Source organism: [Clostridium] saccharolyticum WM1 (genome assembly GCF_000144625.1).
Lineage (GTDB): Bacteria > Bacillota > Clostridia > Lachnospirales > Lachnospiraceae > Lacrimispora > Lacrimispora saccharolytica.
Genome location: NC_014376.1, coordinates 1,037,778 through 1,095,448, shown reverse-complemented (window position 1 = coordinate 1,095,448; position 57,671 = coordinate 1,037,778). Strand labels below are relative to the sequence as shown.

Here is a 57,671-nt window from a genome sequence, read left to right as displayed (position 1 = left end):
TTCATAACGATCTGGATCCTTTCCTCTTTCCTGCCCGGCCTGTCAGGGGGAGCCTAACCCTTGTTTGAGTGCAAGGGAAGACCCGCAGGCTTTCGATGAGATATGTTGGTCTATTGGAAGACCGCAGTGCAGCGGGGAAAGCCTGCGGCTTTCCCCGCTCACGGGCATTCGCCCTCTGAAACAGAATATGGAAAATTTTTCTTATGTGCAAAGCACAACATAAAATTTTTCATATTCCGTTTCCCACTGCTCATGGCTTTCGTGAATATTACATCATATCCATTCCGCCTGGAGCTGGCATTGCAGGTGCTTTTTCTTTAATATTAGCAACAACGGACTCTGTTGTCAATAAGGTTGATGCAACACTGGTAGCATTTTGAAGGGCGCTTCTGGTAACCTTAGTCGGATCCAGGATGCCTGCTTCTACCATATCTACGTATTCTTCTTTGTATGCGTCAAAACCGGTTCCTACTTTAGATTCCTTTACCTTATTGATAATGACGCTTCCTTCCAGACCTGCGTTGGCTACAATGTGGTATAACGGAGCTTCAAGAGCCTTTAAGATGATCTTTCCTCCGGTCTTTTCATCGCCTTCCAGACCCTTTACAACGTCTTCAATCTGTGTAATTGCATGAACGTAAGCAGAACCGCCGCCTGCGATGACACCTTCCTCTACGGCTGCTCTTGCTGCCGATAAAGCATCTTCCATACGAAGCTTTGCTTCCTTCATTTCGGTTTCTGTTGCAGCACCTACCCGGATTACTGCTACGCCGCCGGATAACTTTGCAAGTCTTTCCTGTAATTTCTCTCTGTCAAAGTCAGAAGTGGTCTCTTCGATCTGTCCCTTGATCTGGCCGATTCTTGCTGTGATTGCTTCCTTATCGCCGCATCCGTCTACAATTACGGTGTTTTCCTTCTGAACCTTTACGGATTTTGCACGTCCTAACAGGTCAAGGGTGGCATTCTTAAGCTCGTATCCCAATTCATCGGAAATCACGGTACCGCCTGTTAAAACAGCGATATCCTGTAACATTTCTTTTCTTCTGTCGCCATAGCCAGGAGCCTTTACTGCGATGACATTGAAGGTACCTCTTAATTTATTAACGATTAAGGTTGTTAAAGCCTCGCCTTCCACATCTTCTGCGATGATGAGAAGTCTTGCGCCGGACTGAACCACCTGCTCTAATAAAGGAAGGATCTCCTGGATGTTTGAAATCTTCTTATCTGTAATCAGAATGTATGGATCGTCTAAATTAGCTTCCATCTTTTCCATGTCGGTACACATGTATGCGGAAATATAACCTCTGTCAAACTGCATACCTTCCACCAGATCCAGTTCTGTCTTCATGGTCTTGGATTCCTCAATGGTAATAACGCCGTTGTTGGAAACCTTCTCCATAGCGTCAGCTACCATCTCGCCTACCGCATCATCGGAAGCGGAAATAGCTGCAACTCTGGCGATGGAAGCCTTGCCCTTAATCGGTTCGCTCATCTTTGCAATTGCTTCTACCGCTGCTTCGGTGGCTTTTTTCATACCCTTTCTTAAAACAATGGGGTTTGCTCCAGCTGCCAGGTTCTTCATTCCTTCATTGATCATAGCCTGAGCCAATACAGTTGCAGTGGTGGTACCGTCGCCGGCCACATCATTGGTCTTTGTAGCAACCTCTTTTACAAGCTGAGCGCCCATGTTTTCAAAGGCATCCTCCAGCTCGATCTCTTTTGCAATGGTAACACCGTCGTTCGTGATCAAAGGTGCGCCAAAGGATTTATCCAGAACAACGTTTCTGCCCTTGGGGCCTAATGTTACACGAACGGTATCTGCTAACTGATTAACTCCGGACTCCAGTGCTTTTCTGGCATCAACGCCATATTTAATCTGTTTTGCCATAATTCATTCCTCCAGTTTTCTACATAAAATGAAAATACGTATGATCTACAATCTGAACTTTTGACTTTGGTATTGCTTTCTTAATTACTCGATTACTGCTAAAATATCATTCTGTTTTACGATCACATATTTCTGATCGTCTTCTCCGGTTTCTATTTCTGTTCCTGAATATTTGGAGAAGATTACTTTATCGCCCACTTTAACCTGCATGGTGACTTCCTTGCCGTCTACCAGACCGCCAGGTCCTACTGCAATAACTTCCGCCTGCTGCGGTTTTTCTTTTGCCTGACCCGGCAGAACAATACCGGACTTTGTTGTCTCCTCTGCAACCAATGGTTTTAACACAACTTTGTCAAATAATGGTACTAATTTCATTGCAATTCCTCCTCATAGCTTTTTGCTTATTATTTCTTTCTTTTGGCCTTCCGAAAGAAGTTTTATTTTATTCACATACTAAGTTATATCACTCATTATTAGCACTGTCAATAGTTGAGTGCTAACTTTATATATTTTTTACATTTTTTCCATATTTGCGTGATTTTTTCCTTTACCTACATAGTTTATAGAAATTTTCTTATTATATACCTTTATTTTTTTCTATGAACGTATTACAATAACAGAGAATGAAGTGCCTTACAGGCATACCATTATGCCCAAATGCACAGGCCGGAAAAAAAGTGCCGTGCAGGTATAACGTTATGTCCAAAAATTATGGGCAATAATAAAAATGTTTGAAAGCATAACGTTGTGTCCAGAATCCCTGGGCGGTAATAAGGAAAGGAGTGTTTCAAATGGCAAAAAAGGGTAATGGGTTTGGGAAATTCGTGGCACTGGCCACTATCGCCGGCGTTGTAGCTGCTGGGATCTCTTATTTTACGAAATACAAATCCTTCCACAAAGAACTGGAAGAAAATTTCCACGATTTTGAAGATGAGGGGAATGACGACATTTCCAAGATTGACAGCACAATGAACCGCAACTATGTTTCCTTACATGCCAATAAGGATGAATTTAAGATCGCTGCTTCTGATATGGCAGACGCTGCCAAGGATGCGGTAAGTGCGGCGAGAAACCTGGTAAAGGATGCGGCAAGCATTGTCTCAGATACGGCAAAGGAAGCGGCTTCTGCCGTTGCATATACCGCAAAGGACATGTTTGAATCCGCAAAAGATCAGGCAGATACGTATTTAGATGATGAAGAGGATCGTTCTGACGGCGGTTTGGATTACGCTGCCGGAGCTGCAGACCGTCTGGCAGAAAAAGCGGATGAAACGGCAGAATCTTTCAAAGAAACAGCGGAAACAGCGGTCGAGGCGGCAAAGGATGCGGCAAAGAATGGACTTGAGACAGCAAAGGATGCGGTACAGTCTGCCGGAGAGGCCATAAAGGATCTGGCTGATGAAACCACGACCATTGTGGAAGAGGAAATGGATTAAAATATCATATCGCTGAGAGTGGGAAAAGCCACTGGAGAGACTCTGTTCTCCAGTGGCTTTTTTCCGTGTTTTTTACTTTTCATACAAAAATTCTTCCGGCAGGTTCACCTGAAAGTCAGCCGCCAGATCACGGAAGTTCCGGGATGATATGGTCTGAAGCTTATCCGGACGGATGGAAAGCACCTTAACAAGTATTTCCGCAGATTTTTCCACTGTATGCATCAGTCCGAAAGTAAGGTCAAAATCCTCACCTGAAACGAATAAACCGTGATGGGCCCAGACAGCTACATCATAGTTCTTCATCAGCTCACTGGTGGCTGCGGCTATCTCACGTCCGCCCGGTACCATCCAGCCCACCACACCTACTCCATCAGGGAAAACCACGGGACACTCCGTGGCCATCTCCCACAATTCCCGGGTGAACACCTTATCCTCTAAGGGAAGAACAAAGGTGAGAGCGATTACATTGGCAGGATGGGCATGGTATATCACCCTGTGCTTTCCGTTGGAAGACTCCTTCTTAACCTCGTGATTCATGAGATGGGAGGGAAGCTCGCTGGTAGGACGCCCGCCGTTTACCAGTCCCCAGCGGATCCTGTAATTTTCCCCGCTTTCATCCACTTCAATCATGCAGATATTGGCCTCCGGATCCAGAATCACGTTGCGGAAATATTTTCCGCTCCCAGTCACCATAAAATACTCTCCTGCCAGACCCTTTACACGGGTGCCTATGGGCTGCCAGGGATTTCCATCCGTGAAGTTCTCTCTAACGGATTCCACCTCAGACTGCTTCATGCGGTAGCTTAAATTGCCCCCGTTTCTTTCATGCCAGTTTTGATGGAAGCCGTCATCACACAGCCTGATAAAGCTTTTTACAAATTCCGTATCTAGAATCTTCATATTCTTTTTCTCCTTATCTCCTGTTAAGCAGCACTTCTTTTTCATAGCTGCGTATCTCTTTAAACCAGTCTTCTTTTGGGGGAACCCCGTTGATCTCACAGAAATAGTTCCATACATCCCCGAAAGGATAAAGCTTAAGCTCCTCCTGGAGCATCATCTGCTCCGTGAAATTCCGCTCTTTCTGTAATTCCGCAAGGGTCTCACCGGGAAGAAGAAGGGCATTTAACAGTGCCTTCTGCATGTTGCGCATTCCAACGATCCATGCACATAAGCGGTTAATGCTGGCATCAAAGAAGTCAAGAGCCAAAAGAACGCGGTCGGCTCCTCCCCGTATGATTTCCTTCCCGATTTCCCTTGTCTCATCATCAAACAGTACCACATGGTCACTGTCCCACCGCACCGGCCTGGTTACATGAAGAGCCACTTTATCAAAGAACAGGAGCATGGAGGATATCTTGTCAGATATCACCTCCGTAGGATGATAATGGCCGCTGTCAAGCAGGCAGAGGATATCATTCTTGGAAGCGTAATTCATGTAAAATTCATGGGAACCCACCGTACAGCTTTCCATACCGATCCCAAATACCTTGGATTCCACCGCAACAAGTACCTTGGACTTATCGTAATCCATGGAAAGGATCCGGTCTAGGGAATCTTTTAGACGCGCCCTTGGAGATGTACGGTCTGCAGGAATATCCTTAAATCCATCGGGAATCCAGATATTCATCGTGCATGGTGTTCCCTGCTCCTTTGCAAAATATTCGGAAATGCGGATGCACGCCTGTACGTGTCTGATCCAGAAGCTTCGGATCTCTTCTTTCTCACTGGATAAGGTGGCATTCTCTGCCTTTGGATGAGAGAACAGGGTAGGATTAAAGTCAATGCCGATTCCTCGCTCCCTGGCAAACTCCACCCATTTTTCAAAATGCCTGGGCTCCAGCTGATCCCGGTCCGCCCATTCTCCTTCCTCAAATATGGCATAGCTTGCATGAAGGTTGATCCTGTGTTTTCCTGGGATCAGGCTTAAGGCTTTGTCCATGTCTCTCATCAGCTCCCCGGGATTTCTGGCTCTGCCCGGATAATTGCCCGTAGTCTGAATGCCCCCTGATAAGGTACCATCCCCGTCAAATCCCATCACATCATCTCCCTGCCAGCAGTGCATGGAAACAGGAATCTTTTTCAGAGCCTCCAATGCTTTATCCGTATTAACTCCAACCCCCTGGTATGCTTCCCTTGCTGCTTCATAACGTTCCTTTATTGTCATGGCACTCTTCTCCTTTTTATGATTTATTTGTAACAGTCTAAATGAAATACAGGCTTTAAGCCAATGGAAACCGGGCTGTTGTCTGGATTGGTTTTCATAATGTCAGCCATGAAATCCCACCACTTCCGGTTAACGGGCGTATCCGCTGATTTTGCCCTGGCTGATCATGTCCTTCCTCTAAGGCCAGAGCATTTTGTGCCTCTTTTCATATACCTCAGCCATACCCTTATTTCAATACATCTTAAAAGATTTTCTTATCATATCTTTTCCTCCATCTGCTCATGTTTGTTCACAGGCTTCCCTTTTGCCGGATAGAAAGGCAGACCCGGACTGTCAGGTTTATATTCCTTTACGGCAAAGGACCGGTATACCGCTTCCCTTGCCTGCTTCAAGCTCTCAAACTCTCCGGCAGCCAGCATCTGGGCAAGGAGGTTTCCGATGGCAGTGGCTTCTCCCGGTCCGGCATAAACGGTCCTGCCTGTACGGTCAGCCGTCAGACGGTTCAAATACTCTGCATTAGAGCCTCCCCCCACCACATGAATGGCAGGATAGCTTCTTCCGGTAATGGCTTCCAGTTCCTTAACCGTGTTTCCGTAGCAGGCTGCCAGGCTGTTGTATATCACTGCCGCCAACTGCCCGGGAGTCTTAGGAACCGCCATTCCGGAACTTTGGCAGTAATCCTGCACTGCCCGGATCATGCTCACCGGTGCCAGAAATAAGCTGTCATTGCAGTCAACAATGGAAGCAATCTCTTCCTCAGAGGCCATACGGCAAAGCTCTGCAAAGGAATATGCCTCTCCCTTTTCTTCCAGCTCCTTTTTCACGGACTGGATCATCCAAAGGCCCATGATATTTTTTAAGTAACGGAAGCGGTGGTCATAACCGCCTTCATTGGTAAAATTGGCTTCCATACTTTCCGCGGAGCAATTTGCCTTTGAAAGCTCCGTCCCCATAAGGGACCATGTTCCTGAACTGATGTAAAGGATATCCTCCGTGGATTCCTCTTCAACCGGACACAAAGGAACTGCCATAACGGCAGAACCCGTATCATGGGTGGCAGGAAGGACTACCTGACAGGAAAATCCCACTTCCTGTTCAACGGCTCCCGTCAATGGACCCACCGTCGTTCCTGGCATGGATAGGTTTCCAAACAGCCGTTCCGGCAGGCCCAGTTTTTTCATCAGTTCATAATCCCAGGTTCCGGTTTCTGCCTTTACCAACTGTGTGGTGGTTGCATTGGTATACTCCTGCATTTTTACCCCGGTGAGCAAATAGTGGAAATAGTCTGGGATCATGAGGAAGGTTTCTCCTTTTTCCAGATATTCCGGAGTTTCTTCCCTGACAGCCATAAGCTGGTAAATGGTATTAAAGATCTGCTTCTGGATGCCGGTCCTTTCATATAAATCTTTTAAGGAAATGACCTCATACAGTTTTTTGTCCATCCCTTTGGTTCTGTCATCCCGGTAACCTGCTGCATTTCCCAGCATGCGGTTTTCCCCATCCAAAAGGACAAAGTCCACGGCCCAGGTATCGATCCCCATGCTTAAAGGAATCTTCCCAAGCTTCCGGCACTCCTTCATGCCTTCTTTAATCTCTGTAAACAAGGACTCCACATCCCAGCAGAATTGCCCGTCTTTCTGTTTCATCCCATTTTCAAACCGGTAAATCTCCTGAAGCTCCAGCTTTCCTTCCTTTACTGTCCCAAGAATATGGCGGCCGCTGGATGCGCCGATATCCACCGCAAGATAGTACTTCTCCATGTCAACCACTCTCCCATTGCTTTCTTTGTTAAATCCATGCTTTTTTGTAGGTAAGGGATACCTGCAGGGTGTTTCTTTTTTTATCATAACGGATTACACACAAAAAAATAAGGACGCTGTTTATTTAAAACTGCGTCCTTATTTGCATTATAGCTTAAATGCTCCTATTTGTTATGTTTTATCAAAGGTTATGTATCCAACCAATTAATTTCTTAGTCAGCCTCCATAACTTTCTCTATGTTGTATTGAGAATTAATAATAAACCACATTTGTGTATCAAATCTCATAATAGTCCATAGAGATAGACCTTGAAGATCAAATTCTTCTACCAGCCCCGCTCTTGCGTCAAAACTTCTCGCATCATTAAACCACACTATATGAAGGATTCCATCACTATCCATATAATAGAAAAAAGGTGATTGTGCTGCTTCATTAAATTGTATTGGTATATTGTTTTCTGCTGCTATTCGTATTGCATTATTGTTTGCTATAGCAGTAGCCCCCGTAGCTCCCGGAACATAAGGAAGTGTCCAATCATAACCGAGCGTAGTGATTCCTAAGAATAAAAAGTCAGGTGGAATAATATTGACTACATAATATAATAACTCTCGTAAAACATTAACCGGAAAAATTGAACTTGGGTAACTGTAAAATCTGGCCCAATCATAAGAAGCAAATAAAATTCCATCTACATATCCAGATAATCGTGAATAATCCAATTTTTCAAAGCTGACAATAGGCCTATCAATATTCATGATTGGCGTTGTGGTGACTAGCACTCTATAACCTTCTGAACGAAATTTAGCGGAAGCTACTCTTATGTATTCTACAATACTATTTATGTTATCCGGTGTAATATCTTCGATATACATATTCACTCCATAATAACCTTTTGTTTTTATCATTTGAAGAATATTGTCAATGAGGCGATCTTGCACAGAAGAGTTATTTAAAATATTCTGAGTTACTTCACGAATAATTGTTCCTTCTTCCGTAATTGTAGAAACAAACATCATGGGCGCAACACCATAAGTTTTAGCCAACTGAATGACATCTGCATCGTCAGCAATAGTGACAAGATCTCCTTCACGTGTGGCCCTATAATTGAAAATAGTCAAATATGATAAAAAAGGTAGCGTTTTTATTAAAACAGATTGATCTATATATGAAAAGGTATAGCCACTGGTTTCAATCGTTCTTGCTTTATTCGTTTGATATTTTATAACTATGGTTTCACCGGAATACATAAATTCTCTATCGGAAAGATAAGGGTTATTTCTTAATAATTCCATTGGGGAAACACCGTGCTGCTCAGCAATACTCTCCAATGTATCGCCGGCCCGGACAGTGTAGAGTGTTTCCGGCTGAACAATCACGATCGTTTGACCAATTGCTAAATTGTTAGGGTTTGTAATTCCGTTTTCCAATATTAATCTGTTAACAGGAATTTTGTAATAATCTGATATCGAATCAATAGTTTCGCCAGATTGAACAACATGTATGATCATGACTTCCCTCAAGTAATCTAATTAATCCTATTATATGCTAATTCTACCTATTCATAACGATATATTACAAATAATTACATGGAATCTTGATAAAAAACTCATGATAGAATACATATTATTCTTACCACATTTCTGTTTTCTCAAAAAAATATGCCAAACACCCCATAAGGATATTTGGCATATCAACTAATCTTTGCTTAAAAGTATTTCTTTTAGGTCGGTAACAGACATGTTCTTCTCTTCGAGAATTGCTGATATTTCCTTAAATTCTTCTAACTTAATTTCTTCTTGAATCTGCTTTGCTCTTTCTTCTTGGGTTTTAATAGCTGCCTTATATTGTTCTATCGCATCTTGTGTATTTTTTAGTTCTTCTTGTAATTTTAAAAGTGATGATTTGCGCACACCTCTTGGCATAATTGTACCCTCCTTTTATTTCACACATTTTTCAATATATACAATAATCAAATAAGTGCTTGAATAAGTCCTGATTGTAATAAAAGTTACCCCAAATTGTTTCGGTTTATGCGGATACGAAACGACTTGAAATGACAATATTTAATTATCGTATTACTGAACAATGTCGTAAATACGTGTATTTGAAATATTGTTCAATGTTGTATCGTATTTTATTGTAAACTGCGTCCTTATTTGCATATTCTCTCTGCAGCCATTCAAGCATTTTACTCGGCTTTCGATGAAATTAGTAATTCCTTTAAATCCATGATCGACATCTCATGCTCGTCCAAAATTGTTGATACTTCCTTAAATTGTTCCAGCTTTATTTTATCCTGAATCTCTTTCTCTTTTTCCCCCAACGTAACCAGACTGTTCTTATATTGCTGGATTGATTCCTGGACCTCTTTTAATTCTTCCTGAAGCTTTTCAAGCGGTGTCTTTCTTACTCCTCTTGGCATATTAGTTCTCTCCTTTACAGAAATATTTTATATCGACCATATATTACCAAGTATATGCAAAGTTTCTTTTGTTTATTACTTTATAATTATCATCATAGAAATAGAATCAGGAAGAACTTTTATGAAAATTTTCCGGTATTAAAAGGTATTTCACACCTCCAGAGTAAGAAAAGGAAAGCGGATCCGGTCCGCTTTCCTTTTCCTGTTTCAAACGACTCTGCACACATTCTAAAATTTGTTTAAATGCATCCTTTAGCCTTTTACACCTGTATGAGCCACGCCTTCTATAAACTGTTTCTGGAAAATAAAAAACAAAACAATCATTGGGATAACCGCCAGAACTGCTCCTGCCATCTGTGCCGGATAATCATTGGTATGCTGTCCCTGAAGAGTGGACAGAGCCGGAGCAAGAGTCATTTTTGTAGTGGAGGTATTGACAATCAAAGGCCACATAAAATCATTCCAGGCAAACTTCGCTGTGAAGATCACAAGGGCCACGATCCCTGATTTGACCAGAGGAACCATGATCCTGGTCAGGATCTGGAATCTGCTGCAGCCGTCTAGTATAGCCGCTTCCTCCAGTTCATCGGGGAGCGATAAGAAAAACTGGCGCATCATAAAGGTGCCGAAGGCACTGAATAAATTAGGCAGAAAAAGCGCAAACAGCGTATCCAGCAGCCCGATCTTCTGTACAATTAAGTACTGGGGAACCAGAAAGATCTGTCCTGGTACCATCAGGACGGACAACACGATCAAAAACAGGATATCCCTCCCTGGAAACTTAATTCTGGCAAAGGAATACGCTGCCAGGGTGCAGATCGCCACCTGTCCTGCAACCGTTATAACCGTTGAAAAAACGGTGTTCATATATATTCTTCCAAAGGGCAGGGCGGTCAGAACGTTATTATAAGCCTCTGTTGCAAACTGCTGCGGAAAGATTGTAGGCGGAATCGCCATGGATTCTCCCTTTGTTTTAAAGGAGGTAAACAGCATCCAAAGAAACGGAAACACGGTAATACCGATTCCTGCAATCAGAATCATATGGATCAATAGTTTTTTTCGACTGCTCGTTCTCTTCATCCGGTGCCTCCTTTAGTCGTAATTGACCCATTTTCTCTGTCCTATCATCTGTATCACTGTTACCAGCATAATAATAGAAAAGATTAAAATGGATATGGCTGCTGCATAGCCCTTATGTCCATAATCAAACGCATTTCGGTAGAACAACATGACCAAAGTCTGTGTGCTGCGATAAGCCGTATTGGTTTTTCCAACCATCATGTAAATGGTGTCAAATACCTGAAAACCGCTGATGACGGAAGTGATCAGTACGAAAAATATGGTGGGTGACAGCATGGGGACCGTAATTTTAAAGAATTGGTGAATGCCGCTTGCCCCATCCACAGACGCCGCCTCATAATAGGATCTTGAGATCCCCTGCATGCCTGCCAAAAGTATGATCATGTTATAGCCAACAGTCCCCCAAATCCCAACGATCATCACCATGAACAGGGCAGTTTTAGGATCGGTGATCCAGCCATGTGGAGAAAAACCCATGGCCTTCATCGCCGCATTTAAAAGTCCGTACTGCTCATTATAAATCCACTTCCAAACCATCGCCACTGCCGCCGACATGGTTACTGAGGGCAGGAAATAAATGGTCCGGTAAAAGGAAGTTCCCCTGATTTTCGTATTGAGCAGGGCCGCTACAAACAAGGATAACGTAAGGCCCAAGGGCACAGTGACCCCGACGTAAAGAAGTGTATTTCCAAGAGCCTTCCACAGTTCTTTATCCTTACACATTTCCTTATAATTGTTAAGGCCATAAAAGGTGGCTGCATTGAATTTATTCACTTCATTAAAGCTGAACCAGAAATTCTGAATAAAGGGAAAAATATAAAATACAAAGATTCCCAGCAACAGGGGCGTTATAAATAAATACCCCTCTCCCCATTCTTTCCATTGCCGCTTTGCAATTTTCTTTTTTGTCGTACCCTGCATTCCATACACCTACTTCTTATTTTTTGCCAGAATCGCATCTGTGTCTGTTTTAAGCTGGCTGCATACATCTGCTAAAGGCTTATCCCCGGAATAAGCTGCCTTTAAAGCCTCTGCTTCCAGATCATAGATCTCTGCCACGGATTTGCACACCGGAAGAGGATTGGCTTCACCGGAATGATTGGTATATGCCGCCAGATTTAAATCCTTGTTGGACTCGGAAAAATACTTCTGGGCGTCATTCCTTGCGGAAATAACAACTCCGCTCTCTCCCTGGATCTTCATGGCCTCTTCGCTTCCCAGCCATAATGCAAAATCTGCTGCTGCGTCCTTATTTTTACTTCCTGCAAATACTGCATAACCAAGACCGTTAATAATGTTGGGCTCCGTTCCGTTGAATGATGGAAATTCTACCAGGTTGATCTTAGTGTTGATGGCATCATTTCCCGTATACTCCGGTGTCATATAGGAGCCTGCTAAAACCATAGCCAGCTGTCCTCCCTCAAACATGGCATCGGCACTGGTCTCTGACAATGCGGCTGCTGATGGGGAATAGCCTTCTTTTATCAGATCAATCCAGCACTGGATTCCCTCCTGAGTCTTGGGATCCGCATAGCCGGTTTCTGTTTTGTCTTCATTTAAGATCCAGCCGCCGTTAGCATATACGGTTGGATAATACCAGGTCTGGAAATCAATGGGGCAGGCAAAAGGATAGGCTCCTGAGTCAAGGCCTGCTGCCTTTAAATCCTTGCATGCCTTTACGAGGTCATCATAGGTCCAGTCATCGGTAGGGTAAGCCACCCCTGCCTTATCAAAGATTTCTTTGTTATACCACAGGGCATTGGTATCAAAATCCTTAGGTACGGCAATCTGTTTATCCTCAAAGTTATAGGCCTTTACAAGGGCTTCCGGAAAGTTTTTTCCAAGATCTAAGTCTGACTTTTTCAAAGATTCATTTAAATCCAGAAGGATTCCTCCGTCGTAGTAATCCTCAGCATGAAGCACATTGAGCCAGAACACATCAGGGGCTGTCCCTCCTGTTGCCGCAGCCTCCAGCTTGGTCCAGTATTCGCCTCCCTTATAAGGGGTAAGCTGGATCTCGATGGTTACATTTTCATGCGTCTTCTCGTAGGCCTGGATCATGGATTCCATGACAGGGCGCTGCTTTTCATCCCATATTCCAAAGCTCAGTGTCACAGGGCCTCCTTTGGAAGCTCCGCCGCCTCCGCTGCATGCGGTTATGCTCATTGCAGCCATGGCAAGGGCCATTCCCATTGCCATCATTTTCTTTCCTTTTGTTTTCTTCATAATCTGCTCTCTCCTTTTTTATTGATATTTAAAATTAACGAATATCCTTTAATGGAACCAGCTTTCCCCTTAAAATTCTGGACTGCTCCGCTGCCAGGGCGATGTAATGGCTCTCCAGGGACTTTTCCAATGTGGTCATGGAATGGCCTGGTTCGGATCCTTCCCTGACCATGTCAAGAAACTGCTCCACCATCCGGTTATCGCCGCCGGCATGGCCGGAAAAATCGTCAGACAATTTGGAAACATCTATGATTTGCTTTTCCTTTCCAAAGGGCCTTACCGTGATAAGGTTGGAATGAAGGCTTGCTTCTATCTCTCCCTTTGTTCCCATAAATTTGGTATATCTGGAATTTTCCTCGGTACAGCCTGTCATGGTAAAGCTGATGGTTGAGCCGTCTGTCATATTTAAATTCACTACCTGATGATCCACTACATTATTATCGCAATGATACACGCATCTCCCGTACGGTCCGGTCTTTAAGGCTTCCATAACGGATTCTTCCGTAGGCTGAAGGGTAAGCACGTTACACGGCCAGTCTGACTTGCCATGAGCAATGCCGGTCTTTTCATTGGTTATGTAGATTTTTTCCGCATCAAAGGGACATTCGTTCTTAGCCCTGCATCCATCCAGGCAGCGCATAGCTGCACCTTCCGGAGCCTTTTCCTTTTTGAATAAATAGGTGCTTCCAAAGGATGTGACGGAATCGCAGGTTTTTCCCGTCAGCCACAATAAAAGATCCATGTCATGACAGCACTTTTGAAGGATCATAGGACTGGTGATATCGGAATTTCTCCAGTTTCCCCTGACAAAGCTGTGAGCCTGATGCCAGTACCCTACATTCTCAATTCCCATGACAGTGACCACATCACCGATCACCCGGTCATCTATCAGTTCTTTCACCTTTGTATAAAAAGGCGTATAGCGCAGCACATGACAGACAACCACCTTCCGTCCCTTCTCACTGGCAGATTTTAATAGTTCCCTGCATTCGTCTAAATCCGGCGAAACGGGTTTTTCCAGCAATAGATCGTATCCCTTTTCAAGAGCAGGAAGGGCATGGCCCACATGCTGCCGGTCCTGTGTGGCAATAAACATTACATCCGCAAGCTTTTCCTCCTTTAACATCTCCTCGGCGCTGGAGAAACATCGCTCTCTTGGCACTCCGTATTCTCTGGCCACCTCTTCCACCTTTGTTTCATCAATATCCGCAATGGCAGTGATCTCCATTTTTTCAGGAAGCAGTTTTGCAACCGGTGCATAGGTATCCTTGCCTCTGCTTCCCAAGCCCGCAAGGGCAACTGTAATCCTTTTCATATGATTTTCCTTTCTTACTATCATGAGCCTGTCATTTATGATTCCCATTCGCGGCTCCCGCCGACGGACAAGCTCCTTTTCGCTTTCATGGGCTCATTATATCTTGGTTCTTTTTTATCATTATATAATGAACCGGAATGATATGCTTATACTATTAACCGGACTCATTGCCAAATTCGTTGTTTTTTTCGTTATAGTGCACAATATTTTCCAGACACAGCTCCCTTCTTACGGTGATTTCAACGGAATTTCCTAAAAAATACAAAAAGAGGCATTCACAGGAATCTATGAACGCCTCCGTTGGCCCAATCATTATTTTTTTTCTATTATACTCCTATTCCTTTCATTTGAATTGCATGATTGTCCTGTCTTGTTATCAAATTATCCAATCTTGCCAGCCGGCTCCTTTCATGCTACCATAAAAGCCAAAGGAGGTATTCCAAATGCCATACTGCAGCACACCATTAACCATAGAATTTGATATCCGCGAAATCATAACCGTCCATTATTTTGAATACATGAAGGATTTCGTATTTTCAGGCGAAGCCCATGATTTCTGGGAGTTTCTTTACGTAGACAAAGGGGAAATCACCGTACAGGCAGACCATTCCATCTACCACTTAAAAGCAGGGGATGTGATCTTTCACAAACCAAACGAATTTCATGCCCTGAAAGCCATGGGAAACAAGGCTCCGAACCTGGTGGCCATCTCCTTCCGCTGCAACAGCAGCAGCATGAAGTTTTTTGAAGAAAAATCCTGCTCCTTAAATCAGGATGAGCGTTTCCTCCTTTCCAGGATCATTGCAGAAGCGAGACAGGCCTTTTCCACCCCCCTCCATATTCCTTCTGTGGAAAAGGTGGAGCTGGCATCTTCCCCGCCTTTTGGGGCTGCCCAGCTCATCCTTTTATATTTACAGATTTTTCTGATCCATGTGAAACGGAATCATTTTGAAGCGGACAGCGCACCCATCCATGCAATTCTGACTGAGCAAATGGCCTTTTCCTCCAATTCCACTCATTTGGAGCAGATTATTCAGTTTATGGAGTTTCATATCTGCGAGCACCTATCCATTAAAACCATTTGCGATGAATTTTCCATAAGCCGCTCAACCCTTCATTCCCTGTTTCACAGGGAAAAAGACTGCGGGGCTATTGACTATTTTAATTTCATGAAGATTGAACGTTCCAAGGAAATCATGCGGGATGGCAATATGAATTTTACGGAGATCGCGTATTACTTGTCCTACAGCTCTTTACAGTACTTTTCCAAGCAGTTTAAAAAAACAACCGGAATGTCTCCTCTGGAATATTTTAATTCCGTCAAAAAATATTCCAATGAAATTACAAATGCCAGCAAAAAAAAGGGAGTGGATGACCGGATGATTTGACAAGATTCTGTGATGATCCCGTAAGGCTTTTTTCTGAAAAAGTGGTATATTAGAACCATCAAATCAGTGGAGGATGGACCATGCAGGATATTATCATCAATCAAACCGCCTTGAGATTCGGGGAAGACTCCCTTTTATTTTCCATAAAGCACAAAAATGCGTATTGGAAATGGGGCAGGGAGTACAAGCCCCGCCTTGTGATCGGCGGACAGACCGTCTATTTTCAGGACGCCGCTTCCATTACCCATAACCAATGGAAAACAGGGGCAGGAGAAGGGGTCATCAGTCATTACCAAGGCTTTCTGTTAGACGGCAAGGATCTTGGACTGGCCTTTGAAACGGTATCATGGATAGAATATACCACGGAGGACATACATTTTGAATGGATTCCTTTAACAGAAAGCAGCATCCCGGTTTCGGAAGTATACTGGCCCGGATATATGGAATTTGATAAGGGAAGCGACCGTTGGTATACCCTTTTAAATATCCAGCAAGGGCTGCTCATACCAAACACCTGGGAAACAGCTCTGGAAAAGCTGCCCTTTGACGGTATGATGTGCACGGCCGGTTCTTACATGCCCTGGTTTGCCCAGATAAAGGATGGAGAAGGCTATATCGCCATTTGTGAACAGCCCTGGGATGGGGCTTATTATGCGGAGCATCCGGCAATGGGTCCCTATACCCATACCGGCATCAAATGGCTACCCAGCCTGGGTAAAATGAACAGCCGGAGAACCATGAGGTATTCCTTTCTGACGGACTGCGATTACAATGATATCTGCAAGCATTACAGAAGCTATGCAAAGGAGCAGGGCATCTTCTGTTCCCTTAAGGAAAAGTCTGCCAAAGCACCTGTTCACAAGCTGGTGGGTGCTTCCTTCATCCACAAGGGAATCAAAACCCAGGTCATGCCGGATTCCCGATTCTTTGACCCGGAAAACCCGGACAAAAACAACCATGTATACAGCTTTGAGAAAAGAACCGGTGAGATCCGCCGCTTCCACAAGGATCTGGGCCTTAAAAAACTGTATCTCCATCTGGATGGCTGGGCGGAACCAGGCTATGACAACCAGCATCCCGACTATCTTCCTGCCTGTGAAGAAGCAGGAGGCTGGGAAAAAATGAAGGAGCTTGCAGATACCATGCACGAATATGGATACTCCTTTGGCATTCACGACCAGTACCGGGATTATTACCGCAGAGCCAGAACCTTTGACCAGAATTTTGCAGCCCAAAAGCCTGATGGAACCCTTACGGAGCATGCCAACTGGGCCGGGGGGCCGCAAACCTATTTGTGTGCCACCCAGGCTCCTTATTATGTGAAAAGGAACTTTACTGAGATCAAAAAGAATGGAATAACATTAGACTGTGCCTACTTAGATGTGTTCACCTGCAACGAGCCGGATGAATGCAATCACCCATGGCACCGGATCAACCGGAAGGAATGCTTAGACTACCGGAGTCTCTGCTTTGAATATCTGCTTTCCCAGGGAATTCTTCCAAGCTCTGAAGAAGTGACGGACTGGTGCGTGAAAAGCCTGGTATTCTGCCACTATGCTCCTTATTCCTTTATGATGCACGAGCCGGGAGCCAAGCGCCAGGGAATAGGTGTACCTCTTTTTAACCTGGTATACCATGACTGTATGATCATTCCGTGGATGATGGAAAAATATGAAAAAGAAGATTTCATGCTTTATGCCCTCTTAAACGGCGGCGCACCATATTTTATCCGGGATGGGGCCTATGAGAACATCGACGGCTCCTTTGGCGGCCATCAGGCTCTCTCTGAGAAAGAGATGGCGGACCGCTGCAGGGTTGTCGCTTCCCTGCACGAAAAGGTAGCCCTGTGCGAAATGGTGTATCATGAATTCATAGAAGGTGATCCATACCGGCAGCGCACTGCATTTTCTGACGGCACTGTAGTTGAAATCGATCTGATTCACGGAGCTTATGAAATCAAAACCAGACAATAGAATCTATCCACCCATTTTTTCCCTGCCTCCTATTAAGAAACGGAATCCCTGTATTCCTTTGGGGACATTCCATAATAGCTTCGGAAGATACGGTGGAAATAGCTGGTATTATCATACCCCACTGCAATGGAGATGTCCGTCACGGAGATTCTGGTATTTAAAAGAAGGAAAGAAGCCTGATTCAGCCGTTTAATCTGCAAAAGCTCCTTATAGGTCCGGCCGGTCAGTCTTTTTACGGCCCGGCTCAGCCAGTAAATATTATAGTTAAGCAGCGCCGCAAGCTCAGTCAGCTCCCCATTCTTATAATTTTCATTAATGTAGGTAAGAACCTGAAAGATCAGCTTCTGTTCAAAGCTTTCCAGAGTATGACTGATCTTATCTGTATAATGCATGAGCTGGAGAAACAAAAGTCCCATGGTGATCTGATTGATGCGTCTTTTATTGGGCTGGTCTCCTAAAAGGGTCCACACCATATTTTCCACCAGATTCTGTACCGGCAGCACATCCGCTACCTGGAAATGAAGGTAACTGGCGTAACGGGGATCAAAACAGAGGCAGCCTACCAGAAAATCCCGGAGAAGATTTTCCTCTTCCCCCATCATTTCAAAAGCAGTATCAAAAAATTCCGGCAGGATGATGAAGTTTACACCAATATCCTCCTCTCCTGCCGGAAGGATCTCCTGAGTGGCATGCTGATTTAAAAACAGCAGCTCTCCGGTTTTTAAAATGACCTTTTCTCCGTCAATAATATGGACGGTTTCCCCCCTGCACATATAGATCACTTCAATGTAATTATGCTTGTGCTTTGGAAAATGGACAAACCTGGTGTGGGGCCTGATGGAGATCATCTTCCCGTGCTCCAGCATCTTTTTGCTGTCAATGACCAGATCCCGCCCCTCGGTATACCGGTTGCGGTCGATTTCCGTCCGCCCGTTGATTATTTCCCGTTCCTCGTCTGTAATGACTCCCAGTCGGTCTATGATCTCCTGATTCATCCGTCAGCTCCTCCTTTTTAAGCCTGTGGAAATACAAGCAGGTTTTTCCACCTGTCTTCTCCGATAGCGCTCTCCCCTAAAGCATAGGCATGAATCTCAGCCCCCTTTGCCATCAGCTTATAAATGACTGCGCCGGAATCGTCCGTATCCTTCATCCACCTGTCGTCTTTTACAATGATGCCATTTGCTACCTGAAACTGCCAGACAGCAGACTCTCCTTCTGAGTTCGTACTGGTATAAGTGATCTCTCCCTGCATCAGATCATCCTGAAAAGCACCTCTTTTAGAATTCAGCTTTGCAATGCCCTCTGTTACCCCGTCGTAATAATGATAGCCGCATTCTCCGGTTCCGTTCATTTTTCCCTTCTCCCATGTGCCGTAGGAGTAATCATAGCGCTTCCCCTCCTCCAGTTCAAGAACCTGTAGGGCAGCACATTCTCCCTCCGGCTTTCCTGATATAAAATTCCCATAAAAGACCGTGGAAGCTTTTATAAACACCAGTCCTTTGCCGGAAGATATCTTCCCTTTCATGGTTGTACCGTCATAGATGCAGGGAAAATCTTTCCATGGGATTTCATAACTGCTTAACACCCTGGCAGCGCCTTCTAAGTCCCCCTGTTCAAACAGCTCTGTCAGACGTTTTAAAAACTCCTCATCCCCGGAAGTGAGGATTATCTCATCCGATGACGTCTCCTCCAAAGGCTCTGCCAGGGCCTTTGGTTCCGCTTTTCCCACCTCTGTAAAATCCCCGGCCGGCTCTTCATATTTATTTCCATTCCTTATGGTTCCGGCAATGCTGAGCATCAGCAGCAGCAGCGTAATCAGTCCGATCCAAAGGATGATGCGAAGGTTTTCCTTTCTTTTCTGATCCTTCCAATTCTCACTCACAAGATCCCTCCTTTTGGTCACATACGGACCAGGCCTGACAAAGCAGGGCAAGTCCTGTCCTTATCTCTTCTTCCGTAAGGCTGGCATAACCAAGAACAACGGTTGACGGATAAGCATTATGCTCTTCCTGGATAAAGTATCCCGACATTCCGTAAACCTTAACCCCGGATGTTGCCGCCATATTTATGAGCAGGCTCTCTGCCCGTTTCTTTCGGTCAGTTAAGAGTAAATGAAGTCCAGCATGCTCTCCCGTGATTAAAAACTGACTTTCAAAAGGCTTAAGCCCCACTGACATCGCGTCGTGCTTTGCCTTATATACCGCCCTCATCCGGTTTAAGTGACGTTCGTAATGCCCTTCTCCCATAAACTCGTAAAGGATGTTCTGGTCAATACGGGACACTGTGGATGCATAGAAATTCATCCGCTCCCGGTAAACAGCTAGCAATGGCGCCGGCAAGACCATGTAGCTTACCCGGATGGCCGGAGCTATGGATTTGGAGAAGGTACCATAATAAATGACCCGGTTTCTTCCGTCCATTCCCTGTAAAGCAGGGATGGGCTTTCCCTTGTAGCGGAATTCACTGTCATAATCATCCTCAATGAGATACCGGCCCTCCTGTTCATAAGCCCAGGCCAGAAGCTCCTGTCTCCTTTTTACCGGCATGACTATGCCGGTGGGATATTGGTGGGAAGGCATCACATAAGCGATGTCTGCCCCGCTTTTTTTCAAAAGCTCCACATCCATTCCAGACTTGTCCATGGCAACAGGGACTACCTGGTATTTTAAGCTGCGAAAGACCCGGTATGCCTGCTTATAGGTGGGATTTTCCATGGCAATCAACCGCTCCGTCCCAAGGATCTGGGACAGCAGCATCAATAGGTATTCACTACCTGCCCCTACGATAATCTGCTCTGCCAGGCAGTTCACCCCCCGGGCAGAATGAAGATAAGACCGGATGGCTTCCCGGAAAGCAGGCTCTCCCTGGGGATCTCCCGGCATGAACATCTCCCGGTTATCGTCTACAAGGGTGTTTTTCGATATCTTCCTCCAGGTATTAAAAGGAAAGGCGCAGAGATCAATGCCCCTGGGGGAAAAGTCCACCTTCCATTCCCCGGATTTATCCCTGCCAACGGAAGAAGGAGAAAAAAATGAGGATATCTTATCCCCTTGATCCTGGCCGGTGCGCACCAGGCTCTCGATCCTGCATACAAAATACCCCTTACAGGGAACAGCCTCAATGTACCCTTCCGACAGCAGCTGTTCATAGGCCATCTGGGTGGTGCTTCGGCTGACCTTTATATTTTCTGCAAGCTGTCTTGTAGACGGGAGACGGGTCGCCGGGCCAATATTTCCCTTTTTGATTTCTTCTTTGATGTAGCTGTAAATCTGGCTGTAATAGGGCAGCCCAGGCTGATTTTTTAAGGGTATCATAAGTTCCATGAAAAACTCCTCCTTTTCTGCCCATGGGTTCTGGGCATAAAGGAATACCCCCTGGTATTCCTTTACCGGATATGAAGAAATGCCGCACGTCCTTTTTCCCCCCGGCCATGCAGCATTCTCCTCGTGTAACCGGCCTTTTGAGCCGGTCATAGGTTATTTTGTTATTTTAAAAGAACTCTTTAACGAAACAATCCGGTTAAATACCAGATGATCTTCCCTGCTGTCCTTACAGTCAATGCAGAAGAAACCGTTTCTTACAAACTGGAAGCTGTCATAAGCCTTTGCGCTTAAGAAGCCGGGCTCCACAAAGCAGTTCTTTAAGATTGTCAGAGAATTTGGATTTAAGTTTAAGCTGCCATCCTCATTAAGCTTTCCTTTTTCTTCGTCAACGATGTTTTCATACAGACGGCATTCCGCCTGTACTGCAGTGGAAGATGCCACCCAGTGAATGGTTCCCTTTACCTTTCTGCCCTCAAAGCCGGAACCGCTTTTTGTCTCCGGATCATAGGTACAATGTACCACTGTCACATTGCCGTCAGCATCCTTTTCACAGCTTGAGCAGGTGACAAAATAAGCATTCATCAGGCGGACTTCATTGCCTGGGAAAAGGCGGAAATATTTCTTAATAGGCTCTTCCATAAAGTCTTCCCGTTCGATATATAATTCTTTTCCAAAGGGGACCTTACGTTCTCCTAATTCAGGATTTTCCAGGTTGTTAGCAACATCCAGATACTCGATGGTATCCTCAGGATAGTTGTCAATGACCAGCTTCACCGGATCCAGGATCGCCATCATTCTTGGTTTTTTCAGCTTTAAATCCTCACGGATACAGTATTCCAGCATGGCATAATCCACGGAACTGTTGGCCTTTGATACGCCTACCAGATCCACAAACATGCGCAGGGATTCCGGGGTATAGCCTCTTCTTCTTAAGGCTGCAATGGATACCAGGCGGGGGTCGTCCCAGCCGTCAACGATACCGTCTTCCACCAGCTTCTTGATGTAGCGTTTTCCAGTGACCACATTGGTCAGATACAGCTTTGCAAACTCGATCTGGCGGGGCGGATTGGCATACTCGCACTCTTTGACCACCCAGTCGTAAAGAGGCCTGTGATCTTCAAATTCCAGAGTGCAGATGGAATGAGTAATGCGCTCAATGGCATCCTCAATGGGGTGGGCAAAATCATACATGGGATAAATGCACCACTGATCTCCGGTGTTATGGTGCGTCATGCGGGCCACCCGGTAAATAACCGGATCCCTCATATTGATGTTGGGAGACGCCATATCAATCTTGGCACGGAGAACCTTTTCCCCATCCTGATATTTGCCTTCCTTCATCTCTTCAAACAGCTTTAAGTTCTCTTCCACAGAGCGGTTCCGGTAAGGGCTTTCTTTTCCCGGGGTTTTAAAATCTCCCCGGTATTCCCTGATCTCTTCTGCAGTCAGATCACAGACAAATGCCTTTCCCTTCTTTATTAAAAGGACGGCACAATCATACATCTCCTGAAAATAATTGGAAGCAAAGAAAAGGCGGTCCTCAAAATCAGCACCCAGCCACTTCACATCCTCCATGATGGATTCTACAAATTCTGTTTTCTCTTTTGTCGGGTTTGTATCGTCAAAACGGAGGTTGAATTTTCCACCATACTTCTGAGCCAGGCCATAGTTCAACAATATGGATTTAGCATGTCCGATGTGCAGATAGCCGTTAGGCTCCGGCGGAAACCTGGTCTGCACATGATCGTAAACGCCCTCTGCAAGATCCTTATCTATCTCCTGTTCAATAAAGTTTTTAGAAACAACTTCTTCTTTGTTCGCTTCCATTTCTCTTCCTCCATGTCAGTAATTCCAATAATACACTATCATATCATACTTCACCTATTTAGGAAAGGGGGAAAATACAGCAAAGAAACAGGCCATAGCCCCATTGGAGCCATACCAGTCATGTTCTTGCGGTCTTCTCCCAAACCCGCTGGTTTTCCTCATACTGCTGATTGATCCAGTTCAACACCTGGATCCTTCCTTCTTCCGTAAAAGGAAAAGCCGCCCGGATTTTTTTCTCCTCGGGAGTCGCCTCATAACAATAGGGTTCCGGGTATACCACAGCGGAAAACTTCTCCTCTTCTTTTTTTACCCGGTAGCGCATCCCTTTCATGCTCCCGGTGTAAGCCTCTTTTTTAAAAAACGCCATGGGAACGAAGGTATCTTTATTAAGCATTTTACATTCCTCCTTATCGGTACTCTTCCATACATCAAACCCTATCTTACCAACCTTCCGTTGTCAAGAAGATCCTCTGCTTTTTACAGAAAATAGGAAAGGCCGCCGCCCTGCTTTGTGGAAAGCCGGGACAGCAGCCTGAGGCATTGCTCCCATATATTTCTGCCGGACAGTCTTATTTCGTTGCCCCTGGCCCTGTTTTATGCTTGCCTGAAGTACTGGAAACTCCAGGTCCGATCTCTCCCCCTGGGGTAGGAGGGCTGGATGGCGTCTCTGTCTCCGGCTCCCTTGTGGCGGGCGGAGCCGCAGTAGTGGCCGGAGCGGTTGTCTGGGGAGCCGTTGTCGGAGCTTCCGTAGGCCTGGCAGCGGTAGTCTGCTCCGTAGCAGGCTTTGTCTCACCCGGCTTCGCTGTTCCGTCAGAAGCCGCCTTGGATTCTGTTCCAGGCAAATGATAGCAGAGAACAGGAACCCCTGATGCAATATTCTCAAACATGGTCTTCGCCACAGCAGGCGGCAGGTTGACACAACCGTGTGATCCGCCGTTCTTATAGATCGTACCTCCGAAGGTACTGCGCCATGTGGCGTCATGAAAGCCGATATTACCATTAAAGGGCATCCAGTAGGACACCGGAGTCCTGTAATTTTCTCCTTTTAACGTAGCATCCCTCTGTTTATAGGTAAGGGAATATACTCCGGCAGGAGTAGACCAGCCCTTTGACTCATTGCCGGATACGAAATCCGAATCCACCACCAGCTTTCCATCTTTATAAAAATACAGATGCTGGGCCGTTAAGTTCACTTCCACGTAGGTTTTGCCGTAATCGGCTTCCCCGCGGCTGGCTGCTTTCTGTTTGTAAACCGGTTCCCTGACCACGCTCTGTCCGGAACGGATCAGCTCCGCCAGCTCATCTGCCTCGGCGCTTTGGTCGATTCTCCAGCCATAGCTGCCACCGGTGATTTTTACGGTCTGACCATAGGAGGTCTTTAAGCTTTTGGCCTTGCTTGACGTATCATATTTAGAGGCCAGCTCCTTCACATATGCAGTGACCTCGGAGCTGTTTAAATAAACCTTTCCATCCTCCCCGATGCCGGTCCACTTGGAAATCGTATCGCCGTTTAAAACTTTCTTTTCCTCTCCAAAGCTGTATGTAATGGTAACATTGGCGTATTTGTTTAATGTCTGCACCTGGGCAATCAGCTGGGGATCATCCGCCGGGATTTCAGGCTTTACATAGGCCTCAAGTTCCTCCAGGGAGATCTCCGGTTTTAAGTTTATGACAGCCTGGGAAATCTCTGTCTTCACCTTTTCCGGATCCAACTGGTTTCCTTCTTTTGCAGGCAGAATCTGATACCCCTGTCCCGATGCATATCCGGATACCCGGGCGTTTTCCGGCTTCTCCACAAGCTCATCGTTCAAACATGACAAGCCGGAAACAAGCGCTTCCAGTTTGTCCTTGTCATACTGGATCATGGTCCCAATATCGTATTCCTGGGGCGTTTTTATGTGCTTCAGCCATTGGTAGGTCTTCTGGTCAGCCAAAAGCTTTTCAAGGCTTCCGTCAAAAACCGACTCAAGGCCGATATCCTTTCCCTTTATTTCCTCTGTGTTTCCTCCTCTCTCCCTGATTGACAGCACATAGCCATCAATTCCGGAAGCGATCGACTTCTTTACTTCTTCAATGGATTTCTTAGATGCATCGACTCCATTGATCGTGGTGTTAGGAAAAAACACCTTCTCATACTGCCTGCCCATCTGAAGATAGATCAGGGCAGCAATCAGCGCCGCTGCAGCTACAGTCCCGCTTCCAATTGCTGCCCAGCCTTTTAATCCCAGTGGCTTTTTCTTTCTGCTGCGCGGTTTCACGTTTTCCATTTAATACCTACCTCTTTGCTTACCTTATCGTTCAGAGTATATTATACATGAAAACCGCGAAATTTGTCTAAATATTTACGGTATATTTCTTGACATTTTTATTACGATTTCCTCTTTCCTGTCCATTCTCCAGTACATGATGGGGGGTAAGGCTTTCCTTATAAGGATTTTAAGTGAATTCCGGCTTCTCATGATGGGAAAATATTTCATAATGCCTTTGCCTCCTTCATAAGATAAAAATAAGAATGATGAAAAGGATCTTTTATGGCACGCTATTCTCCTGTTTACGGAACAGTTACTTCCGTTAATCCCTTAATGACCTCTTCGGAAGACAAAAGCTGCAACATGATTATCTCCATCATGAGTGAGAGCCTGGGACAAACAAATTTTATAGTCACTCCCCAAACCTATGTCCTTGACCAGTACACCTTTCACACCGGTGATTCCATTGTTGCCTTCTATGATACCAAAGCGCCTGTGCCTCTTATTTATCCGCCCCAGTTTACAGCGGTCCTTCTTGCGGAAAACAGCGATGGGTATGAGGCTGTTTTAGATTATTTTGACGAAAACCTGTTGAATTCTTCTCAAACCCTGAAGCTGAACCTTTCTAATCAAAGCGAGACAACGCTCATCCTTTCCAACGGGCAGACTTACTTTTACAATCCAGGCGGCCATTTTCTTCTTGTTCTTTACGAGTTTACCACCCGAAGCATCCCGGCTGCCACCACTCCCCTGATGATCGTGGTTTTCTGCCCTCCTGAAAGAAAAACCTAGAATAGTCTTCCTTCCAACATAAAAAACACCTGGCTTCAAAGGGATTCCTCTGTAAGCCAGGCGTTTCCTGCCTGCGGATAGGAGCAAAGATGCAATGGCTATCTGTCCGCAGCCTTTATATCCTCTGCCGTCAAAAATGCACCCTCATAGCCCAGAAATTCACACAGCCTGGTGGTGTGAGGCTGCTCCAGCCTGGCCTTGGATAAGCTATCCTTTTCATAAAAAACCTCTTCTCCCGGTCCGTCGGACAGTACTTTTCCGTGAGCCATGATAATGACCCGTTCAAAGTATTCTGCAACAAAATCCATATCATGAAGGATCGCCAGTACAAATTTTCCCTTTTCCCTTAAGGTACGGACTATCTGTCCCAACACGGCCCTTCCTCCTGCATCCTGGGCTATGGTTGGTTCATCTAAAATAAGGACTCTGGGATCCATGGCCACCACCGAAGCGATGGCTACCATTTTCCTTTCCGATAAATCAAGGTCATAAGGATTTTCCTCTGCCGCCTCCATAAGTCCTACCATTGCAAGGGCCTCCGATGCCCTCTTTTGCGCCTCGCTCCGGCTCATCCCCAAATTTAAAGGTCCCACCATAACCTCTTCCATCACTCTGTTTTTAAATATCTGGTCATCCGGGTTCTGGAACACATACCCCACCTTTCCGGCAAGCTGCGCCACGGTTCTCCTGGATATATCTTCTCCTTCAAAGAGAATGCTTCCAGCCTCAGGCTTTAAAAGTCCCTTCAGCAGCTTGACCAGGGTGGTCTTCCCTGCCCCATTTTGTCCGATGATGGCGGTAGGTCTTGCATCCAGGCAAAGATCTAAGTGCTCAATTACCGGAGTATCCGGCTGGTAATGAAACCCAAGATCCTGAATTTGGAACACTTCCTGGCCCGGCTCCACGTTCCTGCCTTTTGGAAAAGTCCTGCCAATCAGCTTAGGCGGAAACTGATCCTTTAAATGTTCCATCTGTTCCAGGGTGACTGGATAAAGCTTATCATCCCCTTCCTTTCTGCTGACGCCAAGGGCCCTGCATACCTGAGTATAAACCGGCGGCTTCACACCAAGCGCTTCCAGATCATCCCTTGAAAAAATCCGTTCCGGTGTATCAAAGGCTACCTGTTTTCCTTCATGAAGAAGAAGGATCTTATGACAATAGGAGGCAAGCTTCTCTATTTTCTGCTCCACCATAATAATGGTGATGCCTGTTTTTGCCAGCTTGTCAACCACCCGGAACACCTCTTCGCTTCCCTGCGGGTCCAGCTGGGAGGTAGGCTCATCAAGGACGATGATTTTAGGCTCCATGGCGAGAATGCTGGCGATAGCCACCCTCTGGGTCTGTCCGCCGGATAGATCAAAGGGATTTCTGTCCCTGTATTCCTCAATATCCAGAAGCTTTAAATTTTTTTCCACCCTCTTAAAAATCTCATCCCTGGAAATCCCCAGGTTTTGAAGCCCAAAGGCAATTTCCTCAAAAACCGTATCCTTTGCTCCCGAAAGCTGGTTAAACGGGTTCTGGAACACAAGCCCAACCTTCTGGCACAGCGAGGCAATGGGTGTCTTCGCCGCCTCCGCTCCGTCAATGAGGATTCCTCCTCCGTAAGCCCCCCGGAACATGGTGGGAACCAGCCCGGCAAAGGCCTGGCACAAGGTGCTCTTTCCTGCCTTGTTCTCACCGGCAATCCCGATAAACTGCCCCTTTTCCACCTGAAAATCGATTCCGTCAAGAGCCAGATCTGACCTATGGGGATACCGGTATTTCAAGTTTTTCACTTCGATCAAAGCCATGCAAGCACCCTCCATATCACGGAACCGGCAATAAGCAGGACCATAAGTGACAGGAATGTCTTGTCCCTCCCATTGAACCTGTGTTCCCTTAAAAATGTCTTTTTGATCCTTGAATCAAATCCCCGTACCTCCAGGGCTATGGCCCTTTCCCTGGTGTTGATCAGGGAGCTGCTGACTACAGGCGAAATCAGGGGAATAAACGCCCTGGCCCTTACAAGCAGACTCCCCTCTGTTTCCATGCCCCGGCTTCTCTGGGCATCCATGATGGTATTCATGGTCCCCATCATCTGGGGAATGATCTGGAAAACAGAGCTGATCATATATCCGAATCTGGGAGAAAAGCCTGCCTGCTCCATGGTTTCCACCAGATCCGCAGGCTTGGTGGCCAATACAAAGGTGGCAAAGGCCAAAAGCATGTTTAAGATATTAAGCCCGATCCTGGCCGCATAAAGAAGACCTTCCTGATAAAATACAAGAGGGCCAAGACGAAACAAAGCCTTCTGGTTCTCCTGGTTAAAAAGACCGTGGATCAAAAAAATGGTAAAGATAATGGTAAAAGAAAATGCGATCAAGGGCAGAACCCTGCTTACGATCTTTCCGCTGGCCAAAAGGCATAGGCTAAGGCCTAAAAACAGGATGTACATCCAAAGCGCACCCCCGATCAGGGGTGCGCTGACAGCTGTCAGAATATAAAACATCTTGGCAAAGGGATGCAGCCTGGTTAAGAAGGTATCTTTATCCACGTAAAGACTGATACTTTTCATATAATTCTGCCTTTCCTGCTTTAATCCAGACTCATTACTTCATCATCCACTTCGTAAAGAGAGGTAAGTTTTTTGGGAAGTCCTTTGATGATGGCAAACACAATCAACAGGGTGATCAGTTTATCCGGCACATCCACGATGACTTCATCCAGGAAGGATCCAAAAGCAACAGGAAGCCCGGAAGCCTGTGACCAGGCAAAGACAGCATCTCCCCAGATATTACCCGTGGTTCCTCCCCAGAAAATGATGTTTAAAGGAGTGGAGATCACAACAGCCGTAAGGCCTGCCACACAGGCGGTGAGTATGGCCCCCGAAAGCCTTTCCATGCGTCCGAGCCTTGCCATGATTCCTACCGCCACGCCGATTCCCAGGCTGGTCAGGGCATAGACCAGGGTAATGGAATCACCTGTGGTAAAACCGTAAATCAAGTTATTGGCAGCTCCGCAGATTCCTCCGATGACAGGCCCGCCCAGTATTCCTCCGATGCAGGTGCCGATGGAATCCAGCCAAAGAGGCAGCTTTAAAACTGACGCAAAAAGCTTTCCTAAATAGTTGATTCCAATACAGGCAGGAATCAGCACAAAGCAGGCCGCGTTTAATTTGGTTTTGAATAAATTTTTCATCTCATTTCCTCCAATCATTTTTTTACAGGCTGAAAGATGGTTTTCTTTCAGCCTTGATCCAGCCGGACAAAGGCTTCCAAAGCCGTCAGGATCTCCAGATGCTCTCCCCTCATCATGGCGGACTCTCCGCCTGTATAGCTGTTGATGCTGTCCTCCAAGGATTCTTCATGTTCAACCACTACATTTAAAATAGAGGCGGTTTTCACTCCCCGCAGTCCACCCACCACAAATAACGCTGCGGTTTCCATATCAGAGCCCATCACTCCCTTTCCTGCCCAAAAGGCACAGACTTCCTTCTCCTCATCAATGTAAAAGCTGTCATGGCTTCTGGCTATTCCTACATGAGTCCTGGCACCCAGTTGCCTGGCGCTTTCCATGCAGGAAAGCAAAAGCTCCGTATCCGGCACAGCCGGAAAAATGGAATCCACATAAGAGGACGAGGCTCCGTCATCTCTGACAGCCCCATTAACCAGAATCAAATCCCCAAGACGGATTCCCTTTTGCAGCGCCCCGCAGCTTCCAATCCGGATCATGGCCTTCACCCCGATCCTGGCCAGTTCCTCCACGGCTATGGCAGCGGACGCTCCTCCAATTCCTGTGGATACCGCCATGACCGGAACTCCCCTGTATTTTCCCTTAAGACTTCGAAACTCCCTGTGAAAGGCCAGTTCCTCCACATCCGTGAGACAGGCTGCAATCCGGTCAAGACGTTTCGGGTCTCCCGGCAGCAGCCCATAGGGAACGGCATGTTCTTCCGACAGCTTAATATGAGGCATGATCTCAGCCACAGGCATCATCTCCTTTCACCCTTTTATGTCCTGAATGTAGCACAAAGAGACCATACTGTCAATCTGTTGCCACAAACTGCTCCTGATTCCCCAGGCATTTAGCCTGGCTGCCTTCCCATTTCCCCCAGGCCGCATTGACTTCTCATGCATTCGTGATAAAATGGACAAAAGAGATTTGCGAGGAGGTTTCCTATGGTCACACTTCATCTGGATGATACTGTTATTAAAAGCCTAAGCAGCAACGAACTGAACATCCTGAAATTTGTTTATGAACACACCGAAGAGATTCTGGATATGAGCATACAGTCACTGGCCTCCCAGACAGCCTATTCCTCTGCCACCATCCTGCGTTTTTGCAAGAAGCTTGGGTACTCCGGCTTTGCAGAGTTTAAATATGCACTTCGTGCCGAAGGAAGAAAAGAAGGTACAGGATCTGCCGCTTCAAAGACCCAGGCCTTCACCACCCGGATCCTGATTGACAGCCTGTGTTCCAACGTGGAAGGGACCTCCAGCCTCATATCCGAAGATCAGCTCAGCTCGGCCTTCCGGTATTTTGACAGTGACTGCCCGGTTTATTTATGGGCACCCGGAGGGATCACTTCCATTCTGAGTGACTATTTTGAGAAGCTGCTTTTTTCCATCGGACGCCAGAATGTGTACAAGATCGAATCCGGCAAAATGGGTGAGCATATCTTAAGAAACATCCATACGGAATCCCTGCTGATCTTAATCAGCACCACAGGGGATTTCGGCCCCACCCTGCGCCTTGGAAAAATTGCCCGTATGAACAACGTCCCCATCCTCTCCATCACTCCATATACCAACAATGCCGTTGCCAGCCTGGCCACTGTTAATTTCCGCTTCTTCACTGACCAGCGGGAGAACTCTGGCGCAGAATTCACCTCCAGGCTTCCCGTGTTTTACGTGATCGACGTTATTATACGAAGCTATCTTCACTACAAGCAGTCTGGCAGGGACCAGACAGAGCAGGGGGAAAATCATGATTCCATTATTTGAAAAGGCACATCAGCTTACGCTTACAGATACGGAAGAAGGGATCCTGAAGTATTTTGAATCCAATCTCCCCTCTTCTGTTTATGCTAATTTAAATGATTTAAGCGCAGGCTTATATACCTCCAATGCCACCATTGTCCGTTTCTGCCAGAAGCTGGGCTTAAAAGGCTATAACGAATTCAAATACCAGGTGCGCAAGGAATTAAAGCAGCTGCATCCTCAGACCTTCCGAGCGGATGATCTGGTCCACCACTCTCTTGCCCTGTTTAAAGACAATCTGGATCAGGTGGATGAGGAGAAACTGGAAGAAATTGCCGGGCTGTTAACCAGCGACCGGCCCATTTATATTTACGGCTCTAATTTAAGCTCCCTGGCGGCCAAATACCTCCAGACCGTCCTGACCACCCTGGACTGTCCCTGCATTCTGGTGGAGTGGCAGCGCCTGCTTAACGGACTGATATATGAGATCAGCAGCAATGCCGTTCTTTTCATCATTACAGCCCATGGGGATGCCAGGCGCTATCTATCCGTCTTTCGCAGGGCCAAGGCCCGGGGTGCCATAACAGTACTGCTTACCTGCGAAAAGGACAGCCCCCTGATCCCATATAGCACCTTCGCTCTCTGCACCAATGACCGGAATGAGGAATACCGTCATGTAGACATCAATCCCAGGCTTGGAATATTCACCATGATCCAGCTCCTTATAGAACTGGCAGCCAGGATCAAACAGAATTCCCCGGCAGAGGAAGGCGGCACTGCCCCTCCGCCCGGAATATAGAAAAAGCTGTCTGACCATAACTGCACGGTCAGACAGCTTTCTTTGTTTTTAATATTTTAATATTTCCCTTACGTTGGATGCAATTCCTTCCACCTTTGGTCCATAAATCACCTGAATGTGGCTATCGCTGGAACGGACAAATCCCATTGCACCGGTTTTCTTTAAAAGCTCTTCACTTACCAGTCCCATATCCTTTATGTCCACACGAAGCCTGGTCAGACAGTTGTTCACCACTGCAATATTTCCGGTTCCTCCAAGACCCTCTATAATTCTGGATGCCAGGGCATGCTGCTTATCTTCCATGGAGCTCCCCCGGGAACCTGTCTCCTGTTCTTCGTCAGATACGTCAATGGAAAGCTGTTTTTTTGTCAAATAGCTTTTGAAAACAAAATAATAGGCCAGGGAAAAGAAGGGTCCTGTGATAATTACCCAGTACCAGCGGGATCCCGGCTGGAACACGCCCCAGATCAGAAAATCGATCAGTCCGCCGCCTGTGTTTCCGATAATGACGTTACAAGCCGCCATGAGCAGAAAGGACAGTCCTCCCATGACTGCGTGGAAGAGAAACAGGGGGGGAGCAATAAACATAAATGAGAATTCCAGGGGTTCGGTGATTCCTGACACAATGCTGGCTGCAACACCTGCAATCATGAGAGCTTTTACCTTGCTTTTTTTCTCCGGAGGAGAGGTCCTGTAGATCGCCAAAGCCGCTGCCGGAAGTCCGAACATCATCATGGGCATTTTCCCCTGTCCTAAAAATACGGTGAATTGCCTGAGCTCAGAAATGTCTACCTTATCAACAAACTGCAAAAAGATATTCAGGCATCCTTCCACGCCTTCATAGGTTCCTCCTATGGAGGTGGTGCGGAATATGCCGTTTAAAACGTGATGCAGGCCGGTGGGAATCAGTAGACGTTCCAGGAATCCGTAGCCAAATACCCCGGCCAGCCCTGTGGCAGATATCAGACCTCCCATGCCGTCAATGACCATGGACACAGGCGACCAGATGATCGGAGCCACCAGCCCCACCACAGCCATGGCCATGATGACCACAATGGCCACAAAACGTTTGCCGCCATAAAAGGAAATGGCTACCGGGAAGGTGATTTTGTGATACCGGTTATGGAGCGAAGCGGTTATGATACCGGAAACAATACCGGCAACTGCTCCCATATCCAGCGTCTCAACACCCAGAATCGTGGATATCTTTAAAGCCCCGAAATTCATGAAACCGGAGTTGATCATACATGATGATGCCACGAGAAACGTATAATATCCGATAAAGCCTGCAAATGCGGCTATTTCCTTTTCATCCCTGGCCATGCCAAAGGAAATGGAAATGGAAAAAAGAACCGGAATCAGTGTAAAAACAACCCCTGATACTTTATTTAATGTAGAAATAATGAATAATATAAGCCCCTGCTGTAATAACGGAACCGCCGCCTGTACCTGCGCCTTCATAAGCGCCGAAGTCAGCCCCAGTACAATTCCGCAGGCAGCCAAAGCTGCTATGGGCATCAGTAAGCTACGCCCTAAAGCAGAGAAAAAGTCCATCACCCTGTTTTTTTTCATGATAATATCCTCTCCCGCCGCAGTCACCCTTTTGCTGCGGCGTTACATCCTGTTTTCTTATGTTTTCCCGGGTGAGCATATTTCATCTCAATCCCTTCAACTTCCTTCTGCCGTATCCCCTTATTTTAACTCCGGCCACATGCCTTTATTAGCCTCAATCAAAGCATCAAGCACCTTTCTTGCCTTTTTTCCATCGTTGATCAGCCGGTTTAAGGTAAATGCCTCCAGAGCCTTTTGATAGGAATTCTCAAAATATGCATCTACGATCAGCTTTTCACAGGATACCTGGTTTACCAGAAGTCCCAGATAGAACTGGGGAATATTTCCCACCCTCATGGGGCGCGGGCCATTTGCTCCAAGCTCGCACACCACCTCTACCATGGCATCATTTTGCATATTGGCAATGGCTCCGTTATTTTCCACGATCATAATATGCCTGTCATTCTTATTATAAGCAATGGATTCCGCAACCTTGATCATCATTTCCGCATGGGCATCGGAGATCTCATCAAACTTGTCTCCCAGCCTTCCTTCCCGGATCACCTCTGCGCATTCCCCGAATACCCGTTTTTCTCTTCCTGCCATCACCTCATCGGCCCTGGTAAAGTCAGGATCCAGATGGCTGGCCTTGTATTCCGGATACAAATAATACTGGTCATAGGTATTCGGAAGAAATTGCGGAAAATCCTCCATAATGGTCTTCACCATTCCATAGGTATCCAGCCAGGATTTGTCCCTTTGCTCCGCATCCTGGGGCAGGAAGCCGTTCCGGGCAACCATTTCCCTGATCTTTGGAAGCAGGTCTTCCCCTGTACGGATATCATACATATGGGTAAACCAGCCATAGTGATTCAGTCCGAAATATACCGGATCCAAATCCTCCCAACTGCACTGTAAAAGCCTGCTGCAGGAGCGGACTACGTTTTCCGGCTGGTCACAGATGTTTAAAATTCTCTTGTCATCCGGAAATTCCCTGCGGAGCGCTTCCGCCACAATAGCTGCCGGATTGGAATAATTCAGGATCCATGCTTCCGGCGCATAGGTACGGATTTGGTGTACCGCCTTGATCATGTCCACACAAGACCGAAGACCATAGGCCATACCGCCTGCCCCGCAGGTTTCCTGTCCCACCAGTCCCATGCTAAGGGGAATGTGTTCATCCTTTGCCCGCATGGGAAGTCCTCCGGCGCGCATCTGCATGAACACGAAATCCATTCCTTCATAGGCTTCCCGGATATCCGTGGTATAAGAGAAATCCAGCTCCGGAAACCGCTCCTTAAAGAGAATCTCACCGTACTTTCCAATGGGCTCCTGGCGGTCGCTGTCTATGTCAAAGAGCACCAGCTTCTTTAGGGGAAACGCTTCCCTCAGTCTGACAAATGACTTCAGGAATCCAAGTGTAAAGGTGCTTCCCCCTCCGACGATACAAACACGAAATGCTTTCATTGATTTTCTCCTTTTCTACATTTTTGTTGTCCTCTTCTGATGGCCTAATGATACTTCATTTCATTTCGCATGTAAATAGTTTCAAGTATATACGGATACTATCACATATTTTATTATTTGTTACTATAATAGTAATATTTTTCACGTTATGGAATATGGCCACTGAGTCTGGAACCAATGGTTGAAAAAGGGATAGAGCCGATGGAAAAACACGATGCCAAAAAGGGCCGCTGCAAAAATAAGTGATTGCTTACTTATTTTTGCAGCGGCCCGCTTCATTTCCATTACTCTTGACGTACGATTACTTTTCTTATTATTCTCCTGATTAATAATGGCAAATTACAGGAATCCCTGAGTAGACCAAGCCGTATAATTCCTTTGCCTTATCCGGCGGAAGGTTAACACAGCCATGGCTTCCCTTTGTCTGATAGATGTCTCCGCCGAACCTGGTTCTCCAGTTGGCGTCATGAAGACCGATCCCTCCGTTAAACGGCATCCAGTAATTCACATGACTTTCATATTCGTAGGTTCCGTCCGCTTGTTTCGCTCCCCGCAGGACCCGGTCTGTTTCCTTATAGGAAAGGGTGAAAATACCTTCCGGAGTTGTGTTATCTTTGGAAACATTTCCAGTTACACAGGGGGAATTCCATACCAGAACACCACCCTTATACATGTAAACATGCTGGGCCGCCAGATCTATCTCAACAAAATTCCCGCCCCAGGCTTTGCTCCGGTCAGCCACTGTCTGAACATACTTTGGTTCCCTTTTCTGGCTTTGTCCGGTCTGAATGAGAGCAGCCAGGGCAGCGGTTTCTCCCGTCTGATCCAACTTGCGGCCACAGGAACCAGGAAGAAGATAGGCTTTTCCATCTGTGACACGAAATGCCCGTTCTTTTCCTGCGGTATCATACTTGTCTGCCAGAGCCTTTATATAAGCGGAAGTCTTATCTCCTCTTACGTTAATCACCTCTCCCGTCATCCCCGATATCCAGGAACAGATTTCCTCTCCTTTTAAGACCTCTGACTGGTCTCCAAAGGCATAGGTGATTTCCATTTCCCTTACGCGGTTAAGGGCATCCCGTTGGGCGATCAATCCTGCATCCTCTGAGGTTACGGTTACGGTATCATAACAGCCTGATTCCTCTATGTCTATTTGAGGAAGTTCTTCATTTAACGCAGCCTTGACTGCTGCTTCCAGTTTTTCAAGGTTCACGCTGTTACCCTGTACTTCCGGAAGGATGGCAAAGGGAATTCCCTGCTGCCAGTCAGAAATCCGGGCATTCCTCGTAACCGTAATATCCTTTCCGCTGATGCAGGAGAGAGAATTCAGCTTTTCTTTCAGCTTTCCTGCATCATAGCTGACCACGCCCTTTTGGGTATGGGTATTGTCTGCGGCAGGTCCTGCCACCCGTCCCGCGGCATTCTGTTCCTCCAGTACCGCCTGAAGCCCTTCCGTAAGGACCACCTGATAGCCGATTTCCGGGCCGCTGATCACCTCGGTTACGCCGCCCTTCTCCTTCACCGAGAGCTGATATTCCCTGCCATAAAAGCCTTCTATCTGTATCTTCGCTTCTTCAACCGTCATTCCTCCCACAAGGACACCATTGATTTTGGTCCCTGGAACAAATTTTGAAGGATCATCTGCCAATGCAATCGTTGTCCCTGCCAGCAGAAATATGACTGCAAGGAAAACGCTCTTTCCCACCGTAATCCCATGAATTCCTTTCCTGATCATTGCCTTGAATCCTTTTCTGAATATTATGGAACATCATTCCACGGTTATTAGGGTAACACGATTTTAAGGGAATCACAAGAAAAATCATTCCCCATTTTTCTCCACTTTAGAATAAAGGAACACGGCAAACATGGCCGTTACCAATCGCAAAGCTTGGAAGCCGACACAAACGAGGGAGATAGGTATTTTAAGCACCAGCTGAAAATGCTGTGTCCAAGCAGGTTAGAGAATACCGCCAGGAGAAGCCCTACCACGTAGAACTGAGCCCATACCCAAAGAAAGGAATCCCTGCCCCTGCCGTAACGGCACAAAGCGCCAGTGCACAAAAGGCATAAACGATATAAGTGTAGGATGTTGTCGAAATTCCCTTTCGTACTACGGCCTATGAGCGTATAAACAGCGGAAAATACGGCGGCCGCCAGGGCAAGACCGTCTCCCGGCAAATGATCCCCTCCCGCTGAATAATCGGACAGGGCGATAAGCAGGCTGCCAAATACGGTGACAGCTATGCTTGCCAGAGGAGGTTTTCCCAGCCAGCCTTTTAAGAACACAACAAATCCCATTGCCACCCAGATGACCTCCGTGCAAACGATTGCCGTTGAGCTTGCCACAGAGGTCTGCTTACATGACTCAAACCATGCCGTAAAATGAAGGGACAGAAAGATTCCGCTCACCCCGCACAATGCCATGGTTTTCCTGTCCGTACGCTTCAGTTCCTCCCGGATCTGTGATTTCCCTAACACCACCGGTGTCATAAGACCCACCGTCCATAACAGCCGGTAAGCAGCCGTCACTACGGAAGGCGCATGGGAATATTCCTTGTCTCTGTGCAAATCCTTTGATTATACCATCACTTCCAGTATTTTCAAAGCATGATAAGGGATGAGAGAAAAACTGCACGGTCAGGCTCATGTCGTTTTTATTATCATTTTACCGTCATGCATATGATTTTTTTATCATATTTGAGGGAAATATAAGGCTATTTCCCTATATTTATGCAGTTAATATTATCATTCGACATGTAATCATTACTTTTTTTTATGTATTTGTGGATTTACTATTGTTTCTCAGTAAAAGATCCGCAGAGTCTGTTGCCTCTGCGGATCTTTATTCTTTTCCTTAATGTCTCTGATGCTTAAGCTTCCACATACAAATGGATGGGATAAGACAAGTACTGAACATCGTCAAGCTTTTCAACGGTGATAAACCCTGCGGGGGCATTCAGAATGGTTGGAATGCGGTTTACAATCGTTGCACAGGTATGCTCCACCGTGGCCGGCTTCTGAACAAAGAAGGTAGTATCCGGCTCTCCAATGATCTTCCAGTCACACATGTCTCCGTCATCCGGGCCGTAAACCTTACCGATGCACTGGGTCTCAATAACCGGGCCCTGGAAGGTTTCCGTAGTAACAACCGCACTCATTCCAATGCAGTTGCCTTTGGGAATGGTAGCTCCCAGAGTCTCGGAATATAAGTCTTTGTCGTAAAAATAAGGAACACATTTCTGTGTCTGGGATTTAATGGTCCAACCCATCTTGTTGCACAGCGCTTCATTGGAATTCCATACATAGGAAGGCTCCAAGGTGGTGGGATGAGCGATCTTCTCTTCAAATTCCTCAGGGGTCATGCCTGCGCCGTGAGCCTCTGCAAGAGCCAGTCCGTAGTCCTCCACATTATAGCTGACTGCACCTTCGATGCGGTCAATCCGGTGAACGCCGCCTGCTACACAGCCGATCATGTTGATCCAGTAAATATCCTGCATCCCGGCACCAACAATGGTACAGCCGTTTTCTTTTGCCAGAGCATCCAGGCGGTTGGTAATGGCGGAAGCAGTTGTCCATGGATAGATGGCTTCCTCACAGGTGGTCACCACATTGATCCCTCTGGAAACGCATTTCTCAAAATGAGGATATACATCATCCATGAAGCTGAACAGCGTTACGATCGCCATATCGGCATCACATTCATCCAGAACTGCATCGGCATCGCTGCGGATCGGAACCCCGATCTTAAATCCAAGGCCTGCAAATTCACCCACATCCATGCCTACCACATCAGGATTCACGTCAATGGCACCTACAATTTCCGCACCCTTCTCATATAAGTATCTTAAAATATACTTTGCCATTTTACCGCAGCCATACTGTACCACACGGATCTTTTCGTAATTCATCATCATCGTCATCCTTTCTATAGAAGAACTTGTTTTGGAGTTTTGCTCCTGATGACTACATTATAAAGGTTATAGAAGGTATCAGGTCAATGGAGCAAAATCACCAAATATCAGGACATACGGACCGGCACCTGAAGGCGCAGGAACATACCTCTTTCCTTATAGTCAAGAGGCATTTCCACGATGACCTCGCAAATGTAGTCTCCTGTAACTGTATAATGATTTTCTTCAATGGCTGCAAGCAGACGGTCCATATATTCCTTTTCTTTGGAAAAGCGGTCACAGTATATGCATAAGTAGGATCCTGCAGGGATAACGGTAATCAGCTCTTCATCAACGTATTCCTGGTCCACAAACACAAACACCTGAGTAGAATACAGATTTCTCTTCATAAAATTCTCACGCTTTAAAATGGTTCCCGCATTGGCAAAGTAAAAGGTCGATATATTCCGGGCCGCCATGTCCTCTTTTAAGCTGCGCAGAAGGCGCTCGTATTCATCGATTTCATAATCGTAAAAATTGGTTTTCGTTTCCTTCACATACATCCGGCGTTTTTGTATGTACTCCAGAACAATGGCCCCGTCCGGGGGAGCCGCTTCATACCGTTCATAACTGTCAATGGTCCGTTCAATGGCCCGCTTTTGGAGATTGAGTTCCACAATCTTCTGGTCAATGGCATCCCGGTTCTCCTTAAGAAGCTGCTTTACCCGCCCCATATCCCACTTTTTCATGTGGACCCGGATCTCCTTTAAGGGCATGCCAAGAGCCTTCATATACCGGATCATATCAAGCTGGGCGCTTTGGCGGATATCATAGTAACGGTATCCGGTGTTTTCATCCCGGTACAGAGGAGAAAACAACCCTTCCCGGTCATAGAGCCTCAGGGTTTGCTCTGATATCCGGTTAATTTTTGCCATTTCCCCAATCGTCATTTTTTTAACATTAAAATTTGTCAATTTTATCATATCCATCAATCTCCGCAGTAAACCATGATTGTTTCTGTATTTATTATACAAAATAAACTGGATACTTACAATAAGGTTTTTGACAATTTCTTCACATGACAGGATAAAAAAACAGCGGACTCAAAAAGCCCGCCGAATCTCATATTCCTTCCAAATGCTTTAATATCTCTCTTTTATACCTTAAAAATTCTTCCGAAATATTAAAATCCTTTGTTCTGGGTTTTGGTTCATTAATGATGATTTCCTTTGTAATCCGGCCTGGAGACCCGGTCAGCAGGCAGATGCGGTCTGACAAAAGAATGGCTTCATCAATATCATGGGTGATAAAAAGTGTGGAAAGACGGATATCCTCCATAACCTTTAAATACCACTCATGAACGCCTCTCTTTGTCAGCATGTCAAGGGCAGAAAAAGGTTCGTCAAGGAGAGCCACGGAGTTTGAAAACAGGTAGGTCCTTAATAGGGCCGCCCTCTGTCTCATCCCGCCGGACAGTTGGGAAGGGTACTGTCTTTCCGTCCCTTCCAGGCCAAAGAGCTTAAAATATTCTCCTGCCTTTTCCCTAGCCTCCTTTTTCTTCATGCCTTTGATGAGAAGAGGAAGCGCAACATTATCCACAATGGTGCGGTAGGGCAGCAAAAGATCCTTTTGCAGCATATAGCTGACATACCCCGGCTTTCCGGTGATCTCTTCTCCATCCAGATACACATGTCCTTCATCTGGAAGGGAAAGGCCGGCGATGATATGAAACAAGGTAGTCTTACCACCACCGCTGACTCCCAGAAGTGATACCAGTTCCCCCTCCCCAAGCTCCAGGGATACTCCCTTAAGTATTGTTCTTGTCTCAAAGGATTTTGTAATGCCTTCTGCCTTAAGCTGTGCCATGGGTACCTCCTGAATTTTTCTATTTCGTAAAAAATAAACCATTGACAGGAATGCGGCATTCCTGCATCTGACGAACAGTGAATGGCTTTCCCTGCTTACTGAGGCAGAAAATCATTGGTAAAACCGGTATTTTCCGGAATTTCAGGGCTTGAAAGGCCGTTTTCATTCAGCCATTCATAAAACCGGTTCCACCGTACCGGGTCAATGTATCCCCATACATCTACGTCATCCTGATACTTGTCCGCCAGGTATTTCTGACTTTCCATCACCAGCTTTTCATCAAGCTCCGGAGCAGCCTTCCGCAAGATTTGTGCAGCCTCTTGCGGATTCTTTTGGGCATCTTCATACCCCTTGCTCAAGGCGCTTAAAAAGGCCCTGGCAGTCTCCGGATCCTCCTTTAGAAATTCATTTCCGGCGATAACCACAGGAGTATAATAATCAAAGACCGGATTTAAATCAGCAAACTTAAAATAGTCCGTTTCAAGGCCTTCTACTTCCATCTTCACGCCTGCCCATGCATAGAAGATCCAGATGGCATCCACTGTTTTTGACTTTAAGGCGGAAACCTCGTCCGTGACAGTGCTGGGAACCAGCTGTACCTTGGAAAAATCACCTCCGTCGGCCTCTACCACGTCCCTGACCATGGCCTTTTCCACCGGAAGATCCCAGGTGGCATAATTCTTTCCTTCCATTCCCTTTGGAGATGCCAATCCCTCTCCTTTTCTGGAAATAATACCGGAAGTATTATGCTGTATAACTGCAGCTACCGCTGTAATGGGAAGAGCATTTTCCCCTACAAGGGCCGGTGCCATGGAATCCTGAAAGGACATGCCAAACTGGGCTTTTCCGGAAGCTACCAGTACCTCGGCTCCGTCTTCCGGCGGCTGGACGATGTCTACCTCAAGCCCTGCATCCTTAAAATATCCCTTTTCCTTTGCCACATAAAGCCCTGTATGATTGGTATTGGGAGTCCAGTCCAGGACAAAGGTCACCTTCTTCAAATCCGATGTTTCCATATTTACTGCCTGATTCCCATTTCCTGCGCAGGCAGTCAGGGAAGCGGCCAAGACTGCCGCAGTTAAAATTGCCAAACCTGTATTTTTCATTATTTCTTCTTTCCTTTCAGCTTCTTAAAGCGCAAGAAAATCCCAGGAAGGGGATTCTTCCAATATTTCTTATGTTTGATTTATATTTCACTCTTCCCATGGCATACATTTTCTTGAAAGCAAGTCCACGCCTTTCATGAGGAGAAGGCTGACAGCCGATATTAGAAAAATGACCGCAAACATCTTATCAAAGGCAAAGGATTTTTTCACTCTGGTCATGTAAACCCCCAGTCCGCCAAAGCCTCCCAGCCATTCGGAGATGACCGCCCCCACCACTGCGTAGGAAACGGATATCCTCAGGCTTGCAAAAAACTGCCCCATGGCTCCGGGAAGCTTGATATACCGGAATATTTTCATTTTTCCGGCTCCCATGGATCTTAAAAGATTCACTGCATCGGGATTTACCGACTTAAATCCCGTAAGCAGGCCTACGGTAATGGGGAAAAAGGTGGTCAGAATGATCAGGATCACCTTTGGGACCATGCCGTATCCGAACCATAATACGAGAAGGGGTGCAATGGCAACGGTTGGAACCGTCTGGGTCAGGACGATCAGCGGATAAAAGGCCCGGTAAAGACCATTAAAATGATCCATGACTACGGCGATTACAAAGCCCGTCGCCACACCCAGAAACAGCCCTAAAAACGCTTCAAGAAGGGTAATTCCCCCATGGCAGGCCAGTATGGGAAATTCCGTTACAAAGGCCTTTCCAACGCTTATGGGAGACGGGAGGAGAAAGCGGTCCACAAGACCAAAAGCGGTGATCCCCTGCCACAGGATCAAAAGCCCAAGGACCGCAGACCAGGACCAAAGCCTACTTGTGATGCTTTGTGACTTTCTTTTCAATCGTTAGCACCTCTCCTTCCGGCCGGTAGGTAACTTTAATATAGGCGGCAACAGAAGGCGCTCCTGCCCGGATGGCAATGTGCTGGCATTCCTTGACAATATCCATCAGCTCATCGTAATCTCCTTCAATGGCAGTTTCAAAAGGCCCTACATAATAGTTCAGTCCGGTACTCCGGATATAATCGATCACCTGGTCAACGATGCGGATCAGCTCCTCGTCGTTCTTTGCCTCCGGCAGTGTCTGGATCGCTACGCTTGCATTCATAATTTTCTCTCCTTTTGTGTGATGATATAAACTAAGAAAACCCGCCCGGATATCCGGGCGGGTGAACAGGCTTAGCCTGAAGGCTTCCTACGCTGGCATTATCCAGATCAGGTTAGAGGGTTTAAAGCAATTCTGCTTACTCTCAGCCGGACTTTCTCCAGCACCCCTTTCAGTTTTCATAGCAAGTATACATCAGGGAATCAGGAATGTCAATCCCGCCTTCCCGGAACAGCAGATGCTCCAAGTTACTGAGGCGATAGTTTCCCTTCTAATCTGCGTATGGTTTCAGTCACCTGATCCCAATGCATCAGTGCCAGATTCCCAAGAACCGGATCATACATTGCTCCCAGATTTTTTTTGATTTCTTCATAACAGTGTTCCAGAGAATAAGCCCTCCGATATCCCCGGTCTGAAGTCATGGCATCAATGGAATCGCAGACAGCGATGATCCTCGCTCCCAGAGGAATCTCATCTCCCTTCAGGCCTTCCGGATATCCTTTTCCGTCAAAGCGTTCATGATGATACAGGACAATATCCTTCAGTTCTTTTAAATGCCGGGATTTACTTAGAATATCAGCACCAATCCTGGGATGCTTTTTCATGGCCTCCCACTCTACCTCAGAAAGCTTATCCGGCTTATTTAATACCGAATCCGGAATTCCGATCTTCCCGATATCATGAAGATGGGCAGCGATATGTATCTTTTCTATCTCATTTTTATCAAGACTTAAAAACTCCAAAAGGGCAAGCGCCATATCGCTCACCCTTTGAGAATGCCCCGCGGTATAGGGGTCTTTGGCATCCAATGCGCTTACAATGCATTGGATGATTTCATGATAATCCACGCCGCCTGTGCATAATTCATATTCTGGTCCGCTATCCATAGTTTCTATTCTCGTTTCTTAAGTTAGTTATAGCTAACTCCATGCGAAATGCAATCAGCTTTTTCACATTCACAGGGTTTTACTATTATAGAAGAAATTTTCTGGCCTTCCAGATATCCGCAGGCAGTAAGCCCTGCCTGAACCACCTGGTTCCAGTTTTTAGCCGAAAGCTGATAAGTCGTTTCATCGTCCAGAACCACGGTACAGGCCTCTTCCATCGGGCAGGTTTCCGAATAGACGATTTTGTACATATTTTTCCGGCTGATGGCTCCGATCTCTTCCAGGATATTGACCATCCGGTAAACGGTCGCGGCACCGATGGTATCATCCACGCCTGTTGCCTTATAATAGATCTCCTTGCAGCTGGAGCATTCGTGTTCCAGTATGACATCCAACAGCGTGCAGCGCTGCTTTGTGATCCTGCAGCCTCTTTCCTTCAGCTTTTCAATGATCAGCTCTTTCTGCATTTTTGTCCTGTGATAGCTTCTGGAGTCAGGCACTTTTCTTTTCTCATTGATGTTCGTTTGTTTCTCCACTTGCATGCCTCCGTTTACAGGTATATTGGGGGTTAGACATCTTTTCCGGCGGCCGCCTCATTAATGGCAGTGCCCTCCGCAATTTTTACATTCACCACCGCACTGAATGGACTTTCCGTTCTTTTTATCACGGATCATGCTTCTTACTGCCAATGCAGCCAGACCGGCTACCACAATTAAAACTACCAGTGTTCCCATATAAGTACCTCCTTATTATTGGAGCCTGCATGGAAGATACAGGCTCCCCGCCAGGACCAGAGCTTATTTCGCTCCAGCCACGCTGCTTAAATGAATGTTTGACATTTTCTCTTCCTTTGATGGTTTAACCAGCAGGTAAATGAATCCTGCGATCAGAGCAAAGGCTGCCACTGTAAAGATTCCAAAAGTACCAGTAGTCACCAATGTACCGATCTGGTAAACACAAAGGGATACCACATAAGCCAGCAGAGTCTGATATCCCACAGCAAACCAGAACCATCTGGCATTGTTCATCTCTCTCCTGATTGCCCCCATAGCGGCAAAGCAAGGGGCACACAAAAGATTAAATACCAGGAAGGAATAAGCGGCAACAGGGGTCATGCTTCCTGCCAGAGTCCCCCAGATCTCAGAGCCATCTTCTGCCACTTCTGCAAAACCGAAGAGAATGCCGAAGGTGCCTACCACATTTTCCTTGGCAACCAGTCCGGTAATCGCAGCCACTGCAGATTTCCAGTCCCCCCAGCCAAGTGGAGTAAAGATCCAGCTGATGCTGCTTCCCAGCATTGCCAGAATGCTATGGTCAAGCTGCCCGCTTTCCAGCATCTGGAATTGGCCGTCTATCCAGCCAAAATAGGAAGCAAACCATACCACGATGGTAGAAAGCAGGATAATAGTTCCGGCCTTCTTAATAAAGGACCAGCCTCTTTCCCACATGCTTCTTAAGATATTTATAACCGTAGGCATATGGTATGCAGGAAGCTCCATAACAAAGGGAGCCGGATCGCCTGCAAACATTTTTGTTTTTTTCAAAATGATGCCGGAGCAGATAATAGCTGCCACACCAACGAAATAAGCACTTGGAGCTACCCACCATGCTCCACCGAACAATGCGCCCGCAATCAAAGCAATGATGGGAAGCTTTGCTCCGCAGGGGATGAACGTGGTTGTCATAATGGTCATTTTACGGTCACGGTCATTTTCAATGGTACGGGAGGCCATAATGCCCGGAACGCCGCAGCCGCTTCCGATCAGCATCGGAATGAAGGATTTGCCGGAGAGGCCGAATTTACGGAAAATACGGTCCATAATGAACGCCACTCTTGCCATATAACCACAGGCTTCCAAAAATGCCAGGAAGATGAAAAGTACCAGCATCTGTGGTACAAAGCCAAGAACTGCACCTACACCTGCCACGATTCCGTCAAGGATCAGGCCCTGGAGCCAGTCCGCACATCCAACCGCAGTTAAGATTCCTTCCATCACCACAGGAACACCTGGAACATTTAAGCCAAAGAGGGAAAATCCTTCTCCAAATACTCCGTCATTGGCCCAGTCTGTCGCCCAGGTTCCAATGGTTGTAACAGACACATAATACACGATGTACATGACCACGGCAAATATGGGCAGAGCCAGAAAACGGTTTGTGACGATCTGGTCGATTTTGTCGGATATTGTCAGTTTTTCCGTTTTATTGCGGGTAAAGCACTCATGGATTATCGAAGAGATGTATACGTAACGCTCATTGGTGATAATACTCTCCGTATCGTCATCCATTTCCTTCTCAATCCGGTTGATTTCTTCTGACACATCCGGAACATGCTTCATCTGAGCCTGGATTTTATTATCCTTTTCCAGCAGCTTGATGGCAAAGAAGCGTTTCTGCTCCTGGGGAATCTCATTTCCCAGCTTATCTTCAACGGAATCCAGAACTGATTCCACTTCCGGTGCAAATTTATGAACCGGAACTCCCTTGTTTTTCTGATTTGCCACGGCTACGGCCTTTTTTGCCGCCTCCTGGATTCCGGTTCCCTTTAATGCGGAAATCTCCACTACTTCGCAGCCCAGTTTCTGGCTCAGCTTTTGAATATGTATCTTGTCTCCGTTTTTCTCCACAATGTCCATCATGTTGACCGCCATGATCACCGGAATTCCAAGCTCCATAAGCTGAGTGGACAAATATAAGTTACGCTCAATGTTGGTTCCATCTACAATATTCAAAATCGCATCCGGCCGCTCTGTGATCAGATAATTTCTGGCCACAACTTCCTCCAGGGTATAGGGAGAAAGGGAATAAATGCCGGGAAGGTCCATGATGATCACATCCTTATGGCCCTTCAGCTTTCCTTCTTTCTTCTCTACCGTTACGCCCGGCCAGTTCCCCACAAACTGATTGGATCCTGTAAGCGCGTTAAACAGCGTTGTCTTTCCGCAGTTTGGATTACCTGCTAATGCAATCTTAATTGACATACTCTACCTCTTTCCGCCTGTCAGCACCTGATTTATCAGGTATTAGTCATACCTAACTCATTTGTAAAAAAAATCACTCCACAAGAATCATTTCCGCATCCGCTTTCCGCAGAGACAATTCATATCCTCTTACGGTCACTTCCACCGGGTCTCCAAAGGGAGCGACTTTTCTCACAAAAATATCTACGCCTTTTGTGATCCCCATGTCCATGATCCGCCTCTTAACCGGGCCTTCCCCGGTGAGCTTTGTTACCTTCACTGTTTTTCCGCATGGAATTTCCTTTAATGTCATTGTCTTTTTCTCCCTCTCTATTCCACCAGGATCTTATTGGCCATATCCTTTCCAATCGCCACTCTGGAATCCTTAACATTTACGATCATATTTCCGCCTATTTCGGAAACAACCGTTACAACTCCTCCGGATACAAAGCCCAGATTCTCTAAAAAACGTCTTGTTTCTTCCTTGCCGCCCACCTTGCGGATCACATTGGCTTCACCTGTTTTCACCATTGTCAGAGGCATCATCCATCATCTTCTTTCTTTTTAAATTACCCATGCCTGTCAGGCAGGACCCCGTCCCGTTACCGGGCGTATCGATACACCTGTAAACTGGTTCGCACTTTTTATTAATGAGAATCATTCCCATTACACAATAGTTAGTATACACTAACCAATAGCGGTTGTCAAGATTTTTATGAAATCTTTTCTAATCATTTTAAAAGAGCGTTCGTAAAATGGTGCACAAGAAAAACGCCTTGATTCAGCCGCTTAAGCCGTTTCAAGACGTTCTTTGGATTCTACCAAATCTTTACACGCTTCTGAGGAGCCACATACATAGCATCTCCTTCCTTAATTTCCGGATACGCCTTATAAAAAGCATCTGTGGCGCCTAGAACTGCATTGACCCTTACCTTGGACGGAGAATGAACATCCGTGTTCAGCCTTTTGATCATAGTTTCCGGCGTATATTTAGCCGCCCATATGGTGGCATACTGTTGAAAGACCTTCTTAAGGCTTTCCACATCGTCTCCTACAATAGAAGTAATGCTGGCCATGGAGCCCAGATCTGCGATGTTTTCATTCAACGTCTGTGTTCCGTTTACATGACGGCCTTCATAGCCCTCCTGTCCGTCATAGTAAGCCACTACCCGGCCTGCCAGCTCGTTAAATTTGGCTCTGTCCCCGCTGGTCCACCATATATGGTAATTGCCCTTTTCATCATAAAGGGATCCTGAGGAATCAAACGCATGGCTGATTTCGTGGGCAATGACCGTACCGATCCCACCCAGATTGGAGGCATAGTCTCCGTCAGCATCATAAAAAGGTGCCTGTAAAATGGCGGCCGGAAATACAATTTCGTTTCCTGTGGGATTATAATAAGCATTGACCGTCTGGGGCGTCATGGCCCATTCACCTTTATCCACCGGTTTACGGACTTTTTCTCTGTTTACGGCATTCAGAGCTTTCGTCAGAGAAAGAACATTGTCGATTAAATTTCCTCCTTTTTCAGCCGGCGTGACAGAGGCCTTCCCATAAACATCAGGCCATTTATCAGGATATCCGATCTTAAGGGTCATGTTGTCCAGCTTCTTAACAGCTTCCGCCTTTGTTTCATCCCCCATCCAGTTAAGGGCCATGATCTGCTTTTTATAGGCCTCAAGGATCCGTCGGGCCATCTCCTGGATGGCGGCCTTATCCTCCTGTAGAAAACACTTTTCTACATAAAGCCTGCCAAATTCAAAACCAAGTATGTCCTGAGTCATTTCACTGGCCAGCTTCTCATCGGTTTTTCTTTCCTTAATGCCGCTCTGTGCATTATTCCAGTCCAGATAATTATCTCTGATCTCAGGGGTAAGATAAGGAGCAAAATCATTTACCAGGCTGAAGATGGAATAGTTCTTTAAAACAGGGAGATGTTCCTCCGTCAGATATCGGCCGATTTTTATCATCTGCTCCTTTTGGGTTACCACAAAGGTATCCGTTCCTGTCAGCCCCGCTGACGCAAGATAGGAATCTACGGCACCTTCCGGAAGCATACTCTTAATTTCTTCTGAGGAGTAAGGATTATAGATCACATCAGGATCATTCTGCTGGCTTAAGGAAAGGGCGCTTTCTGCCAGATCCTTCTGAAAGGCAAGGATATCAGCGGCAGCTTTTTCTGCCTCTTCCTTACTCATGCCGGTATACAACAGGGTCCTGGCAATATAGCCTTTGTAATGATCAATCAGTTTTTCCTGGGTCTTATCCTCCAGGGTCTCCTTTCCCGGACCCAGATCTGCTCCATCCACATACAGGGAATACCGGCTGGAATCTCTTAAATCTTCCATCCATTGTACCGTAATGATGCTGCTCACTCCCAGATCCCTATAGGTGGTTCCTATGCCTTTTAAATAATCATTGATGCTGGAAGCATTTTTTATTTGATCCATATAAGGCTTAAGCTGTCCAAAACCGGCTTTTTTCCGGGCTTCCATGTCCATAGCTGTTAAATATAAGTCCGCTATCTTCTGTTCCAGGGAATCAGGCTCCGCCTCCTGACGGTTTTTTACCGCCTCATTCAGCACCTCATTGAGAACTTCATAGGACTCCTTTTTCAACTGATAAAAATAGCTCCAGCTGTTGGAATCCTTTGGTATCTCCGTATGGTCCAGCAGATTCCGGTTTACATAACCATAGTAATCATCCTCCAGCCTTCCCTCGTCTGATGTTTCCTCCGGGGCGCTTTTTGCTTCTCCCGTTACATTGGCAGGCTGGGCCGCCGTCTGTTCCGGCTGTGCCTCCTTTGTCTTCCCGCACCCGGATATGAGAAAAGACAGCATCACAATGGCTGCCAGACAGAAATTGATCCTGTGTTTCATATTATCCCTCTCTTCCATTGGCATTTTTACAACATAAAAAGGAAGCGGATCTCTCCACTTCCTTAACTGTTGGATCTATGATCTATTATGCTTAAACTTCGTCAGAATATACCGGTGCATCCTCTGTAAATGTCTCTTCCTGTGACTGAAGAGCCTTGATGCTTAAGCTGATCTTCTTGTCGCCTTCGTTGAAATCAACGACTCTTGCCTCGATCTCCTGGCCGATTGCCAGAACATCTGCCGGCTTATCAACATGCTCCTTAGAAATCTGGGATACGTGAAGCAGTGCATCAACCCCTGGCTCCAGCTCAACGAATGCGCCGAAATCAGTCATACGTGCAACCTTTCCGCTTACTACGTTTCCTACTGCATATTTTGAAGATGCATCCTTCCACGGATTGGTTTCCGGGAACTTTAAGCTAAGAGCAATTTTATCTCCGTTGATATCCTTAACCAGAACCTTAATTTTCTCTCCGGCCTTGAATGCTTTCTTCGGGCTCTCTACTCTGCCCCAGCTCATTTCAGATATATGAAGCAGGCCGTCAGCACCGCCAAGGTCAATGAATGCACCGAAATCAGTTACATTCTTGATGGTACCTTCTACTACATCACCTGTATGGATTCTATCAAATAATTCTTTCTGAAGCTCGGCTCTCTTAGCAACCATGATCTGCTTTCTGTCGCCGATGATTCTTCTTCTCTTTGGATTAAACTCGGTAATGATGAATTCAATTTCCTTGTCTGCATACTTGGATAAATCCTTCTCATAAGTATCAGAAACCAGACTTGCAGGAATGAAAACTCTTGCACCCTCTACAACCACACTTAAACCACCGTCAAGTACCTGCGCAACTTTTGCAGTAAGTACCTCGTGGTTTTCAAATGCTTCTTCCAATCTCTTATTGCCTCTGTCTGCTGCCAGTCTCTTGTAAGACAGGGCAACCTGGCCTTCGCCATCGTTTACCTTTATGACTTTGGCTTCCATTTCCTCTCCAACCTGTACAGCGGTTGTAAGATCTAAATTCTGGTTATCCGTGTATTCACTACGCGGAATGATGCCGTCGGACTTGTAACCTATATTCAAGACGATTTCATCTTCCTTTACGTCGATGACTTTACCAGTGACGATCTCTCCTGTACGTATAGTTTTCAATGATTCTTCTAACATTTGTTCAAAACTTAACTCTGACATTAGTATGAACCTCCTCGATAATATAATTCGGGGTTGAAGCCCCGGCTGTAATACCTACGCTGCGCACAGAATTTCCACAATCAGGATCTAAATCACCTAGTGTCTGGATATAGTAAGTATTCTTACACTCCCTTCGGCATATATCGTACAGCTTCTGGGTATTGGAACTACTTTTTCCGCCAATGACAATCATGGCATCCACTTCTGAAGCTATCCGCTTTGCTTCCACCTGTCTTTCCTGTGTTGCATTGCAAATCGTATTTAAAACAAGTATATCATACCTCGTTTCCGAAATTTTTTCAACTAAATCTTGAAATTTATTGTAATTAAATGTCGTCTGTGATACAATACACAGCTTTTCCCCTTCCGACAGAGGTAATCTTTCCACTTGCTCGGGTGTTTCCACCACTAAAGTATTGTCATTTCCCCAGCCTTTAATACCTTCCACCTCCGGGTGGGATTCATTTCCGATGATAATGAGCCTTCTTCCCGCCCGATTCTGCTCCTCAGCGATCCTGTGGATTTTCTTTACATAAGGGCAGGTAGCGTCTACAATTTCGATTCCATTTTTTTCCATGATCTCATAAATACGCCTCCCCACTCCATGGGATCTTATGACCACCACTGCGTCCCGGATCATCTCAAGCTCTTCCTCCGAACGGATCACCCTGACTCCTTTTTCCTCCAGATCACGGACCACTTCCTCGTTGTGGATGATGGGTCCGTAAGTACAGATTGGCTTATCATCCCGTTTCAGTTGTTCATATACCTGATCCACCGCCCGCTTTACTCCAAAACAGAATCCGGCGGTTTTGGCAACAATTACTTCCATGGGCTGCCTCCTTCCATATTCCTTTCATAAAACAGTTGAAGGATCCGGTCCACAACTTGAGGAATGGTCATGGCGGAGGTATCTACAAGAACGGCATCCTCTGCCTGCTTTAAGGGAGAATGCTCCCGGTTCATATCCCGGTAATCCCGTTCAATGATATCCGACTCAATGTTCTTGAGACTGCACTCCTCTCCTTTTGCCGTAAGCTCCTCATAACGTCTTTTGGCCCGGACCTGGCTGCTGGCTGTTAAATATATTTTAAGATCCGCATGGGGAAGGACACAGGTACCAATGTCCCGGCCATCCATGATGACATTTTCCTTTGAGGCCAGATTCTTTTGAAGCTCCACCAGCTTTCTTCGGACCGGCATATAGATGGAAACAGCAGAAGCCATGGAGCTGACCTCCGGCCTCCTGATAAGTCCTGAAACGTTTTCTCCGTTTAGAATCACCTGCTGCATCCCATTTTCGTAGGATATGGTCACGTCCACCTCTTCCGCCGACTTCGAAATGGCTGCTTCGTCGGCTGCCGGTATCCCGTTTCTTAAAAAATGCAGGGCCATGGCCCGGTACATTGCTCCTGTGTCCACATAAACAAAGTTAAGCTTTTCTGCAACCGATCTGGCAATGGTGCTTTTTCCCGCTCCTGCCGGTCCATCCACAGCTATATTATAAACTTTTTTCATCCTTTGAATTCTCCTCTCCGGCAGCGCTTCCGGCCGCCCAACCGGTAGACCAGGCGATCTGCAGATTAAACCCTCCTGTCACCCCGTCAAGATCCAGCACTTCCCCAGCAAAATACAAGCTGGGAAGAAGCTTTGATTCCAGGGTGGAAGGATTCACCTCTTTGACGGAAATGCCTCCCTGGGTAATAATGGCCTCATGATACCCCCGAAGTCCCGTAAGGGTCAAACGAAAGTCCTTGGTCACCCGGACCAGCCTCTGACGCTCCTCCCTGGTGATCTCATTGACCCTTTTCTCCGGTGATATTCCGCTTGCATCCACCATAACAGGAACCAGCTTGGAAGGATATAAATGATCCAGGGAATTTTTAAACTGCTTGTTGACAGCCTCTTCAAAATCCCGCAGAATCCTGGAGTCAAGCTGCTCCTCGGAAAGAGCCGGCTTTAAATCAATGGAAAGGGTCAAAGGCCCTTTCTTTAACTCTTTAACCGCATAGCTGCTGGCGCTTAAAAGGACCGGCCCGCTGACTCCGTAATGGGTGAACAGCATTTCCCCAAACTCCTTATAAATCACCTTTTTCCCTTTTAATACCACGGCCTCCACATTGCGAAGAGACAGGCCCTGCAGCTCCTTTACCACCGGTTCTTCCACTAAAAATGGAACCAGGGCCGGAGATAAGGAGGTGACACTATGGCCGGCTTCCTTTGCCATCTCATAGCCGTCTCCAGTGGAACCGGTGGCCTGATAGGACAAGCCGCCGCAGGCTACGATCACAGAATCTCCATACACCTTTGTCTTTTTCCCGCCATCTTTTAAAACCAGTCCCCGGAGAATCCCATCCTCCACCAGAAGTCTTTCCACCTGGGTTCGGTAATGAATGGAGACGCCAAGCTCCAGAAGTCTTTTTGTAAGAGCCTTTATTACATCCGAAGATTTGTCGGAAGCCGGAAATACCCGGTTCCCTCTCTCTATTTTTAAAGGGCAGCCCAACTCTTCCAAAAGGTGCATCATATCAAAATTGGTAAAGCCGTAAAAGCTGCTGTAAAGGAACTTTGCATTGGTTACTACATGACCGAACAGCTCTTCAGTATCACAGGCATTGGTAACATTGCAGCGCCCCTTGCCGGTGATATAGACTTTTTTGCCAAGTTTTTCATTCTTTTCAAAAATGTGGACGGTACTGCCCTTCATGGCTGCTGCTATCCCAGCCAGCATCCCTGCAGCGCCACCGCCCACGATCAAAACCGTATTCATCCCGTTTCCTCTTTTCTGCCCGTATTCCAGGGCATCAAGGGATCCCTGTAAGGGGTTTCCTCTTTTCTGCCCGTTTCCCAGGGCATCAAGGGATCCCTGTAAGGGGTTTCCTCTTTTCTGCCCGTTTCCCAGGGCATCAAGGGATCCCTGTAAGGGGTTTCCTCTTTTCTGCCCGTTTCCCAGGGCATCAAGGGATCCCTGTAAGGGTCCTATCAGTATGCCCTGCCGGCGTTTTCTACTTTACACGAAAAAGAGGAAAAAAACAAGCGGTCAAGGATCAATCTTTTTTTCTTTTATCTTTGCTTCCAGAGCTTCCACAACAGTTTTTAAAACCTTAATCCTGGCATAATACTTGCAGTTCCCTTCTACGACCACCCAGGGAGCATAGGATGTGGAGGTTCGCACCAGCATCTCATTGACCGCAGATTCATACTGTTCCCATTTTTCCCGGTTTCTCCAGTCCTCTTCTGTGATTTTCCACTGCTTGGCTGGATCCACCTGACGTTCCTTAAAGCGTTTTTCCTGTTCAGCCTTATCAATATGGAGCCAGAATTTAATCACAACGGCTCCGGCATTAGCCATATGGTTTTCCATTTCATTGATTTCCTGATAAGCCTGCTTCCACTGGGCTTCCGTACAAAAGCCCTCAATCCGCTCCACCAGGACCCGGCCATACCAGGTCCGGTCAAAGATGGCGATATGACCTGCCTTTGGAACATGGTTCCAGAAACGCCACAGGTAATGATGGACTCGCTCCAGATCATTGGGAGCCGATGTGGGGTAAACCTTATATCCTCTTGGGTCTAAATGGCTGGTAAGGCGTTTAATGGCTCCGCCCTTTCCGGCTGCATCCCATCCCTCAAAGCCTAAGACTACGGGAATCCTTAGCCGGTATATCTGGCTATGGAGAGATTCCAGCTTTTCCTTAAGCCTCTCCATCTCTTTCTTATAAGCTTCCTTTGATATGGACTTTGTCAGATCCACACCGGACAGAACTCCGTTTTGGTATTTCCCGGAACGGACCGGCACTTCCTTTTCCTTTCTCTCCCCCCTTAGCAGCCGATGCTTTAAAGCATCCTCTAAGCAGTCCGCCACCTGGGTTATGATCTTTGCGGAAGCAAAATCCCTGTCAGAAGCCTCAATGATGGTCCATGGGGCATAGTCCATGTCAGTCTTTTCAAGCATTTCCTCACAGACTGCCAGATATCGGCCATACTCCTTATTCCTGCGCCAGTCTTCCTTTGTCACCCGCCATTCTGTCTCCCCGGAGCTTTCAAGCTTGTTAAAACGTTTCTTTTGGTCTTCCCTTGAAATATAGAGAAACAGCTTTATAATGACCATGCCGTCATCTGTAAGCTGCCGTTCAAAGCTTTGAATATCATGGAAGGCCTCCGGCAGAGCCGTTTCCGGGATCTTACCCTCAAACCGCTCAATGGTCACCTGCCTGTACCAGCTTCTGTCAAAGAGGGCGATTCTTCCCTGGGCCGGAAGCTTGGTCCAAAAACGCCATAAAAACGGGCGCATCTGCTCCTCTTCCGTTGATTTATCATTGGCATATACATCAAAGCCTCTAGGGTCCAATGCCTGAATCAGGCGGTTGATCTGGGTGCCTTTTCCCGACGCTCCCATACCCTCGAACACAATCATGACAGGAATTTTAGCTTCCTTGCAATTCCTCTGCAAAAGGCCCAGCCTTTCGCTCTGCTCCTTCCTTGTGCTTTTATAGGTTTCTTTGTCTATCCTTTTTGATAAATCAAGTTTTTCCAGCATGAACCGTCCTCCTTCGCCTAAACAGTTAAGCTTATAGTTTCGAAAACACCTTTGCAACCTCCGGCATGACCTGACTGATCTTTATCATCTGGGGACATGCTTTTTCGCAGCGGCGGCATGCCCTGCAGCCTTTTGCATTTACTGACAAAGCCCCGTATCCGGCCTTTGCCTCACTTTCCTTATGGGCAGCCGTCATGTTGTAATAAGAAAAGATCTCCGGAATCTCCAGACCAAAGGGGCAGGGAAGGCAGTAGCGGCATCCGGTGCAGCCCACCAGGGCCATGGAATCAAACAGTTCCTTGGCCTTTTTATAAACCTGCTTTTCTTCCGGCCTTACCATTCCCACACTGCTGCGGTCAGCAAACTTAAGGTTTTCCTCAAGCTGCTTCTCATCGCTCATTCCGCTTAAGAGAAGACTCACCGGACGCTGGTCCCACAAAAAATCAAGGGCATATTCCACGATGGTTTTTCCCTCAGGAAATACCTTTTTCACATGGTCCGCAGGATCTGCCAGCTTACCGCCTAACAGTGGTTCCATGATCACAACTGCAAGCCCATTATCCGCAGCAGCTTTTAATCCCTTCACTCCTGCCTGATGCTCTAAGTCCACGTAATTATATTGAATCTGGCAAAAATCCCATCCATCATAATAAGTTAGGATATCCTGAAATACATCATATGAATCATGGAAGGAAAAACCAAGGTATTTTATTTTTCCTTCATCCCGTGCTTTTTCCATACGTTTTACAAGATCAAATTTTTTAACCTTGTCTTCAAAACGGTCCCTGCTTAAGGCGTGAAGGAGGTAAAAATCAACATGGTCTGTCTGAAGCTTTTTCAGCTGACCTTCTAAAATCTCATCAAAGTCTTCCGGCTTCTCAAGCTTCCATACCGGACATTTGGTTGCCAGGTACGTTTTTTCCCGGTAACCATCCTTTAAGGCTTCTCCTACGATCCTTTCGCTTTCTCCCTGATGGTAAGGATATGCCGTATCGATGTAGTTCACGCCTTCATCAATGGCATGGCGGATCATGGATACCGCCCGTTTTTCATCCACCTGTTCATCCTGATGGAGCGGAAGCCTCATGGCTCCAAAACCAAGAGCCGATACCTTGATTCCTGTTTTTCCAAAATCACGATACTGCATAATTATCCTCCAATACAATTCTTACAGCCTTCCTGCAGGCCATCCTTCTCTTTATTGTACCATAATTCACGTTCCAGCCAAAGTCTTTTTTCTTAATTTGGGTAATAAATCACCACGCTTAAGCGGCAGATTTCCTCGCTGCTGTTGTGATACTCATGAGGACAGTCTGCCTGAAAACGGACCCCGCCTCCACGGACCGCCGTAAACCGGGCTTCGCCTGCCTGGAGCCTAAGCTCCCCTGAAAAAACCATGATAAACTCCTGGGTATTTTCCAGGTGAGGATCAGCCTTTAAGCGGCTGCCAGGATCAAGCTCGAGGTACATCATTTCAAAGCGTCTGGTACTGTCAAAGGAAAAAACAGGGTAATTACGGCAGCGTCCGTTATCCTCAAGAAGGGGCTGCATTTTCGCCGTATCTACCACCTCGTACGCTGGCTCCGGACAGCTTACCAGCTCCGTAAAGGGGACCTTAAATCCGTATGCGATTTTCCAAACCATGGCAATGGTGGGGTTCACCTCTCCCCGTTCGATCTGCCCCAGCATGCTTTTGCTGACTCCCGATGCCTTTGCTGCAGCATCCAGGCTCATCTTTCTCTGCGTTCTCAGTCTCTTTATATTTTCTGCAACGATGGAATTAATAACATCCAATAAAGTCCCCTCCCTGCCATTGACATTATACGGTATAAGCCACATAGGCTATCGCACAAACAATATACTGATTGTCTTGTACATGATATCATACCCCAGAAAGGAGAAAATCTATCACCTGCCGTTCCATAGAAAAGCGTTGATGCTCATTAACTAATGAGCATCAACGCCACCCTTTCCGTTGGGATTCCCGGCAGTCTACCGGTAATCATCCACATCAAATTCTCTGTCCTTAAAATAATACTTTCTGTCTTCTTCCCCGATTTCCCGGATCACCCTGCAGGGATTTCCCGCAGCAATGACATGATCCGGTATATCCTTTGTCACCACACTGCCGGAACCGATCACCACGTTGTCGCCGATCTTCACACCTGGATTAATGACTGCATTTCCCCCGATCCAAACATGATTCCCAATGGTAATGGGGATTCCATACTCATAGCCTGAATTTCTGGATTCCGGATGAACCGGGTGGCCTGCGGTATAGATGGATACGTTTGGAGCTAACATGACATTGTCACCGATCACCACCTTGCCAACATCAAGAATGGTACAGTTGTAATTGGCGTAAAAATTCTTTCCTACCTCAATATTTTTTCCATAATCACAATGGAAAGGCGGTTCTATATGGGTATTTTCCCCTGCTTTTCCCAGGATCTGCCGGATCAGTTCATCCATCTTATTTTCTTCTTCCGGACTTAACAAATTATAAGCATGGATTTTCTTCTTGTTTTCCAGCCGCTCCCCGGACAATCCATCCAGCCATGCCTTATAGGGCAGTCCGGCAAGCATTCTTTCTTTCTGATTCATGTTATTTCCTCTCTAAACTGG

At 46.4% G+C, this 57,671-nt stretch carries 53 protein-coding genes, 2 pseudogenes and 1 riboswitch (1 of these 56 only partly in view); of the genes and pseudogenes, 6 read left to right on the top strand and 49 right to left on the bottom strand.

Annotated elements, in window-relative coordinates:
* The 3 genes from CLOSA_RS05195 to CLOSA_RS05185 all read right to left on the bottom strand — a co-directional run.
* Positions 1-5, bottom strand: partial view of a DUF6106 family protein gene (locus CLOSA_RS05195; RefSeq protein WP_013271720.1) — the 5' portion only. 505 nt of this gene lie to the left of the window's left edge; the window shows 5 of its 510 coding nt (coding positions 1-5); its start codon is at positions 3-5; its stop codon lies off the left edge, out of view.
* A gap of 263 nt (positions 6-268) precedes the next feature.
* The gene (groL, locus tag CLOSA_RS05190; RefSeq protein WP_013271719.1) at positions 269-1,888 is read right to left on the bottom strand and encodes a chaperonin GroEL; all 1,620 of its coding nucleotides are present in this window, start codon (positions 1,886-1,888) and stop codon (positions 269-271) included.
* Positions 1,889-1,972: 84 nt separating this feature from the next.
* Positions 1,973-2,263 (bottom strand): co-chaperone GroES, encoded by a 291-nt coding sequence (locus tag CLOSA_RS05185; protein WP_013271718.1) that lies wholly within the window; start codon positions 2,261-2,263, stop codon positions 1,973-1,975.
* A 416-nt stretch (positions 2,264-2,679) separates the two neighbouring features.
* Here CLOSA_RS05185 and CLOSA_RS05180 point away from each other — a divergent pair, with 416 nt between their 5' ends.
* A complete protein-coding gene (locus tag CLOSA_RS05180) occupies positions 2,680-3,324 on the top strand; it encodes a hypothetical protein (protein WP_013271717.1) in 645 nt (214 codons plus the stop codon).
* Positions 3,325-3,396: 72 nt separating this feature from the next.
* Here CLOSA_RS05180 and rhaD read toward each other — a convergent pair whose 3' ends face one another.
* The 11 genes and pseudogenes from rhaD to CLOSA_RS05125 all read right to left on the bottom strand — a co-directional run bounded on the left by rhaD (position 3,397) and on the right by CLOSA_RS05125 (position 14,291).
* Positions 3,397-4,224: a rhamnulose-1-phosphate aldolase gene (gene rhaD / locus CLOSA_RS05175; protein WP_013271716.1), complete on the bottom strand. Its 828-nt coding sequence runs from the start codon at positions 4,222-4,224 to the stop codon at positions 3,397-3,399.
* Positions 4,225-4,237: 13 nt separating this feature from the next.
* Positions 4,238-5,488 carry an L-rhamnose isomerase gene (locus CLOSA_RS05170; protein WP_013271715.1) on the bottom strand — a complete coding sequence of 417 codons (1,251 nt, stop codon included), beginning with the start codon at positions 5,486-5,488 and terminating at the stop codon, positions 4,238-4,240.
* Between the two features lie 23 nt (positions 5,489-5,511).
* Positions 5,512-5,749 (bottom strand): annotated as a pseudogene (locus CLOSA_RS23550) (L-rhamnose mutarotase).
* Positions 5,746-7,248 carry a rhamnulokinase gene (gene rhaB, locus CLOSA_RS05160; protein WP_013271714.1) on the bottom strand — a complete coding sequence of 501 codons (1,503 nt, stop codon included), beginning with the start codon at positions 7,246-7,248 and terminating at the stop codon, positions 5,746-5,748. The pseudogene CLOSA_RS23550 and the gene rhaB overlap by 4 nt, the downstream one beginning before the upstream one ends.
* 212 nt (positions 7,249-7,460) lie before the next feature.
* The gene (locus tag CLOSA_RS05155) at positions 7,461-8,756 is read right to left on the bottom strand and encodes a LysM peptidoglycan-binding domain-containing protein (protein WP_013271713.1); all 1,296 of its coding nucleotides are present in this window, start codon (positions 8,754-8,756) and stop codon (positions 7,461-7,463) included.
* A 186-nt stretch (positions 8,757-8,942) separates the two neighbouring features.
* Entirely contained in the window at positions 8,943-9,170 is a 228-nt protein-coding gene (locus CLOSA_RS05150; protein ID WP_013271712.1) for a hypothetical protein, read from the bottom strand.
* 266 nt (positions 9,171-9,436) lie between these two features.
* Positions 9,437-9,670 carry a hypothetical protein gene (locus CLOSA_RS05145; RefSeq protein ID WP_013271711.1) on the bottom strand — a complete coding sequence of 78 codons (234 nt, stop codon included), beginning with the start codon at positions 9,668-9,670 and terminating at the stop codon, positions 9,437-9,439.
* Positions 9,671-9,922: 252 nt separating this feature from the next.
* The gene (locus CLOSA_RS05140) at positions 9,923-10,750 is read right to left on the bottom strand and encodes a carbohydrate ABC transporter permease (protein ID WP_013271710.1); all 828 of its coding nucleotides are present in this window, start codon (positions 10,748-10,750) and stop codon (positions 9,923-9,925) included.
* Positions 10,751-10,762: 12 nt separating this feature from the next.
* A complete protein-coding gene (locus CLOSA_RS05135) occupies positions 10,763-11,671 on the bottom strand; it encodes a carbohydrate ABC transporter permease (protein ID WP_013271709.1) in 909 nt (302 codons plus the stop codon).
* 9 nt (positions 11,672-11,680) lie between these two features.
* Complete coding sequence (locus CLOSA_RS05130) at positions 11,681-12,976, bottom strand: ABC transporter substrate-binding protein (RefSeq protein ID WP_013271708.1); 1,296 nt, start codon at positions 12,974-12,976, stop codon at positions 11,681-11,683.
* Between the two features lie 34 nt (positions 12,977-13,010).
* Entirely contained in the window at positions 13,011-14,291 is a 1,281-nt protein-coding gene (locus CLOSA_RS05125; RefSeq protein WP_041708908.1) for a Gfo/Idh/MocA family protein, read from the bottom strand.
* Positions 14,292-14,734: 443 nt separating this feature from the next.
* Between CLOSA_RS05125 and CLOSA_RS05120 the strand changes: the two genes are divergently transcribed.
* Both CLOSA_RS05120 and CLOSA_RS05115 read left to right on the top strand, forming a co-directional pair.
* On the top strand, positions 14,735-15,679 hold the full coding sequence (locus CLOSA_RS05120) for an AraC family transcriptional regulator (RefSeq protein WP_013271706.1): 945 nt from the start codon (positions 14,735-14,737) through the stop codon (positions 15,677-15,679).
* Between the two features lie 80 nt (positions 15,680-15,759).
* Positions 15,760-17,652 carry a DUF5696 domain-containing protein gene (locus CLOSA_RS05115; protein ID WP_013271705.1) on the top strand — a complete coding sequence of 631 codons (1,893 nt, stop codon included), beginning with the start codon at positions 15,760-15,762 and terminating at the stop codon, positions 17,650-17,652.
* Positions 17,653-17,684: 32 nt separating this feature from the next.
* On the opposite strand, the gene CLOSA_RS05110 is transcribed toward CLOSA_RS05115, so the two are convergent.
* From CLOSA_RS05110 to CLOSA_RS05085, 6 genes are all read right to left on the bottom strand, one after another.
* Positions 17,685-18,647: an AraC family transcriptional regulator gene (locus CLOSA_RS05110; RefSeq protein ID WP_013271704.1), complete on the bottom strand. Its 963-nt coding sequence runs from the start codon at positions 18,645-18,647 to the stop codon at positions 17,685-17,687.
* A 17-nt stretch (positions 18,648-18,664) separates the two neighbouring features.
* Positions 18,665-19,534 carry an MORN repeat-containing protein gene (locus CLOSA_RS05105; RefSeq protein ID WP_013271703.1) on the bottom strand — a complete coding sequence of 290 codons (870 nt, stop codon included), beginning with the start codon at positions 19,532-19,534 and terminating at the stop codon, positions 18,665-18,667.
* Entirely contained in the window at positions 19,527-20,975 is a 1,449-nt protein-coding gene (gene pdxR, locus CLOSA_RS05100; RefSeq protein WP_013271702.1) for a MocR-like pyridoxine biosynthesis transcription factor PdxR, read from the bottom strand. Before pdxR ends, CLOSA_RS05105 begins: the two co-directional genes overlap by 8 nt.
* 153 nt (positions 20,976-21,128) lie before the next feature.
* Positions 21,129-22,802: a glutamine--tRNA ligase/YqeY domain fusion protein gene (locus tag CLOSA_RS05095; RefSeq protein ID WP_013271701.1), complete on the bottom strand. Its 1,674-nt coding sequence runs from the start codon at positions 22,800-22,802 to the stop codon at positions 21,129-21,131.
* A 118-nt stretch (positions 22,803-22,920) separates the two neighbouring features.
* Complete coding sequence (locus CLOSA_RS05090; protein WP_013271700.1) at positions 22,921-23,196, bottom strand: hypothetical protein; 276 nt, start codon at positions 23,194-23,196, stop codon at positions 22,921-22,923.
* Between the two features lie 175 nt (positions 23,197-23,371).
* Positions 23,372-25,069: a L,D-transpeptidase family protein gene (locus CLOSA_RS05085; RefSeq protein WP_013271699.1), complete on the bottom strand. Its 1,698-nt coding sequence runs from the start codon at positions 25,067-25,069 to the stop codon at positions 23,372-23,374.
* Between the two features lie 264 nt (positions 25,070-25,333).
* On the opposite strand from CLOSA_RS05085, the gene CLOSA_RS05080 reads away from it, so the two are divergent.
* The gene (locus CLOSA_RS05080) at positions 25,334-25,843 is read left to right on the top strand and encodes a hypothetical protein (RefSeq protein WP_013271697.1); all 510 of its coding nucleotides are present in this window, start codon (positions 25,334-25,336) and stop codon (positions 25,841-25,843) included.
* A gap of 98 nt (positions 25,844-25,941) precedes the next feature.
* On the opposite strand, the gene CLOSA_RS05075 is transcribed toward CLOSA_RS05080, so the two are convergent.
* Genes CLOSA_RS05075 through CLOSA_RS05060 form a run of 4 tightly spaced genes read right to left on the bottom strand, consistent with a single transcriptional unit; the run spans position 25,942 to position 29,808 of the window.
* Positions 25,942-27,633, bottom strand: a complete 1,692-nt coding sequence (locus CLOSA_RS05075; RefSeq protein ID WP_013271696.1) for an ABC transporter ATP-binding protein — start codon at positions 27,631-27,633, stop codon at positions 25,942-25,944.
* Positions 27,624-28,397 carry an energy-coupling factor transporter transmembrane component T family protein gene (locus CLOSA_RS05070; RefSeq protein ID WP_013271695.1) on the bottom strand — a complete coding sequence of 258 codons (774 nt, stop codon included), beginning with the start codon at positions 28,395-28,397 and terminating at the stop codon, positions 27,624-27,626. Before CLOSA_RS05070 ends, CLOSA_RS05075 begins: the two co-directional genes overlap by 10 nt.
* Positions 28,398-28,417: 20 nt before the next feature.
* Positions 28,418-29,020 (bottom strand): ECF transporter S component, encoded by a 603-nt coding sequence (locus CLOSA_RS05065; RefSeq protein WP_013271694.1) that lies wholly within the window; start codon positions 29,018-29,020, stop codon positions 28,418-28,420.
* A 47-nt stretch (positions 29,021-29,067) separates the two neighbouring features.
* Positions 29,068-29,808 carry a nucleoside phosphorylase gene (locus CLOSA_RS05060; RefSeq protein WP_013271693.1) on the bottom strand — a complete coding sequence of 247 codons (741 nt, stop codon included), beginning with the start codon at positions 29,806-29,808 and terminating at the stop codon, positions 29,068-29,070.
* Positions 29,809-30,000: 192 nt separating this feature from the next.
* On the opposite strand from CLOSA_RS05060, the gene CLOSA_RS05055 reads away from it, so the two are divergent.
* Both CLOSA_RS05055 and CLOSA_RS05050 read left to right on the top strand, forming a co-directional pair.
* Positions 30,001-30,825, top strand: a complete 825-nt coding sequence (locus tag CLOSA_RS05055; protein ID WP_013271692.1) for a MurR/RpiR family transcriptional regulator — start codon at positions 30,001-30,003, stop codon at positions 30,823-30,825.
* Complete coding sequence (locus CLOSA_RS05050; RefSeq protein ID WP_013271691.1) at positions 30,809-31,600, top strand: MurR/RpiR family transcriptional regulator; 792 nt, start codon at positions 30,809-30,811, stop codon at positions 31,598-31,600. The genes CLOSA_RS05055 and CLOSA_RS05050 overlap by 17 nt, the downstream gene beginning before the upstream one ends.
* Positions 31,601-31,648: 48 nt before the next feature.
* Here CLOSA_RS05050 and CLOSA_RS05045 read toward each other — a convergent pair whose 3' ends face one another.
* From CLOSA_RS05045 to CLOSA_RS04915, 25 genes and pseudogenes are all read right to left on the bottom strand, one after another.
* Complete coding sequence (locus tag CLOSA_RS05045; RefSeq protein ID WP_013271690.1) at positions 31,649-33,172, bottom strand: PTS transporter subunit EIIC; 1,524 nt, start codon at positions 33,170-33,172, stop codon at positions 31,649-31,651.
* 120 nt (positions 33,173-33,292) lie between these two features.
* Positions 33,293-34,618: a 6-phospho-alpha-glucosidase gene (locus tag CLOSA_RS05040; protein WP_013271689.1), complete on the bottom strand. Its 1,326-nt coding sequence runs from the start codon at positions 34,616-34,618 to the stop codon at positions 33,293-33,295.
* Positions 34,619-34,943: 325 nt separating this feature from the next.
* Positions 34,944-36,353 carry a L,D-transpeptidase family protein gene (locus CLOSA_RS05035; RefSeq protein WP_013271688.1) on the bottom strand — a complete coding sequence of 470 codons (1,410 nt, stop codon included), beginning with the start codon at positions 36,351-36,353 and terminating at the stop codon, positions 34,944-34,946.
* 143 nt (positions 36,354-36,496) lie between these two features.
* Positions 36,497-37,186 (bottom strand): annotated as a pseudogene (locus tag CLOSA_RS05030) (DMT family transporter); the annotation flags it as partial.
* 302 nt (positions 37,187-37,488) lie between these two features.
* Positions 37,489-38,529 (bottom strand): NAD(P)H-dependent amine dehydrogenase family protein, encoded by a 1,041-nt coding sequence (locus CLOSA_RS05020; protein WP_013271687.1) that lies wholly within the window; start codon positions 38,527-38,529, stop codon positions 37,489-37,491.
* Between the two features lie 107 nt (positions 38,530-38,636).
* Entirely contained in the window at positions 38,637-39,491 is an 855-nt protein-coding gene (locus CLOSA_RS05015) for a MerR family transcriptional regulator (RefSeq protein ID WP_013271686.1), read from the bottom strand.
* Between the two features lie 139 nt (positions 39,492-39,630).
* A complete protein-coding gene (locus tag CLOSA_RS05010; protein WP_013271685.1) occupies positions 39,631-40,374 on the bottom strand; it encodes an ABC transporter ATP-binding protein in 744 nt (247 codons plus the stop codon).
* 95 nt (positions 40,375-40,469) lie between these two features.
* Positions 40,470-41,480 (bottom strand): ABC transporter substrate-binding protein, encoded by a 1,011-nt coding sequence (locus CLOSA_RS05005; RefSeq protein WP_013271684.1) that lies wholly within the window; start codon positions 41,478-41,480, stop codon positions 40,470-40,472.
* Between the two features lie 87 nt (positions 41,481-41,567).
* Positions 41,568-42,326 carry an ABC transporter permease gene (locus CLOSA_RS05000; RefSeq protein ID WP_013271683.1) on the bottom strand — a complete coding sequence of 253 codons (759 nt, stop codon included), beginning with the start codon at positions 42,324-42,326 and terminating at the stop codon, positions 41,568-41,570.
* Complete coding sequence (locus CLOSA_RS04995) at positions 42,295-42,591, bottom strand: thiamine-binding protein (protein WP_013271682.1); 297 nt, start codon at positions 42,589-42,591, stop codon at positions 42,295-42,297. The genes CLOSA_RS05000 and CLOSA_RS04995 overlap by 32 nt, the downstream gene beginning before the upstream one ends.
* A gap of 64 nt (positions 42,592-42,655) precedes the next feature.
* Positions 42,656-42,769: riboswitch (TPP riboswitch) on the bottom strand.
* A 67-nt stretch (positions 42,770-42,836) separates the two neighbouring features.
* Complete coding sequence (locus CLOSA_RS04990; protein ID WP_013271681.1) at positions 42,837-43,475, bottom strand: HD-GYP domain-containing protein; 639 nt, start codon at positions 43,473-43,475, stop codon at positions 42,837-42,839.
* A 23-nt stretch (positions 43,476-43,498) separates the two neighbouring features.
* Positions 43,499-44,017, bottom strand: a complete 519-nt coding sequence (locus CLOSA_RS04985) for a transcriptional repressor (protein ID WP_041708481.1) — start codon at positions 44,015-44,017, stop codon at positions 43,499-43,501.
* A 54-nt stretch (positions 44,018-44,071) separates the two neighbouring features.
* Positions 44,072-44,209: a FeoB-associated Cys-rich membrane protein gene (locus CLOSA_RS04980; protein ID WP_013271679.1), complete on the bottom strand. Its 138-nt coding sequence runs from the start codon at positions 44,207-44,209 to the stop codon at positions 44,072-44,074.
* Between the two features lie 63 nt (positions 44,210-44,272).
* Positions 44,273-46,456: a ferrous iron transport protein B gene (feoB, locus tag CLOSA_RS04975; RefSeq protein ID WP_013271678.1), complete on the bottom strand. Its 2,184-nt coding sequence runs from the start codon at positions 46,454-46,456 to the stop codon at positions 44,273-44,275.
* A 73-nt stretch (positions 46,457-46,529) separates the two neighbouring features.
* Positions 46,530-46,748: a FeoA family protein gene (locus CLOSA_RS04970; RefSeq protein WP_013271677.1), complete on the bottom strand. Its 219-nt coding sequence runs from the start codon at positions 46,746-46,748 to the stop codon at positions 46,530-46,532.
* Positions 46,749-46,765: 17 nt separating this feature from the next.
* Positions 46,766-46,981 carry a FeoA family protein gene (locus CLOSA_RS04965; RefSeq protein WP_013271676.1) on the bottom strand — a complete coding sequence of 72 codons (216 nt, stop codon included), beginning with the start codon at positions 46,979-46,981 and terminating at the stop codon, positions 46,766-46,768.
* A 272-nt stretch (positions 46,982-47,253) separates the two neighbouring features.
* A complete protein-coding gene (locus CLOSA_RS04960) occupies positions 47,254-49,314 on the bottom strand; it encodes a M13 family metallopeptidase (RefSeq protein WP_013271675.1) in 2,061 nt (686 codons plus the stop codon).
* 91 nt (positions 49,315-49,405) lie between these two features.
* A complete protein-coding gene (rpsA, locus tag CLOSA_RS04955; protein WP_013271674.1) occupies positions 49,406-50,506 on the bottom strand; it encodes a 30S ribosomal protein S1 in 1,101 nt (366 codons plus the stop codon).
* The gene (gene ispH, locus CLOSA_RS04950) at positions 50,487-51,338 is read right to left on the bottom strand and encodes a 4-hydroxy-3-methylbut-2-enyl diphosphate reductase (protein ID WP_013271673.1); all 852 of its coding nucleotides are present in this window, start codon (positions 51,336-51,338) and stop codon (positions 50,487-50,489) included. The genes rpsA and ispH overlap by 20 nt, the downstream gene beginning before the upstream one ends.
* Positions 51,329-52,024: a (d)CMP kinase gene (gene cmk, locus CLOSA_RS04945; RefSeq protein ID WP_013271672.1), complete on the bottom strand. Its 696-nt coding sequence runs from the start codon at positions 52,022-52,024 to the stop codon at positions 51,329-51,331. The genes ispH and cmk overlap by 10 nt, the downstream gene beginning before the upstream one ends.
* On the bottom strand, positions 52,008-53,276 hold the full coding sequence (locus CLOSA_RS04940) for a BaiN/RdsA family NAD(P)/FAD-dependent oxidoreductase (protein WP_013271671.1): 1,269 nt from the start codon (positions 53,274-53,276) through the stop codon (positions 52,008-52,010). The genes cmk and CLOSA_RS04940 overlap by 17 nt, the downstream gene beginning before the upstream one ends.
* Before the next feature lie 270 nt (positions 53,277-53,546).
* Positions 53,547-55,046, bottom strand: a complete 1,500-nt coding sequence (pap, locus tag CLOSA_RS04930) for a polyphosphate:AMP phosphotransferase (RefSeq protein WP_013271670.1) — start codon at positions 55,044-55,046, stop codon at positions 53,547-53,549.
* 31 nt (positions 55,047-55,077) lie between these two features.
* Positions 55,078-56,193, bottom strand: coding sequence for an aldo/keto reductase (locus CLOSA_RS04925; RefSeq protein WP_013271669.1), 1,116 nt, complete (start codon positions 56,191-56,193; stop codon positions 55,078-55,080).
* A gap of 92 nt (positions 56,194-56,285) precedes the next feature.
* Entirely contained in the window at positions 56,286-56,840 is a 555-nt protein-coding gene (locus tag CLOSA_RS04920) for a helix-turn-helix domain-containing protein (RefSeq protein ID WP_013271668.1), read from the bottom strand.
* A 198-nt stretch (positions 56,841-57,038) separates the two neighbouring features.
* Positions 57,039-57,650 carry a sugar O-acetyltransferase gene (locus CLOSA_RS04915; protein WP_013271667.1) on the bottom strand — a complete coding sequence of 204 codons (612 nt, stop codon included), beginning with the start codon at positions 57,648-57,650 and terminating at the stop codon, positions 57,039-57,041.
* Positions 57,651-57,671 lie beyond the last annotated feature (21 nt).

Excerpts from the sequence above, each read along its gene's own strand:
- groL (WP_013271719.1), bottom strand. The coding sequence starts at position 1,888 with ATGGCAAAACAGATTAAATATGGCGTTGATGCCAGAAAAGCACTGGAG.
- CLOSA_RS05185 (WP_013271718.1), bottom strand. The coding sequence starts at position 2,263 with ATGAAATTAGTACCATTATTTGACAAAGTTGTGTTAAAACCATTGGTT.
- CLOSA_RS05180 (WP_013271717.1), top strand. The coding sequence starts at position 2,680 with ATGGCAAAAAAGGGTAATGGGTTTGGGAAATTCGTGGCACTGGCCACT.
- rhaD (WP_013271716.1), bottom strand. The coding sequence starts at position 4,224 with ATGAAGATTCTAGATACGGAATTTGTAAAAAGCTTTATCAGGCTGTGT.
- CLOSA_RS05170 (WP_013271715.1), bottom strand. The coding sequence starts at position 5,488 with ATGACAATAAAGGAACGTTATGAAGCAGCAAGGGAAGCATACCAGGGG.
- rhaB (WP_013271714.1), bottom strand. The coding sequence starts at position 7,248 with ATGGAGAAGTACTATCTTGCGGTGGATATCGGCGCATCCAGCGGCCGC.
- CLOSA_RS05155 (WP_013271713.1), bottom strand. The coding sequence starts at position 8,756 with ATGATCATACATGTTGTTCAATCTGGCGAAACTATTGATTCGATATCA.
- CLOSA_RS05150 (WP_013271712.1), bottom strand. The coding sequence starts at position 9,170 with ATGCCAAGAGGTGTGCGCAAATCATCACTTTTAAAATTACAAGAAGAA.
- CLOSA_RS05145 (WP_013271711.1), bottom strand. The coding sequence starts at position 9,670 with ATGCCAAGAGGAGTAAGAAAGACACCGCTTGAAAAGCTTCAGGAAGAA.
- CLOSA_RS05140 (WP_013271710.1), bottom strand. The coding sequence starts at position 10,750 with ATGAAGAGAACGAGCAGTCGAAAAAAACTATTGATCCATATGATTCTG.
- CLOSA_RS05135 (WP_013271709.1), bottom strand. The coding sequence starts at position 11,671 with ATGCAGGGTACGACAAAAAAGAAAATTGCAAAGCGGCAATGGAAAGAA.
- CLOSA_RS05130 (WP_013271708.1), bottom strand. The coding sequence starts at position 12,976 with ATGAAGAAAACAAAAGGAAAGAAAATGATGGCAATGGGAATGGCCCTT.
- CLOSA_RS05125 (WP_041708908.1), bottom strand. The coding sequence starts at position 14,291 with ATGAAAAGGATTACAGTTGCCCTTGCGGGCTTGGGAAGCAGAGGCAAG.
- CLOSA_RS05120 (WP_013271706.1), top strand. The coding sequence starts at position 14,735 with ATGCCATACTGCAGCACACCATTAACCATAGAATTTGATATCCGCGAA.
- CLOSA_RS05115 (WP_013271705.1), top strand. The coding sequence starts at position 15,760 with ATGCAGGATATTATCATCAATCAAACCGCCTTGAGATTCGGGGAAGAC.
- CLOSA_RS05110 (WP_013271704.1), bottom strand. The coding sequence starts at position 18,647 with ATGAATCAGGAGATCATAGACCGACTGGGAGTCATTACAGACGAGGAA.
- pdxR (WP_013271702.1), bottom strand. The coding sequence starts at position 20,975 with ATGGAACTTATGATACCCTTAAAAAATCAGCCTGGGCTGCCCTATTAC.
- CLOSA_RS05095 (WP_013271701.1), bottom strand. The coding sequence starts at position 22,802 with ATGGAAGCGAACAAAGAAGAAGTTGTTTCTAAAAACTTTATTGAACAG.
- CLOSA_RS05090 (WP_013271700.1), bottom strand. The coding sequence starts at position 23,196 with ATGCTTAATAAAGATACCTTCGTTCCCATGGCGTTTTTTAAAAAAGAG.
- CLOSA_RS05085 (WP_013271699.1), bottom strand. The coding sequence starts at position 25,069 with ATGGAAAACGTGAAACCGCGCAGCAGAAAGAAAAAGCCACTGGGATTA.
- CLOSA_RS05080 (WP_013271697.1), top strand. The coding sequence starts at position 25,334 with ATGGCACGCTATTCTCCTGTTTACGGAACAGTTACTTCCGTTAATCCC.
- CLOSA_RS05075 (WP_013271696.1), bottom strand. The coding sequence starts at position 27,633 with ATGGCTTTGATCGAAGTGAAAAACTTGAAATACCGGTATCCCCATAGG.
- CLOSA_RS05070 (WP_013271695.1), bottom strand. The coding sequence starts at position 28,397 with ATGAAAAGTATCAGTCTTTACGTGGATAAAGATACCTTCTTAACCAGG.
- CLOSA_RS05065 (WP_013271694.1), bottom strand. The coding sequence starts at position 29,020 with ATGAAAAATTTATTCAAAACCAAATTAAACGCGGCCTGCTTTGTGCTG.
- CLOSA_RS05055 (WP_013271692.1), top strand. The coding sequence starts at position 30,001 with ATGGTCACACTTCATCTGGATGATACTGTTATTAAAAGCCTAAGCAGC.
- CLOSA_RS05050 (WP_013271691.1), top strand. The coding sequence starts at position 30,809 with ATGATTCCATTATTTGAAAAGGCACATCAGCTTACGCTTACAGATACG.
- CLOSA_RS05045 (WP_013271690.1), bottom strand. The coding sequence starts at position 33,172 with ATGAAAAAAAACAGGGTGATGGACTTTTTCTCTGCTTTAGGGCGTAGC.
- CLOSA_RS05040 (WP_013271689.1), bottom strand. The coding sequence starts at position 34,618 with ATGAAAGCATTTCGTGTTTGTATCGTCGGAGGGGGAAGCACCTTTACA.
- CLOSA_RS05035 (WP_013271688.1), bottom strand. The coding sequence starts at position 36,353 with ATGATCAGGAAAGGAATTCATGGGATTACGGTGGGAAAGAGCGTTTTC.
- CLOSA_RS05020 (WP_013271687.1), bottom strand. The coding sequence starts at position 38,529 with ATGATGAATTACGAAAAGATCCGTGTGGTACAGTATGGCTGCGGTAAA.
- CLOSA_RS05015 (WP_013271686.1), bottom strand. The coding sequence starts at position 39,491 with ATGATAAAATTGACAAATTTTAATGTTAAAAAAATGACGATTGGGGAA.
- CLOSA_RS05010 (WP_013271685.1), bottom strand. The coding sequence starts at position 40,374 with ATGGCACAGCTTAAGGCAGAAGGCATTACAAAATCCTTTGAGACAAGA.
- CLOSA_RS05005 (WP_013271684.1), bottom strand. The coding sequence starts at position 41,480 with ATGAAAAATACAGGTTTGGCAATTTTAACTGCGGCAGTCTTGGCCGCT.
- CLOSA_RS04995 (WP_013271682.1), bottom strand. The coding sequence starts at position 42,591 with ATGAATGCAAGCGTAGCGATCCAGACACTGCCGGAGGCAAAGAACGAC.
- CLOSA_RS04990 (WP_013271681.1), bottom strand. The coding sequence starts at position 43,475 with ATGGATAGCGGACCAGAATATGAATTATGCACAGGCGGCGTGGATTAT.
- CLOSA_RS04985 (WP_041708481.1), bottom strand. The coding sequence starts at position 44,017 with ATGCAAGTGGAGAAACAAACGAACATCAATGAGAAAAGAAAAGTGCCT.
- CLOSA_RS04980 (WP_013271679.1), bottom strand. The coding sequence starts at position 44,209 with ATGGGAACACTGGTAGTTTTAATTGTGGTAGCCGGTCTGGCTGCATTG.
- feoB (WP_013271678.1), bottom strand. The coding sequence starts at position 46,456 with ATGTCAATTAAGATTGCATTAGCAGGTAATCCAAACTGCGGAAAGACA.
- CLOSA_RS04970 (WP_013271677.1), bottom strand. The coding sequence starts at position 46,748 with ATGACATTAAAGGAAATTCCATGCGGAAAAACAGTGAAGGTAACAAAG.
- CLOSA_RS04965 (WP_013271676.1), bottom strand. The coding sequence starts at position 46,981 with ATGATGCCTCTGACAATGGTGAAAACAGGTGAAGCCAATGTGATCCGC.
- CLOSA_RS04960 (WP_013271675.1), bottom strand. The coding sequence starts at position 49,314 with ATGAAACACAGGATCAATTTCTGTCTGGCAGCCATTGTGATGCTGTCT.
- rpsA (WP_013271674.1), bottom strand. The coding sequence starts at position 50,506 with ATGTCAGAGTTAAGTTTTGAACAAATGTTAGAAGAATCATTGAAAACT.
- ispH (WP_013271673.1), bottom strand. The coding sequence starts at position 51,338 with ATGGAAGTAATTGTTGCCAAAACCGCCGGATTCTGTTTTGGAGTAAAG.
- cmk (WP_013271672.1), bottom strand. The coding sequence starts at position 52,024 with ATGAAAAAAGTTTATAATATAGCTGTGGATGGACCGGCAGGAGCGGGA.
- CLOSA_RS04940 (WP_013271671.1), bottom strand. The coding sequence starts at position 53,276 with ATGAATACGGTTTTGATCGTGGGCGGTGGCGCTGCAGGGATGCTGGCT.
- pap (WP_013271670.1), bottom strand. The coding sequence starts at position 55,046 with ATGCTGGAAAAACTTGATTTATCAAAAAGGATAGACAAAGAAACCTAT.
- CLOSA_RS04925 (WP_013271669.1), bottom strand. The coding sequence starts at position 56,193 with ATGCAGTATCGTGATTTTGGAAAAACAGGAATCAAGGTATCGGCTCTT.
- CLOSA_RS04915 (WP_013271667.1), bottom strand. The coding sequence starts at position 57,650 with ATGAATCAGAAAGAAAGAATGCTTGCCGGACTGCCCTATAAGGCATGG.